We start from the raw sequence: 54,165 nt of genomic DNA, 5'->3' as shown, positions 1-54,165 counted from the left end.
TCCATTTCCACGAATGGATCGACGATGGCTACGCGGTGCTGTTCTCGCATCCGAAGAACTTCACGCCTGTCTGCACCACGGAACTCGGCGCGATGGCCGGCCTCGCTGACGAGTTCGCGAAGCGCAATGCCAAGATCCTCGGCATTTCGGTCGATCCGGTAGAGAGCCACCACAAGTGGAAGGACGATATCCGCACCGCGACCGGCTTCGCGGTCGACTATCCGCTGATCGGCGACCGCGACCTGAAGGTCGCCAAGCTCTACGACATGCTGCCGGCGGAGGCAGGCGACACTTCGGAAGGGCGCACGCCGGCCGACAACGCCACGGTGCGTTCGGTGTTCATCATCGGCCCCGACAAGCGGATCAAGCTGGTGCTGACCTATCCGATGACCACGGGACGCAATTTCGCTGAGATCCTGCGGGCGCTCGATTCCATCCAGCTCACCGCCAAGCATCAGGTGGCGACGCCGGCCGACTGGAAGCCGGGCGAGGATGTGATCATCACCGCCGCCGTATCCGACGACGAGGCGATCAAGCGCTTTGGCGCCTTCGACAGGATCCTGCCCTATCTGCGCAAGACCAAGCAGCCTCAGCTCTGAACTCATGCGGCCTCGCCTCGCCGCGAGGTCGCAGCCGATGCCCTATTGGTGAAAGTCGCGGCTGGCCGTCGCCGTGGCCAGCGCCTTTCCTTGTCCGTCCAGCGCCTTGACCGTGAAGACATAGGAATGCGAACCCGAAGGCGGGCAGGGGCCCTTGTATCTGAACGCGCCGTAGGGCAGCGACGACTGCCCCTTATAGGCAACCCTGCCGCCGCCATGGTGGAAACCGGGCGCGTTGCGGTCGGTCATCTGGAAGTCCAGGCTGGCCGTGCCTTCCGGCACGCCGGAGAGCTTGAATGGCGGCGAGTTGACGTCAAAACATTTTTTCGTCGGGCCCCAGTCGAAATTGACGCGCATCTCCGCATGGGCGGCTGCGGTCAGCCCGGCAAGGATCGAGCATGCCAGCATCAGGCGCATGGTTTCGGCTCCTTTCATCTGCTCCGCCGGCGCAGAGAGCCGCGCAACGGCCTTGAGCGGAGAAATAGCGCATGCGCCCGGCGCGGCAGCCCGGACCGCGCGTGAAAAGAGGCTGGTTAAAGTTTTTGGGCCCGGCGGCAGATAGCGGGGCTTGCCGGAGCGGGGAGGGCGGCGGCTGCCCTCCCTTAGCCTGTCAGGCCCTGGCCTCGCCGGCGGCAGGGGTGACCATGGCGGAGACGATGCGCTGCAGGTCCACGGTGCCGATCTGCGCACCGCTCTGGTCGACGATCGAGAGCTGCTGCTGTCCGGCCGTGGCCAGCAGTGTGGCGGCTTCGTCCAGCGTCGCTTCGGCGGAAGTCTGGATAGGCGCCAGCGGCGTTTCGCCATTGGCAGGCTGCATGATCGCATTGACCCTGATCACCCGCCCGCGGTTCACTTCCTTCACGAAGTTGGCGATGTAGCCGTCGGCCGGGTTCAGCACGATGTCCTGGGCGGTGCCCTGCTGGATCACCTCGCCGTCGCGCAGGATCGCCACCCGGTCGCCCAGGCGCAGCGCCTCGTCGAGATCGTGGGTGATGAAGACGATGGTCTTCTTGATCTCTTTTTGCAGATCGAGAAGCACCGTCTGCATGTCCATGCGGATGAGGGGGTCGAGCGCGGAAAAAGCCTCGTCCATCAGCAGGATCGGCGCATCGTTGGTCAGCGCGCGGGCCAGCCCCACGCGTTGCTGCATGCCGCCCGAAAGCTGGTTCGGATACTTCTTCTCAAAACCCTTCAGCCCCACGCGCTCGATCCAGCGCATGGCCTGCTCCACCTGCCTGGCGCGCGGCACGCCCTGGATCTCCAGCCCGTAGACGGTGTTTTCCAGCACGTTGCGGTGCGGCAGCAGGGCGAATTTCTGGAACACCATCGCCGTCTTGTGGCGGCGGAATTCCTGCAGTTCGCGCGGGTTCATCTTCACCACGTCTGCGCCGCCGACGATCACTTCGCCGGAGGTCGGGTCGATCAGCCGGTTGATGTGGCGGATCAGCGTCGACTTGCCCGAGCCCGAAAGGCCCATGATGACGAAGATGCCGCCGCCGGGCATCTCGATGTTGATGTTCTTCAGGCCGAGCACATGGCCGTGCTTCTGGTTCAGCTCGGCCTTGCTCATGCCCTGCTTGACGAGATCGACATAGGCCGCGGCGTTGTGGCCGAAGATCTTGTACAGGTTGCGGATGCTGATGCCGCTGCCTTGCTGCGCCTCAGCCATGAACCACCTCCAGGTGCCTTTGCAGCCGCTTGCCATAGGCCTGGCTGACGCGGTCGAAGATGATGGCGATGCCCACGATGGCCATGCCGTTGAAAATGCCGAGCGTGAAATACTGGTTGGCGATGGCCTTCAGCACCGGCTGGCCCAGCCCCTGCACGCCGATCATGGATGCGATCACCACCATGGCCAGCGCCATCATGATGGTCTGGTTGATGCCGGCCATGATGGTCGGCAGCGCCAGCGGCAGCTGCACGTTCTTCAGCTTCTGCCAGCTCGAGGAGCCGAAGGCGTCGGCCGCCTCGAGCACGTCGCGATCGACCTGGCGGATGCCGAGATTGGTCAGGCGTATCATGGGCGGAATGGCATAGATGACGACCGCGATCAGCCCCGGCACCTTGCCGATGCCCAGCAGCATGACCACGGGAATGAGATAGACGAAGCTCGGCATGGTCTGCATCACGTCGAGGATCGGGCTTATCCAGCTCTGCAGCCGGTCCGAGCGCGACATGGCGATGCCGATGGGAATGCCCAGCACGATCGACAGCACGGTGCAGACGAAGATCATCGAGATGGTCTTCATCGTGTCGTCCCACATGTCGAAGAAGCCGATGATCAGCAGCGTGACGACCGCGCCGGCAACGATCTTCCAGCTGCGGGTGGCGATCCAGGCAATGGCGGCGATCAGCAGCAGGATGATCGGCCACGGCGTCAGGGTCATGAACCGCTCGGACTGGATCAGGAAATACTGCAGCGGCTGGAAGAAAGCCTCGATCCCGCCGCCATAGGCGCGGGTGAAAGCGCGGAAGCTCTCGTCGATGCTCTTCTTCAGAAGGCGCAGCGTGTCATCGTTCAAATGCGGAAATCTTGTCAGCCAATCCATCGATTCCCCTTTCCCGCCAGGCGGCTCGTGTTTTCTTGTTGGGCGCGGCAAAACGCGTCGGCGGCGCGCAACTGGGCGCGCCGCCGCGGTTGTTCCGGCCGGTTACTGAACCGAAGCCTTCACCTTCTCTGCGACCTCGGGCGAGACCCACTTGGCCCAGATGTCTTCGTTGTTCTTGAGGAAGTACTTCGCGCCTTCCTCGCCGGTGGCCTGGTTGTCACCCATCCAGGCGAGCAGCTTGTTGACGGTGTCGTTCGACCAGCTGCGGGCCTTGAGGTAGTCCATGACCGGGCCGGCGCGCTCGGCGAAGCCGGTGGTCACCAGGGTCTGCACGCGGTCCTTGGGCCATTCGTTGCGCTTCGGATCCGGGCAGTCGGCCACGGTGTTGCAGCGCTTCCACTCTTCGGCATCGAAGGGCACGCCGTATTCCAGCTTGACCATGTCGTACTTGCCGAGCAGCGCGGTCGGCGCCCAGTAGTAGCCCATCCAGCCTTCCTGGCGCTCATAGGCCTTGGCGACCGAGCCGTCGAGGCCGGCAGCCGAGCCGGTGTCGATCAGCAGGAAGCCGGCATTCTCGGCCTCATAGGCCTTGAAGAGCTGGGTGGTCACCAGCGTGCCGCCCCAACCCTGGGGTCCGTTGAAGACGGCGCCCTTGGACGAGTCTTCCGGCGCCGGGAACAGCTCCGGGTGCTTCAGGGCGTCGTCGATGGTCTTGATGTCGGGATGGGCGTCGATGATGTATTTGGGCACCCACCAGCCCTGCACGGCGCCATCGGAAAGGGCGTCGACGGTGGAGATCAGCTTGTTTTCGGCAATGCCGCGCTCGACGACCTCCGGCAGCAGGTCGATCCAGCCTTCCGGAGCGATGTCGGGCTGGCCCTTCTCGGTCATCGAAGTGAAGGTCGGAACCGTGTCGCCAACGACGAGCTCGGCGTCGCAGCCATAGCCGGCATTGAGAATGAGCTTGTCGATACTGGCAAGCACTTCGGCCGACTGCCAGTTCATGTTGGCGATAGTCACCGAGCCGCATTCGGCAGCGTTCGCGGTTCCGCTGAATGCCATCAGGCCGAGGGCCAGCGCGGTGGACGCAAGAAGTCTGTTCATACTCTCTCCCCAAATTGCGGTGTCTGGAAACAGGAGTGACGGACGACACCGCATCCACCGCCGCTCCCGAAACGGGGCCTGCGCCAGGCGCCGGCCACATCCCAAATCCTCAAGCCGACACAGTCGCACAGGCACCTCCCTTGCGACTTGCATCGACTGCTCCTCACTGAACCCGCGACATTGCGACGGCAGCGCTTTCGGCTGCGTCTAGCCCGGCTCGGACGGCTTCCACGAAGCCGCCGTCGATCATTCCCTTCAACCCCGCCGCTGTGGTGCCCTGATAGTCCAGGAACACGCGCACGGTCTCCTCGGGGCAAATATTCTGGCCTGCAAGCAGCTGGCTGGCTCCCGTAATGACGGCCTCCACCGCCCTTTTTGCGACGTCCTCCGGCAGTCCCCGTTCCAGCGCATGGCCCAACATCGCGTGGGCGAGCAAAGCGGGAAAGGCTGGGCCGGAACCCGACAGGCCGGTCAGATAGTCGATTTCGGCCTCGCAAGACAACTCGTCGGCCATGCCGCATGTCTCGAAAAGCTGCTGCACCAGTTCCCTTTCCGCGGCGCTCACCGCCTGGGAGGCAAACCAGGGCGTATAGGAGCGGCGGATTTCTGCCCCCGCATTGGGCATCGCCCTGACGATTCGGTCGGCTCCGGTGCTTGCGGCCAGTTCGGCCATGGAAACGCCGGCCATCACCGAAATCAGCAGCTTGCCTGCCGCATCGATCTCGACAGCCCGAAACTGCTCCGGCCTGACCGACAGGATGACGATGTCGGCGCGCGCCGCGAGTTCCCGGTTGTCGGCAGTGATTTCGACCCTGGGCCAGCCGGCGAGACCCTCGGCCTTCGGCGCGCGGCTCGACAGGATCAGGCGGGAGGGGTGCGTGAAGCCGGTATCCAGCATGGCAAGCGCCATCGAGCGCCCAAGCCATCCGGTGCCGCCAATGACGCCGATGGTAGGCTGGCTCATTGCGCCGCGCCCCCGCTCGCTTCCGGCGCCTGGACGAAGCCGTGCCTGGCGCAGAAGCGCACCATTTCGCTTGGCGTCGGCATCTGCCCGGTGAAAATTTCCACATATTTGGGAATACGTGCCATGCGGGTGGCCAGCGTCTCCTCGGTCTTCATCGAGATATAGCCGATCTGGGTCAGGTAGATCGTGCGCGCCCGCACGTCGGCGGCGAAGGGCTCGAAGCCGAAGCGCACGAACATCGCCTGCAGGGCCTGGAGCCGCGCTGTGTCGGCGGCGTCGATCTCCCTGGCCACGTCGGCAGACTGCTGCGCCCAGCTGCGGACCGCGAATTCGAAGCGGGAATCGAACAGCTGCGGATCAAGCCAGCAGTCGAACACGTTGAGGATCGCTTCGGCGATGCTTTCGGCGTAGCTTTCCGTGCGCTTGATGAGATTGCCGGTGTTCTTATCCCGCCACAGGTCGACGAGGGCTGCCAGCAGCGCCTCGCGGTCGGCGAAGAACCAGTAGAAGCTGGTGCGCGAAAGCTTCAGCCGCTTCGACAGGGGCAGCACGCGCACCGCGTCCACGCCGGCCTCCACCAAGCTTTCATAGGCTGCTTCGAGCCACCCCTCGCGTGACCCGCGCCATCCCGTTTCGCCAAGCTTCTCCTGCTCCATGCGGCGACCATATGCGGCGGCAGGCGGCGATGCAACCGGAATGTACGGCAGTGTCGACAAAATGAACACCTATGTACATTCCTTCTGGACAGTCATGTACATTTCTTCTAGCGTAAGCTTCGGCACTTTTGTCCTCGGAGCATGATGGATGTCGAACGACCCGCTTCTGCAGCCATATCGGCTGAAGCATCTCACCCTGAAAAACCGGATCATGACCACCTCGCACGAGCCTGCCTATCCGGAGGACGGCATGCCCAAGGCGCGCTACCGCGCCTATCATGCCGAGCGGGCCAAGGCCGGCATCGCGCTGACCATGACGGCCGGTTCGGCCTCCGTCGCCCGCGACAGCCCGCCGGTTTTCAACAACGTCCTTGCCTACAAGGACGAGGTGGTGCCGTGGATGAAGGACGTGGTCGACGCCTGCCATGAGCATGGCGCGGCGGTGATGATCCAGCTCACCCATCTCGGCCGGCGCACCCGCTGGGATAAGGCCGACTGGCTGCCCGTGGTCTCGCCCTCGCACCGGCGCGAGGCCGCGCACCGGGCCTTCCCCAAGAAGCTCGAGGATTGGGATATCGAGCGCATCATCAAGGACTATGCCGACGCCGCCGAGCGCATGAAGGCGGCCGGCCTCGACGGCATCGAGCTTCAGGCCTATGGCCATCTGATGGACCAGTTCTGGTCGCCGCTCACCAACGATCTCGACGGCCCCTATGGCGGCTCGCTCGAAAACCGCCTGCGCTTCACCTTCGACGTGCTGGCCGCCGTGCGCGAGCGCGTCGGGCCGGAATTCATCGTCGGCGTCCGCTACACCGCCGACGAGGATCTCGAGGGCGGCCTGACCCGCGAGGACGGGCTGGAGATTTCCCGCCGCTTCAAGTCGTCCGGCATGGTCGACTTCCTCAACATCATCCGCGGCCACATCGACACCGATGCGGGGCTGACCGACGTCATTCCCATCCAGGGCATGCCCAGCGCGCCGCATCTCGATTTCGCCGGCGAGGTGCGCACTGAGACCGGCATGCCCACCTTCCACGCCGCGCGCATCCCCGACGTGGCGACGGCGCGCCACGCCATCGCCTCGGGCAAGCTCGACATGGTCGGCATGACGCGGGCGCACATGACCGACCCCCACATCGTGCGCAAGATCATGGAAGGCCGCGAGGACGACATTCGCCCCTGCGTGGGCGCCAATTACTGCCTCGACCGCATCTATCAGGGCGGCTCGGCCTATTGCATCCACAATCCCGCCACCGGCCGCGAACTGACCATGCCGCACGACATTCCGGCGGCCAAGGTCAAGCGCAAGGTGGTGATCGTCGGCGCCGGCCCGGCCGGGCTGGAGGCCGCGCGTGTCTCGGCCGAACGCGGCCACGAGGTGGTGGTGTTCGAGGCTTCCCCGCATCATGGCGGCCAGGTGCGGCTCACCGCCCGCACCCAGCGCCGGCAGGAGATGATCGGCATCGTCGACTGGCGCATGGCGCAGTGCACGGCCAAGGGCGTCACCTTCCGCTTCAACACATGGGCCGAGGCCGACGACGTTCTGGCCGAAAAGCCGGGCGTGGTCATCATTGCCACCGGCGGCTATCCGCACACCGAGGTTCTTTCGGAGGGTAACGATCTCGTCGTCTCCACCTGGGACATTCTCTCAGGCGACGTGAAGCCGGGTTCGAACGTGCTGCTGTTCGACGATGCGGGCGACAACGCCGCGCTGCAGGCCGCCGAGGTGATCGCCAAATCCGGTGCGAAGCTGGAGGTCATGACGCCCGACCGCGCTTTCGCGCCCGAGGTCATGGCCATGAACCTGGTGCCCTATATGCGCAGCCTGCAGAAGCTCGACGTCACCTTCACCGTCACCTTCCGCCTCGACAAGGTCGTCAGGCAAGGCAACGAGCTGGTCGCCTCCATCGGCAGCGATTATGGCGGCGTGGACAAGGAGCGCCGGGTGGATCAGGTCGTGGTCAACCACGGCACCATCCCCATGGACGACCTCTATTTTGCGCTGAAGCCGCAATCGAGTAACCGCGGCGCGGTCGACTACAAGCGCCTCATCGCCGGCGAACCGCAGCAGGTGGCGGGCGAGGGGTTCCAGCTCTTCCGCATCGGCGACGCGGTTTCGGCCCGAAACACACATGCGGCGATCTATGATGCGCTGAGGCTGGCCAAGGATATTTGACTCCCAAGACGGGCCGGGCAGCCTTTGGCGCCCGGCCCGCCGCAGCCTGCTCAGCCACGTGCCGACGGCGCTTCCGCAACCGGCCGGGCCGCCTTGCCCAGACTTCTCACATCGGCTTTCCGGCCTCCGCCGCCGGCAAGCCGCATCGCATTTGCCACCACCACCAGCGATGAAGCGGACATGGCGATGGCCGCGATCAGCGGCGTGACATAGCCCAGCACCGCCACGGGAATGGCCAAGGCGTTGTAGGCGGCGGCAAAAGCAAAATTCTGGCGCACCAGCGAGCCTGCCTTGCGCGAAACCGTGATCGCCTCCGGCACTGCCGTCAGGCTCTCATGCAGGAACACGAAGTCGGCCGCGTTGCGGCCTATGTCGGCTGCGGTCGCCGGGGCCATGGAAACATCGGCCGCCGTTAGCGCCGGCGCGTCGTTGAGGCCGTCGCCGACCATCAGCACCTTGCGCCCGGCCTGGCGCAGCTGCTCGATGCGCGCAACCTTCTGCGACGGCAGAAGGCCGGCCTCGAACCGCTCGATGCCTAGCGCCTCCGCCATTGCCGCGACCGCGCCGTGCCGGTCGCCCGACAGGATTTCCAGTTCCAGCCCCTGCTCCCGCAGGCCGGAAACCGCTGTCTGCGCCCCGTTGCGCAAGCTGTCGCGGAACAGGAAACGGGCAATCGCCGCGCCGTCGCGGGAAAGCACCGAGGCGCTGTCCGCCTCGTCTCGGCTTTCCGCGCCTGTCGCCCAGTCCTCTCGGCCGAGGCGATAGACGTTTTCCCCCATGGTGCCTTCCAGCCCGAGGCCGGGGTGTTCGCGGATCGTGTCGAAGGCCGGCGCCTCCAGCCGCCTTGCCAGCGCGGCGGCAAGAATGGCGACCGCGAAAGGGTGCCTTGAATTGGCGGCGAGGCCGGCCGCGGCTGCAAGCGCTGCCGGCTCCAGCGCTTCGGCCTCCGTCAGCCGCGGCTTGCCCGCCGTCAGGGTTCCGGTCTTGTCGAAGACCACCGTGTCGGCCCGCTCCAGCCGCTCCAGTGCTGCGCCGTCCTTGACCATGATGCCGCCTTCGTAGAGGCGCCGCGCGGCCATGACCTGCACGATGGGCACGGCGAGCCCCAGCGCGCAGGGGCAAGTGATAATGAGCACCGCAATGGCGATGGTGGCGGCGGAATGCCAGTCGCCGCCCGCCGCCAGCCGCACCGCGAAGGTCGCCAGCGCAATCGTGTGCACCACCGGCGCATAGAGCGCGGCCGCGCGGTCGGCCAGGCGGCGATAGCGGGCGCGGCCGCCCTCGGCCGCCTCCATCAGGCGTATCATCTCGGCCAGGAAGGAGTTTTGCGCGCTTGCCGTGGCCGTCACCGCCAGCGGGCCGGTGAGGTTGAGCAGCCCCGCCTGCACCGCCATGCCGGGCTCGAAACGGCGGGGGGCCGCTTCGCCCGTCACCAGCGAGCAGTCCAGTTCGGATTGTCCCTGCTTCACGATGCCGTCCAGCGGCACCCTGTCGCCCGGCGCCACCAGCACGGTCTGGCCGGGCTCGATGTTTTCCACCGCCAGGTAATGGCGCGCGCCGTCGCCGGCGAGAATGATTGCGCCGCGCGGCGAAAGGCGGGCCAGCCCCGCCACGGCCGAGCGCGCCCTCTCGCGCATGACATGGTCGAGCGTGCGGCCCACAAGCAGGAAGAACAGCAGCGTGGTGGCTGCGTCGAAATAGGCGTAGCGGGCGTTGTGGAGCGTGTCGTAAAGGCTGAGGCCAAAGGCCAGGAGGACGCCGACCGAGATCGGAACGTCCATGTTGGTGCGCCCGCGCCGCAGCGCCGACCATGCCGAGGCATAGAACACCCGCCCCGAATAGATGATCGCCGGCAGCGCCAGCCCGGCGGAAATCCAGTGGAAGAAATGCCGCGTGGCTTCGTCCGCGCCCGCCCACACCGAAACCGAATAGAGCATGATGTTCATCGCCGAGAAGCCGGCGACGGCCAGCGCCCTGACGAGGCGGCCAAGCTCGGGGTCCTTCGCGCCGGCCTCCGCGCCGAAGGGATAGGCCTCGTAGCCCATGGCGCCCAGCGTGCCGATCAGGTCGGGCGGCCGGCCCTCCTTCGGTGTCCAGTCCACCGTCAGGCGCCGCGTGGAAAGGTTGACGCGGGCGCGGGCCACGCCGGGCAGTCCGCGCGCCGCCTTCTCGACCCTCGCGATGCAGGCCGCGCAGTGTATCCCCGGCACCGAAAGTTCGCTCTGCCAGGTGCCGCCGCCAAGGTCGCGGCTGGCGAGCAGCAGTTCCTCCGCGCCTGCGGCCGCGGGGCCTGCTTGCACGGCCGGTGTCGCCTTCACGTCGGGGGCGTGGCAGCTCATCTCGGCTCCCCGCGCGTTCACAGTCAACGAATGGCCTTGTAGGCGTGCCAGGTGGCGTGCCCCAAAAGCGGAAACACCACGATCAGCCCCACCATGGCGGGCAGCAGCGCTACAACCGTCAGCACCAGCACGATCGCGCCCCATACGATCATCACCGGCAGGTTGTTCCACACCAGCGAGATGCTCGTGCCCATGGCGGTGAAGGCGTCCGTGCGTTCGTTGAGCAGCATCGGCACCGAAAAGGCGCTGATGGCGAAGGAAAATGCCGCGAACACGCCGCCGACCACCGTGCCGGTGATCAGCATCGCCCAGCCGATGCCGGTGGTGAACAGCATCGGCGCGATGTGGTCGATGCCGGGGAAGGGGCGCAAGCCGAAGAACAGCGCATAGATGATGACGGCCGCCCGCATCCAGAGCAGCATCAGCCCGCACATGATGACCCCGGTGAACAGCACCTGCGCGCCGGATTTGGGACGCACGAAGAGCATGTTCCGCAGCGAAACGGGCTCGCCCGCTTCCAGCCTGCGGCTTTTCTCGTAGAGGCCGATCGCAATCAGCGGGCCCACCACCATGAAGCCGGCCAGCGCGGGAAACAGTATGTAGTCGAGCTCCAGGGAGAACAGCCCGGCCACGATCAGCGCCGAGATCGCGAACACCGCCAGGCCGTAGGCCAGGCTTGCGCCTGCATCGGGGATGAGATCCCGCCAGCCGGCGTGCAGCCAGCCGAAGGCGGCCGTGGCCGGCAGGCCCTTGTTGCGCGTCGGCGGCGTTGCGGCCACTTGCCCCTGGGCCAGATCAGCAGTTCCCATAGCGATGGTCCTTTCCGTCTGCTCCTTTGCCCTTCATGTCGCCGGCCTCAGCATGCCGGGCTCGCCGCTCGGTAGGCCGAACCGGGCTTCCCGGAACCGGCCTGCTTCGAATGCGGCACGCAGTCCGGCTGCGATTTCACCGCGACATAGACAAGGTGCGCATTCGCAGCCAACAGCGCCGCGGCGCCGGCGCCAACCAGCAGCAGGGTCACGCGCCGTGCCCGCCCTCGCGGCATCGGGGCCGTCGCGGCCGTCACGACCGTTGCTCCGGCAGCGACAGCACATAGAGCGTCAGGATCTTGCGCTGCGCGTCCGACAGCCGGTCCTGCCAGCTTGGCATGTGCCCCTGGCGGCCGCCATAGACGGAGGCGGTGATGGATTGGCGGTCGCCGCCATAGATCCACACCGGGTCCGTCAGGTTGGGTGCGCCCATGTCGTGATTGCCCTTGGCGTCGTCGCCGTGGCAGGCGACGCAATTGGCCTGGAACACCTCCTTGCCGCGCGCCACTTTTTCGGGCGTGATCCCGATATTGTCGGTCGAACCGCCGAGCGAACGCACATAGGCGACGACATCGTCGATCTGACCCGCATTAAGCACCCCGTCGCGGCCGAAGGCCGGCATCTGCGAGGTCCGGCTCTCCGCATTGGCGGAATTGATGCCCGCAGTCAGGGTCTGGTAGATCGTCTGCGGGTCGCCGCCCCACAGCCAGGCCGCGGCCTTGAGGTTGGGAAAGCCCTTCCCGCCGGTGCCGTTAATGCCGTGGCACACCGCGCAGTTGTCGCCGAACAGGGTCTTGCCGGTCTCGTGCACGATCTGCATCAGGGCGGGGTTGGCCTGGATGGCGGCGAAGTCATCGCTTGCGATCTGCTTCATCCAGCCCTCCCGCTGGGCTGCGGCGTGTTCGAGCTGCGTTTGCACGACGTGTTTCTGGTCGATGCCCAGCAGCCCCTTGGTGTAGCTGCTCCCGAGCGGCCAGGAGGGCATGAGGATCCAGTAGACGATGGAAAAGATCGTCGTCACCACCAGGAAGAAGATCACCACCCGCGGAACCGGCGTGTTGAGCTCGGTTATGCCGTTCCAGTCATGACCCGTGGTCATGCGGCCGGTGACAGGATCGCGCTCGCCTACTTCTTCCATGGCTCGTCGTCCTCGTCGAGTATGCTCTTCTTCGCGTCGTCGAAGCGCTTCTTGTTTGAGGGCCAGAAAACATAGACAAGCACGCCGACGGCCAGAATGAGGAAATAGATCAGCCCCCAGCTCGTGGCGAAGGTGACGACGGAATCGTGGTCGAAGCTCATTGCCCCGCCTCCGCTGCTTGGGCACCCTCCTGCTTGTAGGCGGCGTCGGTCAGGCGCCCCAGTATCTGCAGATAGGCCACCACCGCGTCCATTTCGGTGAGGCTGCCCGGATTGCCGTCGAAGGTGCGTATCTGGGTTGCCTCGCCATAGCGCTTGGAAACGCCGGCAGCGAGGCTGCTGTCGGGCGCTGCCTGGCCGCGCGCGTCGTTTGGCGCATTGGCGATCATCTCGTCAGTATAGGGCACGCCCACGTCGCGCATGGCGGCAAGATGCAGGCCGAGGTCGTCCACATAGAGCGTGTTGCGCGCCAGCCAGCCATATTTCGGCATCACCGATTGCGGCACCACGTTGCGCGGGTTGATAAGATGCGCCACGTGCCACTCGTCGGAATATTTGTCGCCCACGCGCGCAAGGTCCGGGCCGGTGCGCTTCGAGCCCCATAGCATCGGGTGGTCGTATTGCGACTCCACGGCCAGCGAATAGGGGCCGTAGCGCTCCACCTCGTCGCGCAGGGTGCGGATCATCTGGCTGTGGCAGGCGTAGCAGCCTTCGCGGATGTAGATGTTGCGCCCGGCCAGCTCCAGCGGCGTGTACACCCGCATGTCGGGTGCCTTCTCCACGGTTCCCTTGATGGTGAACAGCGGTGCGATCTCGATGAGGCCGCCGATGCTGGCGACCACCACGATGGCCAGCACGAAGCCCATCGTGCTGCGTTCGAGCTTGCGGTGGAAGAATTCGGGCATCTCGCTACTCCGCCGGCCTGGCCGCGAAGGTGGGAACCGGCAAGTCCGGTTCCGCCGCCTCGGCTTGCCTGGGCGCCGTGCGTATGGTCATCCAGACATTGTATGCCCCCACCACCGCCCCGATCAGGAACAGCAGGCCGCCGACTGTGCGCGCGATGTAATAGGGGTGCATGGCCTCCACCGACTCGATGAAGGAGTAGGTCAGGGTCCCGCTTTCATTGTAGGTCCGCCACATCAGCCCCTGAATGATGCCGGAGTTCCACATCGCGAACACGTAGATGATGGTGCCGGCCAGCGCGAACCAGAAATGCACCTCCACCAGTCGCGCCGAATACATGTGCTCGCGCTTCCACATCCACGGCACCAGACTGTAGATCGCGCCGAAGGTGATCATCGCCACCCAGCCGAGCGCGCCTGCATGCACATGGGCGACGGTCCAGTCCGTGTAGTGCGACAGCGAGTTCACCGGGCGGATGGCCATGAACGACCCCTCGAAGGTGGAGAGGCCGTAGAACACGGCGGCCACCATCATGAAGCGCAGCGTCGCGTCGGTGCGGACCTTGTCCCAGGCGCCGTTCAGCGTGGCCAGCGCATTGCCGGCCGAAGCCCAGGAAGGCACCAGCAGGATCACCGAGAAGGTCATGCCCAGCGACTGCACCCATTGCGGCAGGGCGGTGTAGTGCAGGTGGTGCGGGCCCGCCCACATGTAGATGAAGGTGATGCCCCAGAAGCTGATGATGGACAGCCGGTAGGAGAAGATCGGCCGGCCGGCGCGCTTGGGCAGGTAGTAATAGAGCATGCCCAGGAAGCCGGCGGTGAGGAAGAAGGCCACCGCGTTGTGGCCGTACCACCACTGCGTCATCGCATCCTGTACGCCGGAGAAGGCCGAATAGCTCTTGGCGTGCGCGAGCGACACCGGGACCGCAATGTTGTTGAACACATGCAGTATCGCCACCACCAGGATGAAGGCCATGTAGTACCAGTTGGCCACATAGATGTGCGGCTCCTTGCGCCGCGCCAGCGTGCGCACATAGATCGCCAGATAGGTCACCCACACGATCACCAGCCAGATGTCGGCATACCATTCCGGCTCGGCATATTCCTTCGACTGGGTAACCCCCATCAGGTAGCCGGTCACCGCCATTACGCAGAACAGATTGTAGCCGAACAGAACGAACCAGGGGCTGACCTGGCCGGGCAGCCGCGCGCGCGAGGTGCGCTGCAGCACGTGCAGCGAGGTGGCGATCAGCGCATTGCCGCCGAAGCCGAAGATCACGCCCGTGGTGTGCGCCGGGCGCAGCCGCCCGAAGCTTGCCCAGGCGGCGTCGATGGTCAGGTCGGGCCAGGCCAGCAGGGCGGCCACCCAGACGCCCAGGAACATGCCCACCACCGCCCAGGCCATGGTCAGCACGATGCCGACCTTGATCGGGTCGTCATAATAGTGCGACAGGCGTTCCGGGGAGGGTTCGGGTTCGTAGTAGCCGGAAAGCACCACGAAGATCATCCCCACGCTGGCCAGCATGGCGATCATCCCATGCACGCCGATCGGGTCGTTTCGGCCGATGGCCGCCAGCGCCAGCCCGACGATGGCGACTGCCGCCAGGAGATAAAGGCATAACCGACGTTCTGCGACTGTGAGCTGGGCGACCATGGACTTGCTACCCTCCTCCTGTGAAGCAAAAGGTCAGTCAGCCGAAGTAATAACGTTATCCTTTCCGGGCCGGATGTCCAGAAGCCGTGCCAGGATATCCATGTTTGCTGTCAGGTCGGCGAGGCTGTATTTGTCGAAGACGGCCAGATAGGCGTCCAGCGCTTCGCGCACCACGTCCTTCAGGCGACAGGCGGGTGTAATGACACAGTGCCCGCCATCGGTCTTCAGGCACTCCACGAGGGCAAAGTCGTCCTCCATCCGCCGTACCAGGCGACCGAGATTTATCCTTTCCGGGGGGCGGGCCAGCGCAATGCCGCCGGCGCGGCCGCGGGTGGTTTCCACCAGGCCCATGTTCTTCAGGTTCAGCGCCACCTTCAGCAGGTGGTTGCGCGACAGCCCGTAGGCGTCGGCCACGTCGCTCACCGTGCAGGTGTCGCCCGAACGGGTCGCCAGATAGATCAGCATGCGCAGGGCATAGTCGGTGTGCTGCGTCATGCGCATGTTGCGCTCACTCTCCCTCGCCGTTCGCGGCGGCGGGCGGCGTTGCGCCCAGCGCCCGCGGCAGGTGGAAGAACATGGCAAGCTGCAGGCTCCGGGCGATCCGCTCGGCGCGATCGATGAACACCGCCGCCACCTCCGGCTCGCAAAGCTCGCGCGCGGTCTCGCGGAAATGGCCGAGCCAGATCGCGAAGTCTTCTTCCTTCACCATCTTCAGCTTGAGATGCGCCGGGACCGGACGGCCCTGATAGGTGCCGGTCTTCAGGATCACCGAGGACCAGAAGTCGGTCATCTTTTCCAGATGCGGTTCCCAGTCGTCTGCAATCACCCGCTCGAAGATCGGGCCGAGGCGGGCGTCGCGCCGCACCTTGGCGTAGAAGGCGCGCACCAGACGCCCGATGAAGTCGCGGTCCACCTGCGGGTGGGAGAGGGGAGTTTCCGCGACCGGACGAACCCTTTCGACAAAGGCCATGTCGTGCCCCTTAAAGTGGTAAATCTGATGCCACTTTATCGGCGTGCGGTCTGCCGCGCAAGCAGCGGAAATGTCGCAGGCGTTACCGCGGGAATTGCGCAGTCGTCGCTTTAGCCCGCCAGCCTGTGCGCACCGCCAAAGCCGGTGAGGAACGAGGTGAGATTGTCGGAAAGCGCGTCACAGAGATAGCCGCCTTCCTGCACGATCACCGTGGGCAGGCCGAGCCCGGCAATCGCTTCGGCAATGCAGGCGAAGCCCTGCGTCGTCACCGAAAGCCCGCCGAACGGGTCGCCCTCGAAGGCGTCGAGGCCCAGCGCCACCACCAGCGCCTCGGGCGCGAAGGCGCGGATGCGCTGCAGGCCCTTGTCCAGCGCCGCGAGAAACTCCGCGTCGGCGGATTTGCGCGCCAGCGGCAGGTTGAGGTTGTAGCCGAGCCCCAAGCCTTCGCCGCGCTCGTCGGCATGGCCCCAGAAGAACGGATAGAAGCGCACCGGGTCGGCATGGATCGACACCGTCAGCACGTCGGGCCGGGCATAGAAGATGCCTTGCGTTCCGTTGCCATGGTGCAGGTCCACGTCGAGGATCGCCACTCGCGCCGCGGTCTTGCGCAGGCGCTGCGCCGCGACAGCGGCATTGTTGACGAAGCAGAAGCCGCCGGCGACATCGGCAAAGGCGTGGTGGCCGGGCGGGCGGCACAACGCATAGGCCGCCGGCTCGCCCGAAAGCACGGACTCTGCCGCTTCCACCGCGCTCCATGCGCTCCACAGCGAGCTTTCCCAGGTCTCGGCCGAGATCGGGCAGGAGGTGTCGGCCATGTGGTAGCCGGCCTGGCCGACGGCGGATGCCGGATAGCTGCCGCCGCGCGCGATGGGGTGGATGTTGGGAATGACCTCTTCCGACGCCTCGGGAATGCGCTGCCAGCGCGCATGGATATGTTCGAGGAAGTCCAGATATTCCGGCGTGTGCACGGCCGCGATCGGCCCCAGCCCGTGCTGGCGCGGCCGCACGATCTCGCAGCCTGCCGCGCGCGCCCCGGCAAGCAGCCGCTCCACGCGCTCCGGCTGTTCCGGGTTGGGTTTTGGCGCCCCGCTGGAAAGAAAGCCCTTGGGGTCGTGGCGCTTCTGCTCGTCGGCGTAGAAGGCTTTCATGGGAACTCCTCGTTCAATTTCCGTCATTGCGCGCCAGCGCCAGAAACGCCTCGCCATAGGCGCCGTGCTCGCGATCGCTGTCGAGCCAGCCAATGCCGAGCCTTTCGTAAAAGCCCTGCGCGGAAATGTTGTCGACGTCGACGGCCAGCCGCAGATAGACGCCCCCGCGCTGGCGCGACCAGCCTGCCGTGGCGCGCAGCAACTTTTCGCCTACCTTCCTGCCGCGGAACCGCTCGTCGACATAAAGGTCCTGCACATAGACGCCGGGGCGCCCGAGCCAGGTCGAGAAGATCGGGAAGAACAGGCAGAGCCCCGCAAACGTGCCGTCCACTTCCGCAATCAGGCTCCGGAACGCCGCGTCCGGCCCGAAGCCGAAGCGCCGGAAATCGTCGGCCGTGCTGGCGATCTTTTGCTCAAGGCCGGTGAAGCGCCCGAGTTGCAGGATCGCGTCGTGCATCGTCTCCGCGTCGGCGGGCTCGCCTGGCCGGATACGCACGCCGTTCATCAGAACGCCACCCGGTCGCCGCCCTTCAGCTCCAGCATCTCGCGCGCTTCGGCAGGCGTCGCCACTTCCAGCGACAGCGCCTCCAGCACCTTTCGAATGCGCCGCACCTGGTCGGCGTTGGAGCGCGCAAGCTGGCCGCGCCCGTCATAGAGGCTGTCTTCCAACCCCACCCGCACATTGCCGCCCATGGCGGCGGCCATGGTTATCATCGGCATCTGGTGGCGGCCGGCGGCCAGCACCGAAAAGCTGTAGTTGTCGCCGAACAGCTTGTCGGCAATGCGCTTCATGTGGGTCAGGTTGTCCGGGTCGGCGCCGATGCCGCCCAGCACGCCGAACACGAACTGGATGAACAGGTGCCCGCTCACCAGGCCGCGGTCGCGCAAATGCGCCAGCGAATAAAGGTGGCCGACATCGTAGCATTCGAACTCGAAGCGCGTGCCGCAGCCGCGCCCCAGCCGTTCGAGAATGAATTCCATGTCGGCGAAGGTGTTCTTGAAGAGCGTGCTGCGCGTGGCCTCCAGCAGCTTCGGCTCCCACTCGTGCTGCCACTCGGTCGGCTTGTCTAGGGCAGGGAACAGAGCGAAATTCATCGAGCCCATGTTCAGCGAGCACATTTCCGGCTCGGCGCGCAGCGAAATGGCGAGGCGATCATCCAGCGTCATCAGCGAGGAGCCGCCGGTGGAGATGTTCACTACCGCGTCGGTCGCCTGCTTGATGCGCGGCAGGAACTGCATGAACACGTCCGGGTCGGCCGTGGGCCGGCCGTCCTTGGGGTCGCGCGCATGCAGGTGCAGGATGGAGGCACCGGCCTCCGCCGCCGCGATCGCCTCGGCGGCGATCTGGTCGGGCGTGATGGGCAGATAGGGCGACATGGTCGGCGTGTGGACCGAGCCGGTGACCGCGCAGGTGATGATGACCTTCCGGCGCGTCGATCTGGTTGAAGCCATTTTCTGTTCTCAGCCGTTGACGGGAAGATCGAGTTCGGCGGCAAGCGCTTCCAGCGAATCCGCCAGAATGTCGACCATCTCGCCCACCTGCGCGGCATCGATGATCAGCGGCGGCGCCAGTATGAAGTTGTCGCCCTCGATGCCGTCGCCACGGATGCGCCGCGAATAGACGATCATGCCGCGCTGGTAGGCGTGGTCGAGAAGCCTCTGGTTGGCGTTCAGCGCCTTCGGCAAGGGCGCGAAGGTTTCGGGGTCGGACACTAGGTCGGCGCCGATAAGCAGGCCCTTGCCGCGCACGCCGGCAACGAATGGGAAGCGCCGCGCCAGCCCTTCCAGCTCCTGCTTCAGAAGCTCGCCCATGGCAGCCGCGTTCTCCACGCAGCCCAGGCGCTCCATCTCGTCGAGCACCGCCAGGCCGGCGGCGCAGGACAGCGGGTTGCCGGCATAGGTGTAGCCGTGCTGGAAACCGCCCATGTCGAGCACCGGCTTCACCAGCCGCCGCGATGCGGCCATGGCGCCGAGCGGCGCATAGCCCGAGCCGATGCCCTTGGACAGGGTTACGATGTCCGGCCGGCATTGCCAGTGGTCGCCGCCGAGATATCTGCCGGTGCGGCCGGCACCGGTCATCACCTCGTCATGGATCAGCAGGATGCCATATCTGTCGCAGATCTCGCGGATGCGCTTGAAATAGCTGTCCGGCGGCACCAGTGCCGCGGTCGCCGCGCCGCCGATGGGCTCCATGATGAAGGCGAGCACCGTTTCGGGCCCCTCGGCCAAAATCCTCTCTTCCAGCATGTCGGCATAGCGCAGGCCGCGCTCTTCCATCGAAAGGTTGTCGCGGTCGCGATAGGCGGTAGGCGCCGGCACGGTCGGCATGTCGCGGATCTGCGGCGCAAAGGTTTCGGTCAGCGCCAGGTCGCCCGTTACCGCCAGCGCGCCCACAGTGCCGCCGTGGTAGGAGGGAAACCGCGCCACGACCTTCCAGCGCTTCGGCTGGCCGGTGGCCACCGCCCATTGCCGCGCAAGCTTGATGGCCGATTCCACCGCTTCCGAGCCGCCCGAAACGAAGAAGATGCGGTCCAGGTCGCCCGGCATCTTCTGCGCCATGCGCAGGGCCAGTTCCTCGGCGGCCTCGTTCTCGAAATGCAGGCGGTAGGCGAAGGTCACCCGCTCCATCTGCCGCTTCATGGCGTCGAGGACGTGGCGGTTGCCGTGGCCGATATTGACCACCATGGCGCCGCTGGCGCCGTCGATCATGCGCCGGCCCTGATTGTCCCACAGGTAGATGCCTTCGGCGCGGTCCACCAATGGCCGGCGCAGCCGCGTCATGTAGAACAGGTTCGAGGCCGGTCGCTCGGCTTCCGCAGCATAGGCAAAGGGCAGGCTGGCAGCCTCAGGCATTGGATGTCCCGTCAAAATGTTGTTCGGAAAAGGCGGGCAGGGCAGTGCGGCAAGGCGGCGGCCTGTCCCCCGCCGCGGGGGCGTTCGCGCCGCGCAGGGTCATGCTCATTCCGCAATTGCGCGTCGCACGCTCCACCGCCGCCTCGCCTCGTTACCCCCAGCATTGCGGATGCGCGGTCGGCACGCATCCGCAGGCAGGATTGCCTTTGTCGGGTCATTGCGCAAATAGATAATGGAAATAGGGAGCATAGATTTCGGGAATGACCTCGCCGCGGTCGCAAAAGCTGGTCTGGGAGCTGGACTGGAACCTGCTGCGCACTTTTGTCGTCATCGCCGAGGTCAAGAGCATCACCCGCGCGGCCGAGCGCCTCAACCTCAAGCAGCCCACCGTCAGCAATGCCCTGCGCCGTCTGGAAGAGCGCATCGGCCAAAGGCTGGTGGAGCGCGCCGCCAACCGCTTCGAGCTTACCGAGGCCGGCCGCCTGGTCTACGAGCAGGGCATAGAGGCGTTCGGCGCCATCTCGCAGCTGCCCGTTCTGGTGCGCGGCGCCGGCGAGGACGTCACCGGCCATGTCGCCATCGCGGTCGCCAGCCACATCGTCTCGCCGCTGTTCGACCGGGCGCTGGCCGAGTTCCGGCGCAACTATCCGCGCGCCAGCATTGCCATCACGGTTGCCCCAAGCGCGGAGGTGGCCAGGCAGGTGCGCGAGCGCCGCGCGTCCTTCGGGCTGTGCCTGGTCAGCGAGCGCGACCCCGCGCTCGACTACACGATGATCTATCGCGAGTTCTTCGGCTTCTTCTGCGGCCCCGGCCACAGGCTCTACGGCCGCACCGGGCTGGCGCTGGCCGACCTCAAGGGCGAGCCTTCCGTGTCCTTCCACACCGACCACATCGCCGACGCGCTGCGGCCGGTGGCGCTGCTGCGCAGCGAGGCCATGCTGGACGCCAGCGTCGTCGGCGTCTCGTCCAGCCTGGAGGAGGTGCGGCGCATGATCGTCGCCGGGCTGGGCATCGGCCCGCTGCCGGTGCATGTGGCGCGCCGCGACGTGGCCGACGGGCTGTTGTGGCGGCTGCCGCCCTACGAGGCACCGCCGGCCATCGACATCTTCCTGCTCGTCAACCCTGAAAAGACGACGAACCGCGCCGAAGCAGCACTGCTCTCCGGCCTGCAGAAGCTGATCGCCGATACACCGCTGGAAGAGCGCACCTACGACCGCTGAGCAATGCCCGGAAGCGGCCTCTCTGAATTCGCCGGTGGCGGCGAGTTGCCCGTTTACAAAATGAAATGTCGAATGAGGGTGTCCGCGACGAGCATTCTTGATCGTACGCGAAACGCATGTATGACCGCTCTCACGTGACAATGGCCAGGCAACCCATGAATATTCGCAGAGCGAAACATTCAGACGCTGCAAGTCTTGCGGCGCTCTCCATCGAAGTTTGGGTGGGCACCTATCTTCGCCACGGGATCAGCGAGTTCTTTGCGGACTACGTGTTGTCTGAATTCACCAAGGCCAATTTCGAACGCCTTCTCGTGGATGCGCACGAGATCTTCTTCGTTTCCGAGAATCTGGACGGCATTGACGGCTTTATCAGGATTTCCCGGGGCCGAAAGGCGCCAGTCGAGGGCTGTTCGGCTACAGAAATAAGCACTCTCTATGTACAGCCACGACACCACGGAAAGGGAACAGGCGGCAAATTGCTGAATTCGGCGATGGCCCACTGCGCTCGCTTGGGTGTGGACTCGGTGTGGCTGACGACAAATTCTGAAAACACGCCCGCTATCGGGTACTACCTGTCGCGAGGTTTCGTGAAATGTGGTGTGACCCACTTCCGGATTGGTGATCAGGCATACCCGAACGACGTGTTGTCATTGGCCATCGAAGCTGATCGTGTCGGGTAACGGATCTCCGCGCAAAGGTGGGCCGGGGGTGAGCCGAAAATCACATAAGTTTTGTTATGGAACTTATGCCGTAGCTCCGGCTTCGAAGCGGCCTGTACCAACAGCCATCCCGGCGCCTCTGGCAAAGACGCCCCGGCTGACGATATATTTTGCGCATCGATCTCGCCGTGAGGGATTGAACGATGGCAGAGATGCGGCCGTCCATGCGGGGTCAGGCAGGCATTGGCTGGCGCTTCGGCTGCGGCATGGCGCTGTTCGTGGTGGCTGTCGGGCTGGTGCTGAGCATCCCGTTCCTTGCGGCTTCCGGACTGCGGCCGTCCACCCTGGCGGCGTACACGGGCGGCGTCTTCATCATAAACAAGATCCTGCTGGTCCTGATCATCGCGCTCGTCGGCAAGGCCGGGTTCAAGCAGTTGAAGGACATTCTCGTCGGCTTTTTCCCGCGCCTGCATGCGGTGCCGCCGGTCGGGCCGGTGCGCCATGCCATCGGGCTGGTCATGTTCTGGGTGCCGCTCACCTGGTCGTTGCTCGAGCCGTATATCGACTATTTCTGGCCCGGGCTCAGGCCCAACCGATGGGAATACCAGCTTGCCGGCGATCTCGTTTTCGTGGCCGGCATTTTCGTGCTGGGCGGCAATTTCTGGGAGAAGGTGCAGGCGCTGTTCATCCGCACGGCCCGCGTGACCGACACGTCAAGCCATGGCCCGGACTGATGCAATGGCCTCTCAGGCGCGGAACATGTGCCCCGAAGCCGGACGCTCCTTGAGGATCGCCGAAAAGCGCGGATCGAAGGCGCGCGAAATCGGCTCGGCCGCGGCCCCCAGCGCCACCGCCCAGGGGTCGGCCAGCCCCGGCTGCAGCCGCGCCTCGGGAAAGCGCCCGGCCCGCTCGGAGACCGACGGCAGCAGCGGCTGAATGCGTTCGATCAGCCGCTCGATCAGCGAGCGCGGCGCGCCGCCGCACAGGATGATGGTCTGCGGATCGAAGATCGATTCCAGCATCTGCACCGTCCGGCGCAACCGCTCGGAGGCCTTGCCGATCCAGTCCTCGGCCCGCGGGTCTTGCCGCGCCACCGCGTCGGCAATCAGCTCGAACAGCTTCGGGTCGGAAGGGTCGAGATCCAGTGCCTTGCACAGGGAGGCGATGGAAGCGAAGGTTTCAAGCGAGCCCGCGCCGCCTTCGTCGGGCGACAGCGCCAGCATCATGCCGATCTCGCCGGCATTTCCATAGGCCCCGCCATAAAGCTCGCCATTGACGATCAGCCCTGCCCCGAGCCCGTAGCCAAGGAAGATGCAGATGGCATGGTCCACGCCGTGGGCCGCGCCAAGCATCTTCTCCGCCGTCGATGCGGCCGCGGCATCGTTCTGCAGCACCACCTCAAGCCCGGTTCCGGCGGCGATGGTCTCCAGCAGCGGAAAGGCCTGCCAGGCTGTCATCGCCCAGGGGTCGCCATAGGGCGCGCTGATGCCGAACGGGCCGGGCATGGCGATGCTGAGGCCCACCAGCCGCTCCTCCGCTTGCGGCACACGATCCGACAGCGCCTTGCGCGCCCAGGCGATAAGGTCGAGCACCACCTTCACGCCCTCGGCCGGGCCCCCGGGGGGAAGGTTGGCTTCCATCCGGGCCAGCACCTCGCCGACCAGATTGACCACGATCGCCCGCGTCACGTGCCGGTCAATCTGCAGGCCGATGGCGAAGGCGCCTTCGGGCACCAGCCCGTAGGGCGTGGCCGGCTGTCCCCTGCCCTTGCGCACCGTGTCGAGCGAGCGCACCAATCCGTCGCGCGAAAGCTCCTCGATGATGTTGGAGACGGTCTGCGGCGTCAGCCTCGTCGCCCGCGCGAGATCAGCGCGCGACAGCGCCCCGTTTACCCGTAGGGCGTCGATCATCACCCGTCGGTTATGCGCGCTGGCGCCGCCGAGATTGGTCCCGCTTTTCGCCCGGATATGCCGTGTATCGTCCATCGACATCCCTCTTGACAGGGTCCCAATATTCAACAAGGAATATTTCAAGACAATTGATTTAATGAAAAGGCACAACGTTTTTGCGCCTGGAGGGCGGTCAGCGCCCGAGCTTCCCCGGCCGGCGAGGCGCCGATGGCGTGCCGCACGGCATTGCGGTTTGCTTGCATCCGGGCGTGGCGTTGGTCAAAACTGGACCCGGCAAGCTACACAGCAAGGTGGTGGAGGAAACAATGTTGAAATCGATCAAGACGGCGCTGCTCGGCGCAACCCTTTTCGGCATCGGAATGGGCGGCATCGCGCATGCCGAAACCAAGCTCAATGCGCTCTTCATGGCGCAGGCCGCCTATAGCGAAGACGACGTGCGCGCCATGACGGAGGCCTTCACCAAGGCCAATCCGGACGTGACCGTCAATCTGGAATTCGTGCCCTATGAAGGCCTGCACGACAAGACCGTGCTGGCGCAGGGCTCGGGCGGCGGCTACGACGTCGTGCTGTTCGACGTCATCTGGCCGGCCGAATTCGCCACCAACAACGTGCTGGTCGACGTTTCCGACCGCATCACGCCGGCAATGAAGGAAGGCGTGCTTCCGGGCGCCTGGACGACGGTGGAATATGAGGGCAAGCGCTTCGGCCTGCCGTGGATCCTCGACACCAAGTACCTCTTCTACAACAAGGAAATTCTCGAGAAGGCCGGCATCCAGAACCCGCCCAAGACCTGGGCCGAGCTTGCCGAGCAGGCCAAGATCATCAAGGACAAGGGCATCCTCGAAACGCCGATCTCCTGGAGCTGGGCACAGGCCGAGGCCGTGATCTGCGACTACACCACGCTGGTCAGCGCCTATAAGGGCGACTTCCTGAAGGACGGCAAGCCGGCCTTCCAGACCGATGGCGGGCTGGACGCGCTGAACTACATGGTCGAGTCCTATTCCGCCGGCCTCACCAACCCCAACTCGAAGGAATTCCTCGAGGAGGACGTGCGCCGCGTGTTCCAGAACGGCGAAGCCGCCTTCGCCCTGAACTGGACCTACATGTACAACATGGCCAACGACCCCAAGGAGAGCAAGGTTGCCGGCAAGGTCGGCGTCGTGCCCGCCCCGGGCGTCGACGGCAAGAGCGAGGTTTCGGCCGTCAACGGCTCGATGGGCCTGGGCATCACCACCACCAGCAAGCATCAGGACGAAGCCTGGAAGTACATCGAGTTCATGACCTCGCAGGCGACCCAGAACGCCTATGCCAAGCTCAGCCTGCCGATCTGGACCTCGTCCTATGACGATCCGGCCGTCAGCGAAGGCCAGGAAGACATGATCGCCGCTGCCAAGGTCGCGCTGGGCGCCATGTATCCGCGCCCGACCACACCGAAGTACCAGGAACTGTCGACCGCGCTGCAGATCGCCATCCAGGAAGCCCTGCTTGGCCAGGCCAAGCCGGAAGACGCCCTGAACTCGGCGGCTGAAAACAGCGGTCTCTGATAGAAGTAGCACGGGCGGCGTCCATCCGGCGCCGCCCGTGGCTTTCCGCGGGCTCGCCCGGCCGGCGGCAGGCAGGTGATTTTTCCAAGGGTTCGGTCAGGTCCGCCTCATGTCCAGCAACTGGATCAGCACGCGCGCATGGCTCCTGATGCTGCCCCTGCTCATCGTCATGGTGGCCGTCATCGGCTGGCCGCTGGTGGACACGGTGCGGCTCTCCTTCACCGACGCCAAGCTGGTCGGCACCTCCGGCAATTTCGTCGGCATCGACAACTATGTGAAGATGCTGTCGAATTCCGGCTTCCAGCGCACGCTGATCACCACCACATGGTTCGCCGTCATTTCGGTTGCGGCGGAGATGGTCGTGGGCGTGGCCGCCGCCCTCCTTCTCAATCAGCAATTCTACGGCCGCACCGTACTGCGGGCGCTGATGATCCTGCCCTGGGCGCTGCCCACCGTCGTCAACGCCACGCTCTGGCGGCTGATCTACAATCCCGAATATGGCGCGCTCAACGCAGCACTAACCCAGATCGGCCTCATCGACGCCTATCGCTCCTGGCTCGGCGAGCCGGGCACCGCACTTGCAGCCCTGATCCTCGCCGACACCTGGAAGAATTTTCCGCTGGTGGCGCTGATCGCGCTCGCCGCCCTGCAGGCCGTGCCGCGCGACATCACCGCCGCCTCCATGGTTGACGGCGCCGGCGCCTGGTCGCGCTTCCGCTTCGTCATCCTGCCCTATCTCGCCGGGCCGCTGATGGTGGCGCTGGTGCTGCGCACCATCGAGGCCTTCAAGGTCTTCGACATTATCTGGGTGATGACCCGCGGCGGCCCCGCCAACTCCACCCGCACCCTGTCGATCCTCGTCTATCAGGAAGCGTTTTCCTTCCAGCGAGCCGGGTCCGGCGCATCGCTGGCGCTGATGGTGACCTTGCTGGTTACGGTGCTTGCCGTCATCTACGCCGCCGTCATCCGCAAAAGCGCGGGAGCCACCTGATGGAACGCCGCAGCCTCGCCGCCACGATCCTCGTCTACGCCTGCGCCATCCTTCTGGCGGCGGTCATCCTTGCGCCCGTCGTGTGGCTGTTCGTGATGAGCATTTCCTCCACCGCCGACCTCACCGCCAAGCCGCTGCACTGGTGGCCCGAGACTGTCGACCTGTCGCGCTATCGCCGGCTGCTGACCGCCGTCGGCAACACCGAGGGCGCCGCCTTCGTCGCCGCCCTGTTCAACAGCCTGCGCGTGGCCAGCATGGCGACGGTTGCCGCCTTGCTGGTCGCCATCCCCGCCGCCTGGGCCGTCTCGCGCACGCCCAAGGTGGGTACGTCGCTCTATGCGGTGATCGGCACCTACATGCTGCCGCCGGTGGCGCTGGCCGTGCCACTTTACATGGGCCTTGCAGCACTCGGCCTGCTCAACACCGTCTACGGCCTGGCGCTGGTCTATCTCACCATTCTCGCGCCATTCACCACCTGGCTCCTGAAATCCGGCTTCGACGCCATCCCGCGCGAGATCGAAAGCGCGGCGATGATGGACGGCGCCCGCCTCGACCAGATCCTGCGGCTGATCACCCTGCCGCTCGCAGCACCGGTGATGGCCACCGCCGCGCTCTTCGCCTTCCTGCTGGCGTGGGACGAATTCTTCTATGCCCTGCTCTTCACCTCCGACCTCAGGGCCAAGACCCTGACGGTGGCGATCGCCGACCTCGCCGGCGGCAGGGTGTCCGACTATGGCCTGATCGCGACCGCCGGCGTGCTTGCCGCCCTGCCGCCGGTGCTGATCGGGCTGTTCATGCAGCGCGCCCTGATCTCGGGGCTCACACAGGGCGGCGTCAAGGGATGACAGTGACGGTACAGAATCTTCGCCCCGCGGGCCTCGTCGCAATCGAACACGAAATGGCCCGGCAGAATGCCGACTCGATCGCCTCCTTCGAGGCGGCAAAGCCGGTCGCGCACAAAATCGCCGAGGCGCTGCGCGCCACCGGCCGCCTGCTTCTGCTCGGCATGGGCGGTTCGCACGCGGTCGGCCGCGCGGTCGAGCCGCTCTACCGCGACCTCGGCATCGACGCGGTCGCCGTGCCGCTGTCCGAACAGCTCGGCCAGCCGCTGCCGCTTTCCGGGCGCACCATCCTCGTCACCTCGCAGTCGGGCGAAAGCGCCGAGGTGCTGCGCTGGTTCGCCGAGGCCGGCGTGCCGGAACACACTTTTGGCCTGACCCTCGACGGCAATTCGACGCTTGCCAAGACCGTCCCGTGTCTCGCCGGCGTCGGCGGAAATGAGAAGGCCTTTGCCGCCACCCGCAGCCTGACCATCAGCTTCGCGCTGCATCTGGCGGTGCTTGCGGAACTCGGCGCCGACCCCACGCAGGCGCTGGAAGTCCTGAAAAATCCGTCCGCCGTCTCGGTCGCCGCGGCCGCCGCGTCGCTCGCCAATGTCTCGGCCATCGTCACTTCCGGTCGCCGCACGCAGGGCGTGGCCGAAGCCATCGCGCTCGGCCTCACCGAGCTGTCGCGCGTGCCCTGCTTCTCGCTCGAAGGCGGCCAGCTGCGCCATGGGCCGATGGAAATGCTGGGACAGAACGTCGGCGTGGTGCTGTTCCGCGCCGCCGACGCCACCTCCGAACTGGTCGCGCGCATGGCTGTGTCGGCATCGGAAGCCGGCTCGCCCGTGGTCGTGTTCGATGCCTCCGGCGAGGCGCCGGTCGCCGGCACCGAAACCGTGAAGATCGACGCCGCCTCCGGCGCCGCCGCCATCTTCGCCTTGCTGCCGGCCGCCCAGCGCTTCATGCTGGCCTTTGCCTCGGCGCGCGTGGCCGATGTCGGAACGCCGGTGCGTTCCTCCAAGATCACCAAGGTCGAGTAGTCTTATGACCCGATACCTCGCAAACGCCGGAGACCGCCGTTGAGCGCGCTGGACATCATCGGCGTGCGCAAGCGCTACGGCACGGTCGAGACGCTGAAGGGCATTGATCTGTCGCTGGAAAGCGGCGAGTTTCTGGTCCTGCTCGGACCTTCGGGCTGCGGCAAGTCCACCCTGCTCAACATCATTGCCGGCCTCGCCGAACCGACCGGCGGCGACGTGCGCATTGACGGGCGCTCCGTCGTCGGCGTGCACCCGAAGGACCGCGACATCGCCATGGTGTTCCAGTCCTATGCGCTCTACCCCAACATGTCGGTGGCGCGGAACATCGGCTTCGGCCTGGAAATGCGCAAGGTCCCGGCGGCCGAGCGCGAGGAGGCGGTGAAGAAGGCCGCAAGGATCCTGCAGATCGAGAACCTGCTCGAACGCCGGCCCTCCGAGCTTTCCGGCGGCCAGCGCCAGCGCGTCGCCATTGGCCGCGCCCTCGTGCGCAACCCGCAGGTGTTCCTGTTCGACGAGCCGCTGTCCAATCTCGACGCCAAGCTGCGCATGGAAATGCGCACCGAGCTGAAGCGCCTGCACCAGATGCTGCGCACGACGGTCGTCTACGTCACCCACGACCAGATCGAGGCGATGACGCTTGCCACCCGCATCGCGATCATGCGCAACGGCCAGATCGAGCAGCTCGCCACGCCGGCCGAAATCTACGAGCGCCCGGCCACGCTCTATGTCGCCGGCTTCGTCGGCTCGCCCTCAATGAACATGCTTGATGCGCGTATTGCCGACGGCGTTGCCCGTATCGACGGCTCGGACGTCGCCATCCCGCTGCCCGCCGAAACCGCCGCCAAGGCCAGGCCCGACCAGAAGCTGGTGCTGGGCGTGCGCCCTGAAAACCTGCGGCTTGCTTCGGACGGCGAAGGGCCGGCGTTCGAGGCGAATGTCGAGGTGGTGGAACTGACCGGTCCGGAACTCGTGGTCAGCGCGACCGTCGGGGCGCAGCGCATCACCGCCAGCCTGTCGCCGAAGTCCGACATCCAGCCCGGCACGGGCCGCCGCTTCGCACTCGATACGGACGCCTTGCACGTCTTCGACAAGGAAACGGAAAGGCGGCTGTAGCGCGCCGGCAATCCAGCGGTTCGCGCAGGACCTGCGCAAAGAAAAAGCCCGGCATCAGCGATGCCGGGCCTTTCAAACATGCGGTGTTAGGTTTCGGCTCAGACGCGCTCGAGCGCGATGGCGATGCCCTGGCCGACGCCGATGCACATGGTGGCGAGCGCCAGCTTGCCGCCGCGCTCCTTCAGCTCAAGTGCGGCCGTGCCCGAAATGCGCGCACCCGACATGCCGAGCGGGTGGCCCAGCGCAATCGCGCCGCCATTCGGGTTCACGTGCTCCGCATCCTCGGCAATGCCGAGGTCGCGGAGCACGGCGATGCCTTGGGAGGCGAATGCTTCGTTGAGCTCGATGACGTCGAAATCGGACGGCTTGATGCCGAGCCGGGCGCACAGCTTCTTGGTCGCCGGCGCCGGGCCCATGCCCATGATGCGCGGGGCGACGCCAGCGGTAGCGCCGCCGACGATGCGCGCGATCGGCGTCAGGCCATACTTCTTGATTGCCGCTTCCGACGCGACGATGAGGGCCGCAGCACCATCATTGACGCCGGACGCGTTGCCCGCCGTCACCGTGCCGCCTTCCTTCTTGAAGGGCGTTCCCAGCTTGGCCAGCGTCTCGACGGTCGTGCCGGCGCGCGGATGCTCGTCCTTGGCCACCACCACGGGGTCGCCCTTGCGCTGCGGGATCGTCACCGGCGTGATTTCCTTCGCCAAGCGGCCGTTTTCCTGCGCTGCCACGGCCTTGGCCTGGCTGCGCGCGGCAAAGGCGTCCTGGTCGGCGCGGCTGATGGAAAAATCCTCGGCCACGTTCTCGCCGGTCTCCGGCATGGAATCGACGCCATACTGCTTCTTCATCAGCGGGTTGATGAAGCGCCAGCCGATGGTGGTGTCGTAGATCTCGGCATTGCGCGAAAACGCCGTGTCGGCCTTGGGCATGACGAAGGGCGCGCGGCTCATCGATTCCACGCCGCCGGCAATCATCAGCTCGGCCTCTCCCGCCTTGATGGCGCGTGCGGCGGTGATGACGGCATCCATGCCCGAGCCGCAGAGGCGGTTCATCGTGGTGCCCGGCACTTCGATCGGCAGGCCGGCCAGCAGCAGCGCCATGCGCGCCACGTTGCGGTTGTCCTCGCCGGCCTGGTTGGCGCAACCATAGATCACGTCGTCCACGGCGGCCCAGTCGACCGACGCGTTGCGCTCCACCAGCGCCTTCAGCGGCACCGCGCCAAGGTCGTCGGCGCGCACCGAGGAGAGCGAGCCGCCGAAGCGCCCGATGGGCGTGCGGATATAGTCACAGATATAGGCGTCAGCCATGTTCAAACCTCCGGAACGACAAGATCTTTGACGCTGCCTTCGACCACCAGCGTGGCTTCGGTCAAGGCCTGCAGTTCGTCCAGGCTGATGCTGGGCAGCTTTTCCCGAAGAACGAAGCGCGCGTTGACGATGTCGACCACGGCAAGGCTGGTATAGACCGTGGTGACGCAGCCGACGCCGGTCAGCGGCAGCCGGCACTGCTTGAGCAGTTTTGGCCGCCCGTCCTTGGTGGTGTGGTCAGTGATGACGCAAACCCGCTTGGCGCCGTGGACCAGATCCATCGCGCCGCCCACGGCCGGCACCGAGCCGGGGCCCGTGCTCCAGTTGGCCAGATCGCCGTTTTCGGCAACCTCGTAGGCGCCCAGGATGGCGACATCCAGATGGCCGCCGCGCACCATGGCGAAGCTGTCGGCATGGTGGAAGAAGGAGGCGCCCGGGTTGAGGGTCACGGCCTTCTTGCCGGCGTTGATCAGGTCCCAGTCTTCCTCACCGGCCGGCGGTGCCTCGCCGAAATCGAGGATGCCGTTCTCGGTATGATAGATCACCTCGCGCCCTTCGGGCTTGAACTTGGCGACCATCTCGGGAAAGCCGATGCCGAGGTTCACATAGGCGCCGTCGGGAATATCCTGCGCCGCACGCCATGCGATCTGTGCGTTGGTCAGTTTTACAGCCATCACTTGGTCACCTCGCGCAACAGAGCTTCTTCCTGTTTCGGGTTCGGAACTTCCACGATCCGCTTCACGAATATGCCCGGCGTCACGACATGCTCGGGGTCGATCCCGCCCGGCTCAAGTACGCGGCTTGCCTGCACGATCGTGGTCGCGGCCGCCGTCGCCATCAGCGGCGAGAAATTCCGCGCCGCCATGTGGTAGGTCAGGTTGCCCTTGCGGTCGGCCAGCTCGGCCTTGATCAGGGCGACGTCTGCCTTCAGCCAGCGCTCCTGGACATATTTCCGGCCCTCGAATTCCGCCACCGGCTTGCCTTCGGCAACCAGCGTGCCAAAGCTCGTCGGCGTGTAGAAGGCGGGAATGCCGGCGCCGCCGGCGCGGATGCGCTCGGCCAGGGTGCCCTGCGGCACCAGCTCCAGCTCGATTTCACCGGCAAGGTATTTTTCGGTGAAGGCGCGCGGGTCCGACGAGCGCGGGAACGAGCAGACCATCTTGGCCACCATGCCGGCATAGATCATGGCCGCGATGCCGACATCGCCGTTCCCGGCATTGTTGTTCACCACGGTAAGCCGGCCGGGCGATCCGGTCTTCCTGTATCGCTCGACCAGCGCATGGATGAGCTCGATCGGCGCGCCTGCCCCGCCGAAGCCGCCAATCATCACCACCATGCCGTCCTGGATGTCGGCGACCGCATCCTCCAAGCTTGGACTGATCTTGTTCATCGTGCTCTCACCCATCCTGACTGGCGGCCGTCACGGCCGCAGCGAGAAACCATTGGCGACCGCCTTGTTTGCAGCCTGCCGCCCTGGCCATGAAAGTTCGCATTGCGAACATTTGTTTTGTATGCGATACTTTGCCATGATCATCATTGAAGAGTCAACATTCGGCGCGGCCCGCGGTTGCGCCCATGGAGGCATTGCCCATGTCCGATGAAGCTGCCTCGAGAGACCATGTGAACTCGCTGGAGCGCGGGCTCGGCGTCATGGAAATCCTTGCTGCGCACCCGGCCGGACTGACGCTCACCGAAACGGCCGAAAAGGCGGGGCTGACGCGTGCCGGCGCGCGGCGCTTCCTGCTCACCCTGGTCGCCACCGGCTATGCCACGCAGACCGGCCGGCAGTTTTCGCTTTCGCCTCGGCTCTTGTCGGTCGCGCGCACCTGGCTGCAGGGCACCTCGCTCTGGGCCTTCGCCGAGCCCTTCATGCGCCAGACGGCGGCCGCGCTGCAGGAATCCTGCTCGGCGACGATTCTATCCGGCGACGATGTCGTCTATGTGGCACGCGTCGCCGGCCCGCGTATCGTCAGCCTGGAACTGCATGTCGGCGCTCATCTGCCGGCCTGGTGCACGGCGATGGGGCGCGTTCTGCTGTCGGGCCTGAAGGCCGAGGAACTCGACGTTTTTCTTGCCCGCATCTCCCCGGCCCCCAAGACCGCAAAAACGCTTACGGATCCGAAACGGATTGCCGAGGCGGTCGCCAGGGCCGGCCGCGACGGATACGCCGTGGTCGACGAGGAGCTGGAAATCGGCCTGCGCTCGATCGCCGTTCCGCTGCGCGACCGCGCTGGCACGATCGTCGCCGCGATCAATGTCTCCACCCAATCCGCGCGTCATTCCGTTGCCGAAATGGAGCGCGATTTCCTGCCGCTGCTGAAACAGACGGCGGCGAGGATTGAAGATTTTTTTGTGCAGTGAGTGCCGGAGCTTTGCCGCGGGCGGTGCAATCGCACAATCGCAGATGCTGCGACGTACCCCCACTCCGCCTCGCTACGCTCGGCACCTCTCCCCCTCAAAAGGGGAGAGGAAGGGTGCCAAGGTTGCGGACGGCGTTTCCTCTCCCCCGTCGATCGGGGGAGAGGTGGTTTGCGAAGCAAACCGGAGCGGGGGTCGAATTCTATGCGAGAGCCCTCAAGGGAGGCCAAGTCGCGCGCTGCCGCGAGGCCCCCTCCCCGATCCGCTGCGCGGATCGACCCTCCCCTCAAGGGGGAGGGAGGCGCCGCGCCGTCAGTGCAGCCCGCCAACCCCCAGCAATCTCTCCACCACTTCCGGCTGCGCGGAAAGTTCTCCCGGGGTTCCCGACCAGGCGACGCGGCCGCGCTCGAGGATGATGGCGTGGTCGGCGAAGTCGAGCGCGCTCTGGATGCGCTGCTCCACCAGGAGGATCGTCATGTCACCGCTGGAGGCGAGCTTGGAGAACGCCGCCATCAGTTCCTCGCAGATCACCGGCGCCAAGCCTTCCAGCGGCTCGTCCAGCAACAGCACGGTCGGCTTGCCCAGAATGGTGCGCGCGGTGGAGAGCATCTGCTGCTCGCCGCCGGAAAGCTGCGAGCCGAGATTTTTCCGGCGCTCCTTCAGCCGCGGGAACATGTCGTAGGCTTCCTCGATCGCCGAGCGGTCGCGGTCCTTCAGGCCCACGAACAGGTTTTCCTCCACGGTGAGCGATGGGAAGATGCAGCGCGCCTGCGGCACGTAGCCGAGGCCGGAACGGGCGCGAGAGGCGCTTTCGAGGCCAGTCAGTTCGGTGCCGCCCAGGCGGATCGTGCCGCCATAGCGCTTGGTCTGGCCGGCAATGGTGGCAAACAGCGTGGTCTTGCCCATGCCGTTGCGGCCCAGCACGGCAAGGCGCGAGCCGGCGGCAACCGAGAAGCTGATGCCCTCCAGCACCCGCGTCGGGCCGTAGCCGGCGCTGAGATCGGTGACTTCAAGCAGCGCTGCGGTCATTGGCATAGTTTCCGAGATAGGCTTCGCGCACGCGGGTATCCTTGGTCACATCCTCGGGCGAACCGTCGAAGATGATGGCGCCGGCGGCAAGCACGACGACGCGCTTGGCGAAGCGGAAAACGAGGTCCATGTCGTGCTCGATCATCAGCACGGCGAGGTCGGCGGGAAGGCCGGCAAGGGCCGCCTCGATGCGCGGGGTGTCGCTCTGCGGCACGCCGGCGGCGGGCTCGTCGAGCAGCAGCACCTTGGGCTTCAGCGCCAGCGCCAGCGCGATCTCCAGCAGGCGCTGCTGGCCATAGGCGATCTCGCTTACCTTGCGCGTTGCAATATGGTCGATGCCCAGCGTGGAGAGCAGTTCGCCCACCTCGGCCATCACGTCCGGCATGGCGTGGAAATTGCCGAGCAGCCGGCCCGTGCGGCCCGTGCGCTGCAGCACCGCCAGCGCGACATGCTCTTCCGGCGTCATGTCGGCAAACAGCCGCGTCACCTGGAACGAGCGCACCAGCCCCTGCTGGACGCGCTTGGTGGGCACCAGCGAAGTCACGTCTGCGCTGCCCAGCGTGACCTTGCCGGAATCGGGCTGGAGGTGCCCCGTCACCAGGTTGACGAAGGTGGTCTTGCCGGCCCCGTTGGGTCCGATCAGCGCCACCCGGTCGCCCGGGGCCATGGAGATCGAGACGTCCTGGGTGACCGCAAGGCCGCCGAAGGATTTTTTCAGGTTCTGGACCTGGAAGACCGCGCTCATGCCTGCCTCCGGTAGCGGTTCAGAAGCTGCGCCGCGGTGCCATAGAGGCCCTTGGGCGCAAACAGCACCACCGCGATCAGCAGCGCGCCGACGATGGTGAGCCAGTGGAACGGATTGGCGGCCGAGACGAAATCCTCGAACCACATGAAGGTGACGGTGCCGATCAGCGCGCCGTAGAGCGAGCCCGTGCCGCCCAGCACCAGCATCACCAGGGAATCCGCCGAGGTGGTGAAGCTCAGGCTGTCGAGGCCCACGACCTGGGTGGAGATGGCGTTCAGCGCACCGCCGATGCCGGCCACAGCGCCGGAGATCACATACATGCGCATCAGCATGCCGTTCACCGAAGCGCCCATGGCGCTGACGCGGATCGGGTCTTCCTTGATGCCGCGGCACAGCATGCCGAAGGGCGAACGCACCAGAAGGCGCAGCAGCATGAAGACGATGACCAGAAGTGCTACGCCAAAGCCATAGGCGGTGTGGCCCCAGAGGTCGAACTCGAAGACGCCGAACACCGGATCGGGCGAGATGCCGGCAAGGCCGTCGCTGCCGCCGGTCCAGTCCGACGCCTTGTTGGCGATCTCGTGGAAGAGGTGCACCACCGCAATGGAAAGCACCAGCTGCGCCAGCCCATGTCCGCGCAGGATTACCGCACCGGAGACCAGACCGGCCAGTGCGCCGCCCACCGCGCCGATTCCGACCATGGCGATCGGGTCGCTGATTTCAAAATGCGCCGCGGCAATGCCGGCCGCATAGGCCCCTGCCCCGAACAGCGCCGCGTGGCCGAGCGTGCCGACGCCGCAATAGCCGGTGACGAGATCGAGCGACAGCACCAGCAGCGCAATGGCCACGATGCGCGTCAGGAGCGCCAGATTGTCGGGGAACAGCAGAAAGCCGATCGCCGCAACGACCAGGATGATGGCAAGGCCCGTGAGATCGCGCAGCAGCCAGTTGGGGGCGGTTGCCGCCTTGCCCATCGCAGAAGTGGTTTCAATCGCGGCCATTATTTCTTCCTGCCCAGAAGTCCGCGCGGGAAGATGCAGACGATTGCAATCACCGCGAGATAGAAGAAGAACTCGCCATATTCCGGCAACAGGTAGCGGCCGGTCGTGTCGATGGTGCCGAGCAGGATACAGGCCAGCAGCGCGCCGGGAATGGAGCCCGCGCCGCCGACCGAGACGACGACGAGGAACGTCACCATGTAGCGCAGCGCGTAATAGGGTTCGATCGGCAAGAGTTCGGCGCCGACGATGCCGCCAAAGGCGGCAAGCCCGACCGCAACCGCGAAGCTGACGGCATAGACGATCTTGGTGCGCACACCCAGCGATGCGGCCATTGCCGCATTGTCCACCGAGGCGCGCAGCTTCACGCCGAAGGCGGTCTTTTCGATGAGGAACCAGAGGCCGCCGGCAACCACCACGCCGCAGGCGATGGCAAACAGCTTGTGCGCGGCAATGGAGCGGAAGCCGAGATCGACCGGCCCGCGCAGCGTCTCGGGCAGCGGGATGGTCTTCAGCGTCGGGCCGAATACATAATTGGCAAGGCCGATGACGCAGAAGGTGATGCCGATGGTCATCAGCACCTGCGTCAGCTCGGGCGCGCCATAGATGCGGCGGTAGAGCAGCCGCTCGACCGGGATGGCGATGAGGATGGTGCCCACCACGGCGATCAGGATCGCCACGGCATAGCCCAGGCCCAGCGTATGAGCGGCGTAGGAGGCGATGTAGCCGCCGATCATGGCAAAGGCGCCGTGGGCAAGATTGACCACGCGCATCAGGCCCATGGTCACGGACAGTCCGATCGAGATGACGAACAGCACCATGCCATAGGCAAGGGCGTCGGTCCCAACGCTGAAAACGGTTTGCATGGCTCTATCCGGAAAGCGCCCGGAAGCCGTATGCGGCCACCGGGCGTCGGTTCGCAAAAAGGTTCGCTTACTTCGCGGCGGCCAGGCCGGGATCGCCCTGGTTTTCGAAGGTCGCGGTTTCCTTGTTGTAGTAGGTGCCGTCTTCGGCCTTGGCCACTTCGCGCAGATAGATGTTCTGCGTCATGTGGCGGCTTTCAGGGTCGATCGACACGGGGCCGCGCGGGCTTTCCCACGCCATGCCCTTCACGGCGTCCACCGCCTTCTGCGCGTCCTGCTTGCCTCCGGTCGCCTCGATCATCTTGTAGATGACGTGCATGCCGTCATAGGCACCCACCGAGGGGAAGGACAGTTCGGCTGGGTTGCCGATGGCCTTCTGGGCAGCCTCGACGAACTTCTTGTTCTCGGCCGAGTCGTGCGACACGGCATAGTGGAAGGTCGTCAGCAGGCCTTCGGCCGAGGCGCCCAGCGCCGGCAGGTCGGATTCCTGCGTGAGATCGCCCGGCGCCAGGAACTTGATGCCGGAGTTCTTCAGGCCGTTGTCGTTAAAGGCCTTCACGAAGCCCAGCGTAGTCGGGCCCGAGGGCAGGAAGGCAAACAGCGCATCGGCCCCGGAATCCTTCACGCGCTGCATGATCGGGCTGAAGTCGTTGGTCGACAGCGGCATGCGGATCGAGTCCACGACCTCGCCGCCCTCGGCGGTGAAGGTGGTCTTGAACGCGGTTTCGGCGTCGACGCCCGGGCCGTAGTCGCTGACCACGGTGATGACCTTGTTGACGCCGCGTTCCTTGGCGATCTTGGCCATCGGCGCGGAAGTCTGCCAGGTGGTGAAGGAGGTGCGCACCACCAGCGGGCTCTTGGTGACGATCGCCGAGGTCGCGGCGTTCATGACCACCAGCGGCACATTGGCCTGCTTGAGCAGCGGGGTGACGGCCATGGCATCCGGCGTGAAATAGAATCCGGCCAGATACTGCACGCGTTCCTTGACCACCAGTTCCTGCGCCAGCGCCTTGGACTGGGCCGGGTCTGCCTGCGGCACATCGCGGTAGACGATCTCGATGTCGTCGTCGCCGACCTTGCTGCCATTGAGCGCCATATAGGCGTCGATGCCGGCCTTGAAGTTCTTGCCCTGGATGGCAAACGGGCCCGAGAAGGGGCCGATCACGCCGACCTTGATCGTGTCGGCATAGGCCGAGCCGCAGAGCGCCACGGCCGCAACCGCGGCCAGGAGAATCTTCTTCATGTTTCCTCCACGATAACCACCCGGCTACACGTGCCGGGTTGAACCAATTCACCATCTGCCAGTGTCATGCTCAAAACGGTGATGTAAAATGAAAAGAAATGAGCATTACATAATCAGGCGGCTATATGAGCCGCAGCCGACCCGCCCTTAATAGGGCAAGCCGACATAGTTTTCAGCAAGCGAGGCCGAAGCGGCCTGCGAGTGGACCAGATAGTCGAGCTCGGCTTCCTGGATGCGCTGGCCAAAGGCGTCCGTGTCGGGGAAGCGATGCAGCATGGTGGTCATCCACCACGAGAAACGCACCGCCTTCCACACGCGCGACAGCGCCTTGGCCGAATAGGCCTCCATGCCGGCGGACGACTTGTCGAGGTAGTATTCGCGCAGGCCCGAAGACAGGTAGCGCACGTCGCTGGCGGCCAGGTTGAGGCCTTTGGCACCCGTCGGCGGCACGATGTGGGCGGCGTCGCCCACCAGCGAGAGCCGACCGAACTGCATCGGCTCGGCCACAAAGGAGCGCAGCGGCGCGATCGACTTTTCGAAGGACGGGCCGGTGACGACCTTTTCGGCCGCTTCCCTGGGCAGGCGGCTGCGAAGCTCGTCCCAGAAGCGCTCGTCGCTCCAGTCCTCGATCTTGTCGTCGAGCGGGCACTGCACATAGTAGCGGCTGCGGTGTTCGGAGCGCATGGAGCAGAGCGCAAAGCCGCGCGGATGGTTGGCGTAGATCAGCTCGTGGTCCGCCGGCGGCACCTCGGCAAGTATGCCCAGCCAGCCGAACGGATAGGCGCGCTCATAGGTGCGGATGACATCCTGCGGCACCGACTTGCGGCTGACGCCGTGGAAGCCGTCGCAGCCGGCGATGAAGTCGCAATCGATGCGATGGGTGACGCCGTCCTTTTCATAGGTGACGTAAGGCGCGGTGGTGTCGAAATCGTGCGGCTGCACGTTCTTGGCTTCGTAGACCGTCGTCAGGCCGGCCGCCTCGCGCTTGTCCATCAGGTCGTGCGTCACCTCGGTCTGGCCATAGACCATGACACGCTTGCCGGTGAGGCCGTGAAGATCGATGCGGTGGAGGCGGTTGTCAAAGGCAAGCGAGATGCCTTCATGCGGCAGGCCCTCGGCATGCATGCGGGCCCCTGCACCGGCCTCGTCGAGCAGATCGACCATGCCTTGCTCCAGAACGCCGGCGCGCACGCGGCCCAGCACGTAGTCGCGGTCGACGCGCTCCAGAATGATGTTGTCGATGCCGTTGTTGGCCAGAAGCTGCCCGAGCAACAGGCCAGAGGGACCCGATCCGATGATGACAACCTGCGTGCGCATAGTTTTCCTTTTTTGTTCGCTGCGTCCGGCTGGTCGAGGGGCAATACCCCCACCCCCAACCCCTCCCCACAAGGGGGAGGGGCAACGGCTGACCCGCCGCCCGTTACCAATCTTCAATCTTCACCGCTTTCTGGCGGCAACGGCGACAACTTCGTTCCCCTCCCCCTTGTGGGGAGGGGTTGGGGGTGGGGGTACAGGGAGCGAACCTATCGCCCCATCACAGCCTAGGTCCCCACCGCCTCGATCTGCCCGGCTAAAGTCCGCGCCTGCCGCAGCGAGGCCGCCGTGGCTGCCACCATCTGCGGCAGCACGAGCCACTCCAGCGTCCAGGCGGCGCCTGAGCGCTCCTGTTCGTGGATCAGCGCGTGGTGCATCGCCGAAAGCTGCGTGGCGTTGAACCGCGCAAGTGCGACCAGCACTTCCGCCGCCACCGGATTCTGCTTGTGCGGCATGGCCGAGGAGCCACCGCCACCCTTCAATTCGATCTCGCCGCCGCCCTGCGCCATCAGCGCCACGTCCTGCCCGAATTTGCCCAGGCTTCCCGTGACGAGCGACAGCCAACCGGCAAACTCGGCCAGCCTGTCGCGTTGGCTGTGCCACTGCGGCGCGTCGCCGAGCCCCAGCTTCGCTGCCAGTGCCGCACGCACTGCAGGCGCCTTCTCGCCCAGCTTTTCCAGCGTGCCCGCCGCCCCGCCGAACTGAACGACGAGCAGTTCGCCGCGCTGCTCATCCAGCCGCTTACGATGCCGGCCTAGCGGTTCGCGCCAGGCGCGCACGCGGTCGGCAACCGTGATCGGGATCGCAGCCTGCATGCGCGTCTTGCCCATCAGGAAGCGGCTGCCGAAGCTTGCCTCGATGGCGGCAAGCCTTTCGATCACTTCGCCCAGCGTCGTGTCGAGATGCGCGATCGCCGGCTTCAGCCGCAACACAAGGCCGGTGTCGATCACGTCCTGGCTGGTCGCGCCGAAATGCACGGCCTTGTCATGCGGTGCGCTCACCGCGGCGCGGATCTGGCGCACCAGTTCCGGCACCACCACGCCGTCCTGCCCTACCCCTGCCCGCAGCCCGGCCATGTCCGGCTTGAACGTTTCCAGCGCGGCAACGATTGCCGCGGCTGTATCGTCCTCTATCACCCCCTCCCCCGCTTCCGCCTCGGCCAATGCCCGCTCGAAAGCGAGCATGGCTTCGATCTCGGCTGCCGCCGAAAAATGGCGTGCAGTCTCATCGTCGCCGAGAAGGCCGGACAGGATGGGATGATCGAAGGGCGAGAAGGACATGGCGGCTCAGATGTCGAAGAAGACCGTTTCCTTCTCCCCCTGGAGATGGATGTCGAAGACGTAAGCGCCGTCGGCCGCGCGCTCGGCGATCAGCGTCGGCACGCGCAGCCGGTGCTCGATGCGCGCGAGCAGCGGGTCCTCGGCATTCGCCTGTTCCTCTTCCGGAAAATACATGCGCGTGTGCAGGCCGATATTGATGCCGCGCGCCACGATCCAGAAGGTGATGTGCGGGGCCTGCCTGCGGCCGTCCTTGAACGGCACGCGGCCGGGCTTGATGGTCTCGAAGACGCACTCGCCCGTGTCCATGTCGGTGGCCTTGCGGCCCCAGCCGGAAAAATTCGGGTCGGCCGCACCGCGCATCTCGGACGGCGAGTTGTAGAGGCCGTCAGCATCTGCCTGCCAGATCTCGATCAGCGCGTCCTTGAGCGGTGTGCCGGTGCCGTCGAACACGCGGGCGCGGATGGAGATACGCTCGCCCTTGGTCTTGTCGTTGACCATGGTCGAGCCGAGGTCTTCCTTGAAGACGCCGGTGATGCCGCAATAATTCGGCGTCAGGCCGATGTGGACATAGGGTCCCGCGGTCTGCGAAGCGCTTTCCTTGAGACGGTCGAGAGACTGCGCCATCAGTTGCCCTCCAGGCGATTTTCGAACAGCGACGAGCGGCGCCCGCGCAAAACGATGTCGAACTTGTAGGCGCGCGCGTCCATGGGGATCGTCGCCTCGCGGTCAAGGGCGGCCGTCAGCCCGTTGATGGCGGCCGGGTCGTTGATCGTCTTGACGATCGGGCACTGCCAGATCATCGGGTCGCCCTCGAAATACATCTGGGTGATCAGCCGCTGCGCAAAGCCGTGCCCGAAGATCGAGAAATGGATGTGCGCCGGGCGCCAGTCGTTGACGCCGTTCGGCCATGGATAGGGCCCGGGCTGGATGGTGCGGAAGGCGTAAGCGCCGTCCTCGTCGGTGATGGTGCGTCCGCAGCCGCCGAAATTCGGGTCGAGGGCGGCGATGTAGCCCTCCTTCTTGTGGCGGTAGCGGCCGCCGGCATTGGCCTGCCAGAATTCCAGCAGCGCGCCGGGCACGCCCTTGCCGCGCTCGTCGAGCACGCGGCCATAGACGATGATGCGCGGGCCGATGGCGCTTTCGCCGGGCTTGGCGAAGTTGTGGATCAGGTCGTTGTCCAGTTCGCCCAGCATGTTGTGGCCGAAAACCGGGCCGGTGATCTCCGACAGCGTGTTGTCGAGCGACAGCAGTGCCTTCTGCGGCGAGCGCAGCACCGAGGTCTTGTAGGTCGGCGTGTATGCCGGCGGATGCCACAGACGGTCGCGCTGGAAGAAGGCGCCCGTCTCGGGCTTGCGGTTCGACAGGGGATCAGCGCTCATCGTGTCTCTCGCTTCCTGCATCCATTTCGGCAAAGACCTGCTTGGCAATCTTGATCGCCTGGTTGGCCGCCGGCACGCCGGCATAGATGGCCACATGCAGGAACGCTTCGCAAATGTCCTCGCGCGTGGCACCCGTGTTGGCGGTAGCGCGCACATGCATGGCCACCTCCTCATCGTGGCCGAGAGCGGCCAGCAGGGCCAGCGTCACGATCGAGCGCTCGCGCTTGGTCCAGCCGGGACGCGACCACACCGTGCCCCAGGCGGCCTCGGTAATCAGCTCCTGGAACGGCCGGTCGAATTCGCTCGATGCTTTCTCCGCCCGGTCGACATGGGCGTCACCCAGAACCGAGCGCCTGACGGCAAGCCCTTCTCGGTACCTGCTCGATGGTTGAGCCAATTCACCCATTGTGTTTCTCTCCGGAAGAAATGTCAGCAAGGAAAGTGCGGATCAGCGCCAGCAGCGCTTCGGGCTGTTCGATGCATGGAATGTGCCCGCAGTCGGCGATGATTTCGAAGCGGGAATCTGCGATCAGATCGGCGGTGCCGCGAACGACGTCGGGCGGCGTCGAGCCGTCCTGGTCGCCCACCACACACAGCGTTGGCACGGAAATGCGCCTAGCCGCTTCGGTGTAGTCGGCATCGCGAAGTGCCGCGCAGGTGCCGGCATAGCCGGCGGCGGGCTGGCGCACCAGCATGTTGCGATAGCCTGCAAGCTCGACCTTGCGATTGGCGCGGAACGCGGGGGTGAACCAGCGCTCGAGCACCGGGTCGGCCAGCGGCTCGATGCCCTGCGCCTCGATGGTGGCGATGCGTGCGTTCCACATCTCGGCATTGCCGATCTTGTGGGCGGTGTCGCACAGGATCAGCGCACGAACGAGATCGGGGCGCCGCGCCTGGAGGCCCTGCGCGATCAGCCCGCCAACCGACAGCCCGCAAATGATGGCGCTCTTCACATTGAGATGGTCGAGCAGCCCTTCGAGGTCGCCGACATGGTCCTCCATCGCATAAGGCGCCGTGCCGACATCCGAAAGGCCGTGGCCGCGCTTGTCGTAGATCACGATGGGAAAATCGCCGGCGAGATGGACGATCACGTCGCGCCAGATGCGAAAGTCTGTACCGAGGGAATTTATGAAGACTAGAACCGGCTTGTCCGCTGGGCCGCCGATGAGCTGGTAGTGAAGCGTGACGCCGCCGATGTCTATGAATTGCACTGCATTTTCTCCTCAATGCGAGAGTGGATTAGATATTTGGTTCGGTAAAATGATATTTTGTGGCGTTCTCTTAACCTATGGGTTATGAAAAGCCATGATAGAAAGTCGTGTCCGTTTCCGCCATCTCCAGACCTTTCTTGAAGTTGCCCGCCAGAAAAGCGTGGTCAAGGCCGCCGGCATCCTGAATGTCAGCCAGCCGGCGGTGACGAAGACCATACGCGAGCTGGAAGAAGCGCTGGGCGTCGCCGTCCTGGAGCGCGACGGGCGCGGCATCCGCATCACGCGCTCGGGCGAGATATTCGTGCAGCACGCCGGCATGGCCATCACGGCGCTGCGGCAGGGCATCGATTCGGTCGCCAATGCCCGCGCCGAAGGCGGGCCGCCGATCCGCATCGGCACTCTGCCCACCGTTTCCGCCCATATCATGCCGCGCGCGATGAGCCTGTTCCTGAAGGAAGACACTGGCGCCACCATCAAGATCGTCACCGGCGAGAATGCGGTTCTTCTCGAGCAACTGCGGCTCGGCGAACTAGACCTCGTTGTCGGCCGCCTCGCCGCGCCCGAAAAGATGACCGGCTTCTTCTTCGAGCACCTTTATTCCGAACAGGTGTTGTTCGTGGTGCGGGCCGGGCATCCGCTGCTCAAGGGCGGCCAGGACGTGTTCGAGCGGCTGGGCGACTATCCAGTGCTGATGCCCACGCGCGGCTCCATCATCCGTCCGTTCGTGGAACGCCTCTTCATCACCAACGGGGTGGCGGCGATCCCGACCGAGATCGAGACGGTGTCGGACTCCTTCGGCCGCGCCTTCCTGCGCCAGAGCGATGCGGTGTGGATCATTTCGGCCGGCGTGGTGGCGGACGATCTCAAGGCCGGCACGCTTGCCGCGCTGCCGGTCGACACCGGCGAGACGCGCGGCCCGGTGGGGCTGACCATGCGCACCGACACGCCCCCCTCCCCCGCCTTCTCGATCCTGCTCAAGACCATCCGCGAGGCAGCCGCCAGCCACGCCTGAGCGAATGCCGTGGCCGCCGGTTGACAGCTGTCAACACGGTGCCAACCTCCTCGCCGGGAAATCGCCAACTGCGGAAGAAAGCCTGCCGACCGCGGCTGCGAATTCGGGTAACAATCGGGACGCGCGCACACCGGTTCGCGAGGGCGTGCTCGGAGGCTTTGGGACATGCAAGACATTCTCCAGGGATTGCTATGGGTCGTGCTCGGCAGCGCGCTCGGCGGCCCGGCGCGGTTCCTCGTCTCCGGCCTTGTGGGGCGGCGCGTGGGCGAAACCTTTCCCTGGGGCACGATGACGGTCAATGTCAGCGGCGCCGTCGCGATAGGCGTGGTCGCTGCCGCTTCCGACACCGGCGCCCTCCCCCTGCCCGACGTATGGCAGTTCGCGGTCGTCGGCTTCCTCGGCAGCTACACCACCGTCTCCTCCTTCAGCCTGCAGACGCTTGCGCTGGTCCGCGACGGCCAGGTACTGCGGGCCGGTGGCAACGTGCTGCTTTCGGTTGCCCTGTGCCTGTGCGGTGTGGCGCTCGGTTATGCCGCGGGCGCGGCAATGCTCGGGGCGAGCGCGTGATGAACCGGCCGGACAAGGTTCCCGCCGACGACCTCGCGCTCCCGCCTGCGCGCACGACCGGGAAAATAATGCGCACCCGCTTCGCGGGCGAAACGATCTCTCTCTATCTCGCCGTTTGCGCCGGGGCCGTCATCGGCAGCGTCCTGCGGGCGCTCGCCTCTCTGGCGGCGCTGGCCTGGCTGGGTGCCGGATTCCCGTGGGGCACGCTCTTCGTCAACCTCGCCGGCTCCTTCGTCATCGGCTTCTACGCCACGCTGACCGGCCCCGGCGGGCGGCTGTTTTCCGGCACGCACCAGCGCCAGTTCGTGATGGCAGGCATCTGCGGCGGGTTCACCACATTCTCCGCCTTCAGCCTGGAAACGCTTCGCCTGGCGCAGAACGGCGCCTGGCCGGCTGCCGGGCTGAACGTGGTGGTTTCGGTTGCGGCATGGCTCGTGGCGGTATGGCTCGGCCACGTGCTCGCCGCACGTCTCAATCGTCTGGGAGTATCCTGAACATGCAGACACCGGGACAGGCGCAGCTTCTGCGCATATTCATCGGGGAAGACGACCGCGACGGCGACGGTCGCCCCCTCTACGAGGCAATCGTGCTCAAGGCGCGCCAGATGCATCTTGCCGGCGCCACGGTGCTGCGCGGCGGGCTTGGCTACGGGCATTCCAGCCGGCTGCACACCACGAAGATCCTGCGCCTGTCGGAGGATCTGCCGCTGGTGGTCGAGATTGTCGACAGCGAGGACAAGATCAGCGCCTTCCTGCCCGTGCTGGACACGATGATGACCAGCGGGCTGGTGACGCTGGAAAAGGTGCAGGTGCTGCACTACGGAGCGCCGCCCGGCGCCTGAAGACTGCGAGCGCTGTTCAGCCGATCGGGAGCACGGTGTTGACAGTTGTCTCCCGCCTGCCTTCCGCCACGACCTTTCGCAGCGCGTCGAGGGCTGCGCCAACATCGGTTCGGGCTTCGCCATCCTCCGGATAGACGGCATAGGCCGGATAGGTGAATTCGGGCGCGCCCGCGACATATTCCAGTTCGCCGGCCTGAACCAGAGGAGCAACCACGCCTTTGCGGAAATAGCCCATGCCGCCCGCGCGCAATATGTAGCTCAAGCCGAGCGGCCCCAGGCCCACCAGCAGGCCGGGCTCGCCGAAGGTGGCGGAATTGGCGTCGTGCTGGGCGGCAAACAGCGGCCCCCAGTCGACATAGACATATTCGTCTTCCCCCTGCCCCGCCGCGCCCGGCTTCCTGCCGCGCACCAGCACGAGCTGTTCCTCAAGCAGAAGAGTGACCTTGAAGCCTTGCATCAGCTTGGGCGCGTAGAGAACCGCAATGTCCAGAACGCCGGTTCTGAGCTGGTCCAGCAACTGGTCCGGAACGCCGACATGGGCATGGATGGCGATTTTGGGCTCGGCCGATTTCATCCAGACCAGCCAGTCGAGCAGCAGCGGGTTCCACAGGCTCAACTCGCCGCCCAGCGCGACCACGCTGGTCCTGCCCTGCGGAACGGCGAGCTGCTGGCGCGCCCGCTCCCAGATCTGCACGAAGGATTGCGCATAGCGCTCGAACTCGCGGCCGGCCGGGGTCAGGCGGGCGCCGTTGCGGTTGCGCACGAACAATTGCCGCCCCAGTTCGTCTTCGAGCGTACGTATGCGCGCGCTCACGGTCGTCTGCGTGACGTTGAGCCGTTCGGCCGCCTTCAGGAAGCTGCCGGAATGCACTATTTCGAGAAATGTGCGGGCACGGTCGATGTCCATCAAGACCTCGCATAGTGACCCCGGTAAGAGTGCAAAAATATTGCACCGACACAACAGTTAATTCCGCTTGCCTTCTTTTCCTTGCAGGCGCACCTTTTCGGGGGCGCGGGAGTGCGGAGATCCGATGTCGTGCGTGAGAAGCGCCGCTACGCCAGTGCACCTTGCTTCGTCCGGGCAGCGCAAGCCCCTGCCCCGGCATCCCTGGCCGCCGCTCCCTGCAAACAGCCCCGACAAATCGACAATGAAATCGGCGGCGCCGCAATTACGGAAGCGCCATCGGCCGCACAATCGCGGCGAACCAAACGATCTTCGCAACCAAGGAGGAGCTTGGCCAGGCGCTATTCCCGCGCAGCGGCGGCCTGCTAGCCGCCAGCCGTTGCCGACATAAGGGCCTGCCCAGCCACAAGGAGGGTAGCGCAATGTCTGATGCAGCCCGTATGCCTCGGTCGGCCGCAGGTCCGGACGAGCACATCCCTCGTCCGCTTATCCGTTGGCTGTTTTCAACCAACCACAAGGACATCGGAACGCTCTATCTGATCTTCGCGCTGATCGCGGGCATTTTCGGCACTGCCCTTTCGCTTGCCATCCGGATGGAGTTGCAGGACCCGGGGCTGCAGTTCTTTTCAGATCCCACGACCTTCAACGTGGTCGTGAGTTCCCACGGCATCGTCATGATCTTCTTCGTCCTCATGCCGGCGTTGATCGGTGGCTTCGGCAACTGGATGTTGCCGCTGATGATCGGCGCGCCCGACATGGCGTTTCCGCGCATGAACAATTTGTCGTTCTGGCTGCTGGCTGCCTCGTTTCTGCTGTTCATCATCTCGCTGTTCCTGCCCGGGCCGCCGGGGTCGCACGGGCATGGCGGCGGGTGGACGATGTATCCGCCCTATTCGGTGATCGGGCAGCCCGGGCCGGCCGTCGACGCCGTCATCCTGTCGCTGCACATTGCCGGTGCGTCTTCCATCCTCGGGGCGATCAATTTCATCACCACCGTGCTCAACATGCGGGCGCCGGGCATGACCATGCACAAGATGCCGCTGTTTGCCTGGTCCATGCTGGTGACGGCGTTTCTGCTGCTGCTGGCCCTGCCGGTGCTGGCCGGGGCGATCACCATGGTGCTCACCGACCGCAATTTCAGCACCACGTTCTTCGCGCCGGAAGGCGGGGGAGATCCGATCCTGTTCCAGCACCTGTTCTGGTTCTTCGGCCACCCGGAAGTCTACATCATGATCCTGCCGGCTTTCGGCATCGTCAGCCATGTGATCTCCACTTTCTCCAGGAAGCCGATCTTCGGCTATCTGGGCATGGCCTACGCCATGGTGGCCATCGGCGTGATCGGCTTCGTGGTCTGGGCGCATCACATGTTCATCGTCGGCCTGTCGGTGGAAACCCAGCGCTACTTCGCCTTCGCCTCGATGGTGATTGCCGTGCCGACCGGCATCAAGGTGTTTTCGTGGATCGCCACCATGTGGGGCGGCACCATCCAGTTCAGGACGCCAATGCTGTGGGCGATGGGTTTCGTCCTGCTCTTCACCATAGGTGGCGTCACCGGCGTGGTGGTGGCCAATCCGGGGCTCGACCGCATGCTGCACGACACCTACTACGTGGTTGCCCACTTCCACTATGTGCTGTCGCTGGGTGCTGCCTTCGGCATCTTCGCCGGCTTCTACTACTGGTTCCCGAAGATGACCGGCTACATGTACAATGAGAGGCTGGGCGATCTGCATTTCTGGATCACCTTCATTGGCGTCAACCTGGTCTTCTTTCCGCACCATTTCCTCGGGCTGGCGGGCATGCCGCGCCGGGTGGCCGACTATCCGGACGCCTTCCACGGCTGGAACCTGGTCTCCTCGCTGGGCTCCTACATTTCAGCCGTGGGGCTGCTGGTGTTCCTGGTCGTGGTTGCGGATGCCTTCGCCAAGAAGCGTGTCGCCGGTGCCAACCCGTGGGGCCCTGGAGCCACGACTCTGGAATGGACGCTGTCGTCGCCGCCGCCGTTCCACCAGTTCAACAAGCTGCCGGTCATTCGCTGACGGCACGCGGGGAACGCGGGAAGCGAGCTGGCGCGACGGTGCGAGCACGCCCTTCGTTGACAGCTGTCAACGGAGGTTGCGCGCGCCGGCGCACGGCGCTGTGACCGACAAGAAGCCGCGCCCGTCGGCGCTGCCAAAATGGTTAATTTCCGTTAACTATAAAGTGCTTGACGCGACTCGCCCCTCCCTGCACCCTTGTTACGGAATTGGGACGTAATTCGACGATTCAGGCGTAACACGACTTTCGGGTCGTTACTGCGGGAAATTCACGTAAAAAATCCGCTCGGCGTAGGCGAGATTCGACCTGCCGGCCCGAATCGGCGCATGATCTGCACTGTTCTCGCCTTTCGGCGCGGAGCGGGGGGATTAAGCGCTGCGTTCCTGACGATGACGGCCGGATAAGCAGGGTTTGAAATGGTTGCCGACGCAATAATGAGAGAACAGGACTGGGGACATGTCGACGGCGCCGCGGTGCCGACCGACCGCGCCATCGCGGCCGACGCGGACATGCTGTCGGCCCAGCTTCAGGCGATGCGCAGCCGGCTGTTCCAGCCCGACACGCGCAAGGTGCTGCGAAAATTCACCAGCGGCGAGGCGGCCAAGCTGATCGGCGTTTCCGACGGCTATCTGCGCCAGCTCTCGATTGCGGGGGAGGGGCCCCAGCCGGAGGTCGGCGTTGGCGGGCGCCGTCTCTACACGCTGGCCGACATCAATGCGCTGCGCCGGCACCTGGCCGACCAGGGCGGCGCCAAGGCGCGCAGCTATCTGCCGCACCGCAGCGAGTTGCTCGGCGAGCACCTGCAGGTGATCGCGGTGACCAACTTCAAGGGCGGCTCGGGAAAGACCACCACCAGCGCGCATCTTGCCCAGCACCTGGCGCTGTCGGGCTTCCGCGTTCTGGCCGTCGACCTCGACCCGCAGGCCTCGATGTCGGCGCTGTTCGGCTACCAGCCGGAACTCGACCTCAACGGCAACGACACGCTCTATGGCGCGATCCGCTATGACGACAGCCGGCGGCCGCTGCGCGAGATCATTCGCAAGACCTATTTCGACGGGCTCGACCTGGTGCCCGGCAATCTTGAGCTGCAGGAGTTCGAGCACACCACGCCGCACATGCTGTCGGCGCGCCAGAACGGCGCCGACGACGGCCAGCCGCTGTTTTTCGCCCGCGTGCAGGCGGCCTTCGCCACGGTGGCGGAAGACTATGACGTCGTCATCATCGACTGCCCGCCGCAGCTCGGCTTCCTGACCCTGTCGGCGCTGTGCGCTTCCACCTCGGTGCTGGTGACGGTGCATCCGCAGATGCTCGACGTCGCCTCCATGAGCCAGTTCCTGTTCATGACCGCCGATCTTCTGGCGGTGGTGCGCGAGGCGGGCGGCGAGCTCAATTTCGACTTCATGCGCTATCTGATCACCCGCTACGAGCCCAATGACGGGCCGCAGGCGCAGATCGCCGGCTTCCTGCGGTCGCTGTTTGGCGCGCGGGTGCTGACCGCGCCGCTGGTGAAGTCGACCGCATTTTCCGACGCGGGGCTGACCAAGCAGACGCTCTACGAAGTGTCGCGCGAAAGCTTCACGCGCACGACCTATGACCGCGCGATGGAATCGTTGACAGCTGTCAACTCCGAGATCGAGGGCCTTATCCTCAAAGCCTGGAACAGAGGTTGAGGAGGCGGGCATGTCGGGACTGAACCGTAAGGACCAGCTGAAAGCGCTCTTCGGAATGGAGCAGCCGACCGCGCCGGCTCCGCGCCCGGAGCAGAAGCCTGCCGCCGTTGCGCCCTCGCAGCCGGCAACGCCCGAAAAGCCGCGCACCGCTTCCGGCGCCGTGAAGGCGATGGGGCTCTCGCTCGGCGGCCTGTCGCGCGAGCTTGAGGATGCGCGCCGGCTGAAGGAGAGCCTCGAGGCCGGCGAGCGGATCGTCGAGATCGATCCCGCCCTGGTTGAGGCGTCGTTCGTCGGCGACCGGCTGAGCTTCGAGGACACCCACGACCCGGAGTTCGAAGCCCTGGTCGAAAGCATCAAGACAAGCGGCCAGCAGGTGCCGGTGCTGGTGCGCCCGCACCCGGAAAAGCCGGGGCGCTTCCAGGCCGCCTACGGCCATCGCCGCTTGCGTGCGGTGCTCCGGCTCGGCAAGCCGGTGCGCAGTATCGTGCGCAATCTCAGCGACGCCGAGTTGGTGCTGGCGCAGGGCAAGGAAAACTCCGAGCGGCGCAACCTCTCCTTCATCGAGCGGGCGCTGTTTGCGCATGCGCTGATCAAGCACGGTTTTGAGCGCGGCGTGGTGCAGGAGGCGCTGTCGCTGCACAAGGCCGACATGACCCGCTTCCTGCAGGTGGCAGAGGCTCTGCCCTTCCAGATCGCGCAGGCGATCGGCCCCGCGCCGAAGGCCGGCCGGGCGCGCTGGATGGAACTGGCCGAGCTTCTGAAAAGCGATGCGGCGCAGGTGAAGGCGGCCGATGAGGTGACGCGCGATCGTTTTCGCGCCGCCGACAGCGACACCCGTTTCACGCTGCTGTTCAATCGCCTTGCGCGCAAGCCCAAGGCCGAGCCGGCGACAGAGATCCGCGACGGGCAGGGGCGTGTGTTCGCCCGGCTCGCCAATTTGACGAAAACGCCGCGGCTGGAACTGACGGCCGCGCCGGATGGCTTCGCCGAATTTCTCGGCGAGGAACTGCCGGCGCTGCTGCAGCGGTTCGAGGAGCAGCGGCGCGAATGAGTTTATCCCCGTCCGGCGAATCACCGCGATAATGGGTCGGTGGTTCGCCTGACGGACAGTGTCAGTGCGTAGCCAGAGTAACGGAAAGAGCTGGAAAGAAAGGAAACCGGCAAGAAAAAGGCCCCCGAAACGTCACCATTCCGGAAGCCCTCATCAATGTAGCGATTGTGAGAGAATCACTTCCGACCTGTCTTGTCAAGGGTTGGGCACGTTCCGGCACGGCTTTGCTTGCCTCGAATCGAGGTTGAAGTGATGACTGAGCGTTTTGCAACGACGCCGTTTGGCGGTCGGTCGCTTTCGCACGCCATGTTCGCAGCGCAGGAGAAAGTGGCGCGTGCGCGCCAGAAACTGCTGGCCGAAGCGGACGAGGGCGAGGCGACGGCGACGGCCGACAAATGGCAGCTACTGCGGTCTCTGACCGAAGCGAGGGTGGTCTATGGACTGTCCGACCGCACAATTGCCGTGCTGGAGGCGCTGCTGAGCTTCCACCAGGCGGCGGAGATGGATGGGCGCGCGCCGCTGATCGTGTTTCCTTCCAATGCCGAGCTGTCGATGCGCACGCGCGGCATGGCGCCGGCGACCTTGCGGCGGCATCTGGCGGCGCTGGTCGACGCACAGATGATCATCCGCCGCGACAGCCCCAACGGCAAGCGCTATGCACGCCGCGGCGAGGGCGGCGAGATCGAAAGCGCCTTCGGGTTCGACCTGGCACCGTTCGCCTTGCGCGCGGCCGAGATCGAGGCGCACGCTGCTGCGGCACGGGCCCATGCGCGGGCGCTGCAGGCGCTGCGCAGCGAGATCACCATCCATCTGCGCGACGTTTCCAAGACGATCGACGCCGGCCTCAGCGAGGAGAGGGCGGGGGACTGGGACCGCTTCGCCGATCGTCTCGCGGAACTGTCCGGGCGCGTGGCCCGCAATGCCGCGCCGGAGGACCTTTCGAAGCGTCGGGACGCGCTCTCGCGGCTGCGGGCAGAGGTAGAACTGGCTTACCTCAACAGTCTTACAAACGAAGAAATGAGCGCCAATGACTCCATTTCCGAGCGCCATATTCAGAATTCAAATACAGACCTCCAATTTGAATCTAGCTCAGAAAAAGAGCTGAAGGAAAATCGGCGCGGCAAGACCGTGATGGTTGGCGAAGGCGGGCCAGCCCATCAGGCCGACAGGGTTGCCGGGATAAGGCGGCGGCTGAAGGCGGCGCGCGACACCCGGGACGACGATACGCCCCTGCCGCCCGAACTTGAGACGAAGTCGGCACCGGCGCCGCTGGAAGCTGTTCTGACGGCCTGCCCGCAGATTGCGCTCTATGCCCGCAAGGGCATTGGAGACTGGCGCGACCTGGTGCAGACGGCGGGGCTGGTGCGCTCCATGCTGGGCGTATCGCCGGATGCGTGGACGCGGGCCCGCCGCGCCATGGGCGATCTCAACGCCGCGGTGACGATCGCGGCCATCCTCGAACGCTCATCCGAAATCCGGTCGCCGGGCGGCTATCTGCGCGCGCTGACCGAGCGTGCCGAAAGCGGCCGCTATTCGGTCGGGCCGGTGCTGAATGCGCTGTCTGCCGCGGCCCGCGGGCAAGCGGCGAGGGCAGGGGAGGGGGCCGGTTGATGAAGTGCTGCGAGGTAGGGCGGCCTGGACATCGAGTAACCCCGCGAGGGTTGGCGCGGTCATCAGGACTGGCGGAAGCGCTCCAGCGGCAGGCCATTGGTTTCGACGAAGGCGTTGGAGCTTTGCAGAGCCTCCCTGTTTTCGGCGCGCCAGCGCTCAGCCTTGGCGTTCGCCACTGCCTTGGCAATGCCCTCTTCGGCCGCGCGCGAAATGTTGATGTCGAGCGTTCTGGCTTCGTGCAGCAGAGAAGCGTCGATGGACAGGTTGGCGGCGCGCCTCGTCTGCATAGCGGTCTCCTTTGGCTGGGTATGTTATGTTCATGTCCCTGAGCATCCAATCGAGTGCTTTTGGTAGGTCGCGCAGCATCAGACGGGCGCGGTGGGATGTTCCCGGACTTGATTGCTGCAAGCCGGCGTCATAGCTTATGCACATGGAACGCGGCATCTGATATGACAGGGTGATGAAAATGGGCCACGCGATGAAGGTATCCACCCGGGCTGAACCCCTGGTCTGGTCCTACATGGACCGCAACGGCAAGATCGCGGTCGGCCAGGTTGCCGACGGTTTTGGCATGTCCAAGGGCCAGCTTGCCGAAACGGCCGGTCTGGCACGCGAAACGGTCTATCGCGCCGAACGCAGCCGCTCCGCCAGGACGCAGGGCCGCCTGCGCGAACTGCTCGAGATCATCAGCCGCGTAACCGAGTGGGCCGGCGGCAAGGAACAGGCGATGGCCTGGTACCGCGCGCAACCTCTGCCGGCGTTTGGTGGGCGCACGGCGGAATCGCTGGTGAAGGAAGGCAAGGCGGCCGCCGTTCGCGACTATCTCGACCACATGGCCCTCGGCGGCTTTGCGTGAGGTTCGTCGGCACCTGCTACAGGGCACATGATCCGCGCTGGGCATTCAGGCCGACCTCCGGCGATGGGGCTGCCATCCGCGGCGCCCGCTTCAACCCCAAGGGGGTGCCAGCGCTCTATCTGGGGCTTTCGGTGATGACGGCGGTGAAGGAAGCCAATCAGGGCTTTGCGCACCGCATCGATCCTTGCGTGCTGTGCTCTTACGAGATCGACTGCGAAGACATCGCGGATCTGACGACCGAGCAGGGCAGGGGAGAGTTTTCGGTCGCGCTGGAGGACTTGGCCTGCGCCTGGGCGATGGCGCTCAGCGAGGGAGGCCGCCCGGCATCCTGGTCGATCCACGACCGTCTGCGGGCCGAAGGGATTGCCGGCATCCTGGTTCCGAGTTTCGCACCGGGGGCCGAGCCGGACGATCGAAATCTCGTGCTGTGGGACTGGGGGCCGGGCCTGCCGCACAAGGTGGCCGTGTTCGACCCTAGCGGCCGGTTGCCGAAAGACCAGCTTTCCTGGCAGTCGTGATTTCGTCCGGCAAGCGGACCGGCGGCTCGCCGCCTACAGCCCGCTTGCCTTGGTGAGATTGACGCGGAAGCGGTCGCGGCGGCGCTGGTATTGGCGGGTCATTTCGGCGCTGGCGTGGCCGAGCTGCTTTTGCACATAGCGCTCGTCGACCTCGGCCGAGGAAGCCAGGCCGGCGCGCAGCGAATGGCCGGCAAATTTCTGCGCCCGCTCGCC

The 54,165-nt window shown here is 65.5% G+C and carries 58 protein-coding genes (1 of these 58 only partly in view); 21 read left to right on the top strand and 37 right to left on the bottom strand.

Annotation, left to right across the window (positions count from 1 at the left end):
* Nucleotides 1-599 carry the 3' portion of a peroxiredoxin gene (locus AC3A4H_RS13045; RefSeq protein WP_348779954.1) on the top strand. It extends 61 nt beyond the left edge of the window, so 599 of the gene's 660 nt are visible here — the last part of the coding sequence; its start codon lies beyond the left edge, outside the window; its stop codon occupies nt 597-599.
* A 42-nt stretch (nt 600-641) separates the two neighbouring features.
* On the opposite strand, the gene AC3A4H_RS13040 is transcribed toward AC3A4H_RS13045, so the two are convergent.
* From AC3A4H_RS13040 to AC3A4H_RS13015, 6 genes are all read right to left on the bottom strand, one after another.
* Nucleotides 642-1,034 carry a phospholipid-binding protein gene (locus tag AC3A4H_RS13040; RefSeq protein ID WP_487767035.1) on the bottom strand — a complete coding sequence of 131 codons (393 nt, stop codon included), beginning with the start codon at nt 1,032-1,034 and terminating at the stop codon, nt 642-644.
* Between the two features lie 175 nt (nt 1,035-1,209).
* Complete coding sequence (locus AC3A4H_RS13035; RefSeq protein WP_487767034.1) at nt 1,210-2,268, bottom strand: quaternary amine ABC transporter ATP-binding protein; 1,059 nt, start codon at nt 2,266-2,268, stop codon at nt 1,210-1,212.
* Entirely contained in the window at nt 2,261-3,148 is an 888-nt protein-coding gene (locus tag AC3A4H_RS13030) for an ABC transporter permease (protein ID WP_348779951.1), read from the bottom strand. Before AC3A4H_RS13030 ends, AC3A4H_RS13035 begins: the two co-directional genes overlap by 8 nt.
* Before the next feature lie 102 nt (nt 3,149-3,250).
* Nucleotides 3,251-4,252 (bottom strand): ABC transporter substrate-binding protein, encoded by a 1,002-nt coding sequence (locus tag AC3A4H_RS13025; protein WP_487767033.1) that lies wholly within the window; start codon nt 4,250-4,252, stop codon nt 3,251-3,253.
* Between the two features lie 163 nt (nt 4,253-4,415).
* On the bottom strand, nt 4,416-5,216 hold the full coding sequence (locus tag AC3A4H_RS13020; RefSeq protein ID WP_487767032.1) for a pyrroline-5-carboxylate reductase family protein: 801 nt from the start codon (nt 5,214-5,216) through the stop codon (nt 4,416-4,418).
* Entirely contained in the window at nt 5,213-5,872 is a 660-nt protein-coding gene (locus AC3A4H_RS13015) for a TetR/AcrR family transcriptional regulator (protein ID WP_487767305.1), read from the bottom strand. The genes AC3A4H_RS13020 and AC3A4H_RS13015 overlap by 4 nt, the downstream gene beginning before the upstream one ends.
* Nucleotides 5,873-6,020: 148 nt before the next feature.
* Here AC3A4H_RS13015 and AC3A4H_RS13010 point away from each other — a divergent pair, with 148 nt between their 5' ends.
* Nucleotides 6,021-8,048, top strand: coding sequence for an oxidoreductase (locus tag AC3A4H_RS13010; RefSeq protein WP_487767031.1), 2,028 nt, complete (start codon nt 6,021-6,023; stop codon nt 8,046-8,048).
* A 50-nt stretch (nt 8,049-8,098) separates the two neighbouring features.
* On the opposite strand, the gene AC3A4H_RS13005 is transcribed toward AC3A4H_RS13010, so the two are convergent.
* The 13 genes from AC3A4H_RS13005 to AC3A4H_RS12945 all read right to left on the bottom strand — a co-directional run bounded on the left by AC3A4H_RS13005 (nt 8,099) and on the right by AC3A4H_RS12945 (nt 19,860).
* On the bottom strand, nt 8,099-10,387 hold the full coding sequence (locus tag AC3A4H_RS13005; protein WP_487767030.1) for a heavy metal translocating P-type ATPase: 2,289 nt from the start codon (nt 10,385-10,387) through the stop codon (nt 8,099-8,101).
* Nucleotides 10,388-10,410: 23 nt separating this feature from the next.
* A complete protein-coding gene (locus AC3A4H_RS13000) occupies nt 10,411-11,196 on the bottom strand; it encodes a DUF2189 domain-containing protein (RefSeq protein WP_487767029.1) in 786 nt (261 codons plus the stop codon).
* Between the two features lie 47 nt (nt 11,197-11,243).
* Entirely contained in the window at nt 11,244-11,408 is a 165-nt protein-coding gene (locus AC3A4H_RS12995) for a hypothetical protein (RefSeq protein ID WP_487767028.1), read from the bottom strand.
* Nucleotides 11,409-11,449: 41 nt separating this feature from the next.
* A complete protein-coding gene (gene ccoP / locus AC3A4H_RS12990) occupies nt 11,450-12,334 on the bottom strand; it encodes a cytochrome-c oxidase, cbb3-type subunit III (protein WP_487767027.1) in 885 nt (294 codons plus the stop codon).
* Nucleotides 12,322-12,495 carry a cbb3-type cytochrome c oxidase subunit 3 gene (locus AC3A4H_RS12985; RefSeq protein ID WP_487767026.1) on the bottom strand — a complete coding sequence of 58 codons (174 nt, stop codon included), beginning with the start codon at nt 12,493-12,495 and terminating at the stop codon, nt 12,322-12,324. The genes ccoP and AC3A4H_RS12985 overlap by 13 nt, the downstream gene beginning before the upstream one ends.
* On the bottom strand, nt 12,492-13,238 hold the full coding sequence (gene ccoO, locus AC3A4H_RS12980) for a cytochrome-c oxidase, cbb3-type subunit II (protein ID WP_487767025.1): 747 nt from the start codon (nt 13,236-13,238) through the stop codon (nt 12,492-12,494). Before ccoO ends, AC3A4H_RS12985 begins: the two co-directional genes overlap by 4 nt.
* Nucleotides 13,239-13,242: 4 nt before the next feature.
* A complete protein-coding gene (ccoN, locus tag AC3A4H_RS12975) occupies nt 13,243-14,889 on the bottom strand; it encodes a cytochrome-c oxidase, cbb3-type subunit I (protein WP_487767024.1) in 1,647 nt (548 codons plus the stop codon).
* 33 nt (nt 14,890-14,922) lie between these two features.
* Nucleotides 14,923-15,390, bottom strand: a complete 468-nt coding sequence (locus tag AC3A4H_RS12970; protein ID WP_487767023.1) for an RrF2 family transcriptional regulator — start codon at nt 15,388-15,390, stop codon at nt 14,923-14,925.
* 7 nt (nt 15,391-15,397) lie between these two features.
* A complete protein-coding gene (locus tag AC3A4H_RS12965) occupies nt 15,398-15,859 on the bottom strand; it encodes a group III truncated hemoglobin (protein ID WP_487767022.1) in 462 nt (153 codons plus the stop codon).
* A gap of 110 nt (nt 15,860-15,969) precedes the next feature.
* Nucleotides 15,970-17,007 (bottom strand): histone deacetylase family protein, encoded by a 1,038-nt coding sequence (locus AC3A4H_RS12960; RefSeq protein WP_487767021.1) that lies wholly within the window; start codon nt 17,005-17,007, stop codon nt 15,970-15,972.
* A 13-nt stretch (nt 17,008-17,020) separates the two neighbouring features.
* The gene (locus AC3A4H_RS12955; protein ID WP_487767020.1) at nt 17,021-17,512 is read right to left on the bottom strand and encodes an N-acetyltransferase family protein; all 492 of its coding nucleotides are present in this window, start codon (nt 17,510-17,512) and stop codon (nt 17,021-17,023) included.
* The gene (gene kce / locus AC3A4H_RS12950) at nt 17,512-18,459 is read right to left on the bottom strand and encodes a 3,5-dioxohexanoate:acetyl-CoA acetone transferase (protein ID WP_487767019.1); all 948 of its coding nucleotides are present in this window, start codon (nt 18,457-18,459) and stop codon (nt 17,512-17,514) included. The genes AC3A4H_RS12955 and kce overlap by 1 nt, the downstream gene beginning before the upstream one ends.
* Before the next feature lie 9 nt (nt 18,460-18,468).
* Nucleotides 18,469-19,860, bottom strand: a complete 1,392-nt coding sequence (locus AC3A4H_RS12945) for an aminotransferase family protein (RefSeq protein WP_487767018.1) — start codon at nt 19,858-19,860, stop codon at nt 18,469-18,471.
* A 260-nt stretch (nt 19,861-20,120) separates the two neighbouring features.
* Between AC3A4H_RS12945 and AC3A4H_RS12940 the strand changes: the two genes are divergently transcribed.
* The 3 genes from AC3A4H_RS12940 (at nt 20,121) to AC3A4H_RS12930 (ending at nt 22,473) form a co-directional block, all read left to right on the top strand.
* Nucleotides 20,121-21,080 (top strand): LysR family transcriptional regulator, encoded by a 960-nt coding sequence (locus AC3A4H_RS12940; RefSeq protein WP_487767017.1) that lies wholly within the window; start codon nt 20,121-20,123, stop codon nt 21,078-21,080.
* Nucleotides 21,081-21,235: 155 nt separating this feature from the next.
* Nucleotides 21,236-21,760 (top strand): N-acetyltransferase family protein, encoded by a 525-nt coding sequence (locus AC3A4H_RS12935; RefSeq protein ID WP_487767016.1) that lies wholly within the window; start codon nt 21,236-21,238, stop codon nt 21,758-21,760.
* A gap of 182 nt (nt 21,761-21,942) precedes the next feature.
* The gene (locus tag AC3A4H_RS12930) at nt 21,943-22,473 is read left to right on the top strand and encodes a transporter suffix domain-containing protein (protein WP_487767015.1); all 531 of its coding nucleotides are present in this window, start codon (nt 21,943-21,945) and stop codon (nt 22,471-22,473) included.
* Nucleotides 22,474-22,485: 12 nt separating this feature from the next.
* On the opposite strand, the gene AC3A4H_RS12925 is transcribed toward AC3A4H_RS12930, so the two are convergent.
* Nucleotides 22,486-23,724, bottom strand: a complete 1,239-nt coding sequence (locus AC3A4H_RS12925) for an ROK family protein (protein WP_487767014.1) — start codon at nt 23,722-23,724, stop codon at nt 22,486-22,488.
* A 230-nt stretch (nt 23,725-23,954) separates the two neighbouring features.
* Here AC3A4H_RS12925 and AC3A4H_RS12920 point away from each other — a divergent pair, with 230 nt between their 5' ends.
* The 5 genes from AC3A4H_RS12920 to AC3A4H_RS12900 all read left to right on the top strand — a co-directional run bounded on the left by AC3A4H_RS12920 (nt 23,955) and on the right by AC3A4H_RS12900 (nt 29,161).
* Nucleotides 23,955-25,193 carry an extracellular solute-binding protein gene (locus AC3A4H_RS12920; protein ID WP_487767013.1) on the top strand — a complete coding sequence of 413 codons (1,239 nt, stop codon included), beginning with the start codon at nt 23,955-23,957 and terminating at the stop codon, nt 25,191-25,193.
* A 109-nt stretch (nt 25,194-25,302) separates the two neighbouring features.
* A complete protein-coding gene (locus tag AC3A4H_RS12915; RefSeq protein WP_487767012.1) occupies nt 25,303-26,184 on the top strand; it encodes a carbohydrate ABC transporter permease in 882 nt (293 codons plus the stop codon).
* Entirely contained in the window at nt 26,184-27,029 is an 846-nt protein-coding gene (locus tag AC3A4H_RS12910) for a carbohydrate ABC transporter permease (RefSeq protein ID WP_487767011.1), read from the top strand. The genes AC3A4H_RS12915 and AC3A4H_RS12910 overlap by 1 nt, the downstream gene beginning before the upstream one ends.
* Nucleotides 27,026-28,048 carry an SIS domain-containing protein gene (locus AC3A4H_RS12905; protein ID WP_487767010.1) on the top strand — a complete coding sequence of 341 codons (1,023 nt, stop codon included), beginning with the start codon at nt 27,026-27,028 and terminating at the stop codon, nt 28,046-28,048. Before AC3A4H_RS12910 ends, AC3A4H_RS12905 begins: the two co-directional genes overlap by 4 nt.
* Before the next feature lie 39 nt (nt 28,049-28,087).
* Nucleotides 28,088-29,161, top strand: a complete 1,074-nt coding sequence (locus tag AC3A4H_RS12900; RefSeq protein ID WP_487767009.1) for an ABC transporter ATP-binding protein — start codon at nt 28,088-28,090, stop codon at nt 29,159-29,161.
* Between the two features lie 98 nt (nt 29,162-29,259).
* Here AC3A4H_RS12900 and pcaF read toward each other — a convergent pair whose 3' ends face one another.
* From pcaF to AC3A4H_RS12885, 3 genes are read right to left on the bottom strand one after another with little or no spacing between them, the layout of a single operon-like run.
* Nucleotides 29,260-30,468 (bottom strand): 3-oxoadipyl-CoA thiolase, encoded by a 1,209-nt coding sequence (gene pcaF / locus AC3A4H_RS12895; RefSeq protein ID WP_487767008.1) that lies wholly within the window; start codon nt 30,466-30,468, stop codon nt 29,260-29,262.
* A gap of 2 nt (nt 30,469-30,470) precedes the next feature.
* Nucleotides 30,471-31,142 (bottom strand): 3-oxoacid CoA-transferase subunit B, encoded by a 672-nt coding sequence (locus AC3A4H_RS12890; protein WP_487767007.1) that lies wholly within the window; start codon nt 31,140-31,142, stop codon nt 30,471-30,473.
* Complete coding sequence (locus AC3A4H_RS12885; RefSeq protein WP_487767006.1) at nt 31,142-31,858, bottom strand: 3-oxoacid CoA-transferase subunit A; 717 nt, start codon at nt 31,856-31,858, stop codon at nt 31,142-31,144. Before AC3A4H_RS12885 ends, AC3A4H_RS12890 begins: the two co-directional genes overlap by 1 nt.
* A gap of 200 nt (nt 31,859-32,058) precedes the next feature.
* Here AC3A4H_RS12885 and AC3A4H_RS12880 point away from each other — a divergent pair, with 200 nt between their 5' ends.
* On the top strand, nt 32,059-32,829 hold the full coding sequence (locus AC3A4H_RS12880) for an IclR family transcriptional regulator domain-containing protein (protein WP_487767005.1): 771 nt from the start codon (nt 32,059-32,061) through the stop codon (nt 32,827-32,829).
* 309 nt (nt 32,830-33,138) lie between these two features.
* On the opposite strand, the gene AC3A4H_RS12875 is transcribed toward AC3A4H_RS12880, so the two are convergent.
* From AC3A4H_RS12875 to pcaD, 11 genes are all read right to left on the bottom strand, one after another.
* Entirely contained in the window at nt 33,139-33,855 is a 717-nt protein-coding gene (locus AC3A4H_RS12875; protein ID WP_487767004.1) for an ABC transporter ATP-binding protein, read from the bottom strand.
* Complete coding sequence (locus AC3A4H_RS12870) at nt 33,836-34,600, bottom strand: ABC transporter ATP-binding protein (protein ID WP_487767003.1); 765 nt, start codon at nt 34,598-34,600, stop codon at nt 33,836-33,838. Before AC3A4H_RS12870 ends, AC3A4H_RS12875 begins: the two co-directional genes overlap by 20 nt.
* Nucleotides 34,597-35,601 (bottom strand): branched-chain amino acid ABC transporter permease, encoded by a 1,005-nt coding sequence (locus AC3A4H_RS12865; RefSeq protein ID WP_487767002.1) that lies wholly within the window; start codon nt 35,599-35,601, stop codon nt 34,597-34,599. The genes AC3A4H_RS12870 and AC3A4H_RS12865 overlap by 4 nt, the downstream gene beginning before the upstream one ends.
* Nucleotides 35,601-36,464 carry a branched-chain amino acid ABC transporter permease gene (locus AC3A4H_RS12860; protein WP_487767001.1) on the bottom strand — a complete coding sequence of 288 codons (864 nt, stop codon included), beginning with the start codon at nt 36,462-36,464 and terminating at the stop codon, nt 35,601-35,603. The genes AC3A4H_RS12865 and AC3A4H_RS12860 overlap by 1 nt, the downstream gene beginning before the upstream one ends.
* A gap of 67 nt (nt 36,465-36,531) precedes the next feature.
* Nucleotides 36,532-37,704: an ABC transporter substrate-binding protein gene (locus AC3A4H_RS12855; RefSeq protein WP_487767000.1), complete on the bottom strand. Its 1,173-nt coding sequence runs from the start codon at nt 37,702-37,704 to the stop codon at nt 36,532-36,534.
* Between the two features lie 147 nt (nt 37,705-37,851).
* Entirely contained in the window at nt 37,852-39,021 is a 1,170-nt protein-coding gene (pobA, locus tag AC3A4H_RS12850; RefSeq protein WP_487766999.1) for a 4-hydroxybenzoate 3-monooxygenase, read from the bottom strand.
* A gap of 224 nt (nt 39,022-39,245) precedes the next feature.
* Nucleotides 39,246-40,298: a 3-carboxy-cis,cis-muconate cycloisomerase gene (locus AC3A4H_RS12845; RefSeq protein WP_487766998.1), complete on the bottom strand. Its 1,053-nt coding sequence runs from the start codon at nt 40,296-40,298 to the stop codon at nt 39,246-39,248.
* Between the two features lie 6 nt (nt 40,299-40,304).
* Complete coding sequence (gene pcaG / locus AC3A4H_RS12840) at nt 40,305-40,922, bottom strand: protocatechuate 3,4-dioxygenase subunit alpha (protein WP_487766997.1); 618 nt, start codon at nt 40,920-40,922, stop codon at nt 40,305-40,307.
* The gene (gene pcaH, locus AC3A4H_RS12835; RefSeq protein WP_348781159.1) at nt 40,922-41,677 is read right to left on the bottom strand and encodes a protocatechuate 3,4-dioxygenase subunit beta; all 756 of its coding nucleotides are present in this window, start codon (nt 41,675-41,677) and stop codon (nt 40,922-40,924) included. Before pcaH ends, pcaG begins: the two co-directional genes overlap by 1 nt.
* Nucleotides 41,667-42,083, bottom strand: a complete 417-nt coding sequence (gene pcaC, locus AC3A4H_RS12830; RefSeq protein WP_487766996.1) for a 4-carboxymuconolactone decarboxylase — start codon at nt 42,081-42,083, stop codon at nt 41,667-41,669. Before pcaC ends, pcaH begins: the two co-directional genes overlap by 11 nt.
* Nucleotides 42,076-42,888: a 3-oxoadipate enol-lactonase gene (pcaD, locus tag AC3A4H_RS12825; RefSeq protein ID WP_487766995.1), complete on the bottom strand. Its 813-nt coding sequence runs from the start codon at nt 42,886-42,888 to the stop codon at nt 42,076-42,078. The genes pcaC and pcaD overlap by 8 nt, the downstream gene beginning before the upstream one ends.
* 94 nt (nt 42,889-42,982) lie before the next feature.
* Here pcaD and pcaQ point away from each other — a divergent pair, with 94 nt between their 5' ends.
* The 4 genes from pcaQ (at nt 42,983) to AC3A4H_RS12805 (ending at nt 45,308) form a co-directional block, all read left to right on the top strand.
* Nucleotides 42,983-43,900 (top strand): pca operon transcription factor PcaQ, encoded by a 918-nt coding sequence (gene pcaQ, locus AC3A4H_RS12820; RefSeq protein ID WP_348781156.1) that lies wholly within the window; start codon nt 42,983-42,985, stop codon nt 43,898-43,900.
* Between the two features lie 165 nt (nt 43,901-44,065).
* On the top strand, nt 44,066-44,467 hold the full coding sequence (crcB, locus tag AC3A4H_RS12815) for a fluoride efflux transporter CrcB (protein ID WP_487766994.1): 402 nt from the start codon (nt 44,066-44,068) through the stop codon (nt 44,465-44,467).
* A gap of 68 nt (nt 44,468-44,535) precedes the next feature.
* Complete coding sequence (gene crcB, locus AC3A4H_RS12810) at nt 44,536-44,961, top strand: fluoride efflux transporter CrcB (protein WP_487766993.1); 426 nt, start codon at nt 44,536-44,538, stop codon at nt 44,959-44,961.
* A gap of 2 nt (nt 44,962-44,963) precedes the next feature.
* Nucleotides 44,964-45,308, top strand: a complete 345-nt coding sequence (locus tag AC3A4H_RS12805) for a DUF190 domain-containing protein (protein ID WP_487766992.1) — start codon at nt 44,964-44,966, stop codon at nt 45,306-45,308.
* A 16-nt stretch (nt 45,309-45,324) separates the two neighbouring features.
* Here AC3A4H_RS12805 and AC3A4H_RS12800 read toward each other — a convergent pair whose 3' ends face one another.
* A complete protein-coding gene (locus tag AC3A4H_RS12800) occupies nt 45,325-46,215 on the bottom strand; it encodes a LysR family transcriptional regulator (RefSeq protein WP_487766991.1) in 891 nt (296 codons plus the stop codon).
* A gap of 437 nt (nt 46,216-46,652) precedes the next feature.
* On the opposite strand from AC3A4H_RS12800, the gene ctaD reads away from it, so the two are divergent.
* From ctaD to repC, 4 genes are all read left to right on the top strand, one after another.
* Complete coding sequence (ctaD, locus tag AC3A4H_RS12795) at nt 46,653-48,248, top strand: cytochrome c oxidase subunit I (RefSeq protein ID WP_487767304.1); 1,596 nt, start codon at nt 46,653-46,655, stop codon at nt 48,246-48,248.
* Between the two features lie 432 nt (nt 48,249-48,680).
* Complete coding sequence (repA, locus tag AC3A4H_RS12790; RefSeq protein ID WP_487766990.1) at nt 48,681-49,916, top strand: plasmid partitioning protein RepA; 1,236 nt, start codon at nt 48,681-48,683, stop codon at nt 49,914-49,916.
* 10 nt (nt 49,917-49,926) lie between these two features.
* Nucleotides 49,927-50,967 (top strand): plasmid partitioning protein RepB, encoded by a 1,041-nt coding sequence (gene repB / locus AC3A4H_RS12785; RefSeq protein WP_487766989.1) that lies wholly within the window; start codon nt 49,927-49,929, stop codon nt 50,965-50,967.
* Between the two features lie 252 nt (nt 50,968-51,219).
* A complete protein-coding gene (gene repC / locus AC3A4H_RS12780; RefSeq protein ID WP_487766988.1) occupies nt 51,220-52,578 on the top strand; it encodes a plasmid replication protein RepC in 1,359 nt (452 codons plus the stop codon).
* Nucleotides 52,579-52,640: 62 nt separating this feature from the next.
* Here repC and AC3A4H_RS12775 read toward each other — a convergent pair whose 3' ends face one another.
* Nucleotides 52,641-52,865, bottom strand: coding sequence for a type II toxin-antitoxin system CcdA family antitoxin (locus AC3A4H_RS12775; RefSeq protein WP_487766987.1), 225 nt, complete (start codon nt 52,863-52,865; stop codon nt 52,641-52,643).
* A 191-nt stretch (nt 52,866-53,056) separates the two neighbouring features.
* Here AC3A4H_RS12775 and AC3A4H_RS12770 point away from each other — a divergent pair, with 191 nt between their 5' ends.
* Both AC3A4H_RS12770 and AC3A4H_RS12765 read left to right on the top strand, forming a co-directional pair.
* Nucleotides 53,057-53,434 carry an MbcA/ParS/Xre antitoxin family protein gene (locus AC3A4H_RS12770; protein ID WP_487766986.1) on the top strand — a complete coding sequence of 126 codons (378 nt, stop codon included), beginning with the start codon at nt 53,057-53,059 and terminating at the stop codon, nt 53,432-53,434.
* Nucleotides 53,431-53,952: an RES family NAD+ phosphorylase gene (locus AC3A4H_RS12765; RefSeq protein ID WP_487766985.1), complete on the top strand. Its 522-nt coding sequence runs from the start codon at nt 53,431-53,433 to the stop codon at nt 53,950-53,952. Before AC3A4H_RS12770 ends, AC3A4H_RS12765 begins: the two co-directional genes overlap by 4 nt.
* A 33-nt stretch (nt 53,953-53,985) precedes the next feature.
* On the opposite strand, the gene AC3A4H_RS12760 is transcribed toward AC3A4H_RS12765, so the two are convergent.
* Nucleotides 53,986-54,165, bottom strand: a 180-nt coding sequence (locus AC3A4H_RS12760; RefSeq protein ID WP_487766984.1) for a tyrosine-type recombinase/integrase, incomplete at its 5' end; no start/stop codon positions are given.

This window comes from Pseudaminobacter sp. Soil_N_29 (assembly GCF_057656055.1).
Note: the sequence above shows the minus strand (reverse complement) of the source record. Positions and strands in the feature narration are given on the sequence as shown.

Bases quoted from the DNA above. Each gene is read 5' to 3' on its own strand.
- AC3A4H_RS13040 (WP_487767035.1), bottom strand. From the start codon at position 1,034: ATGAAAGGAGCCGAAACCATGCGCCTGATGCTGGCATGCTCGATCCTT.
- AC3A4H_RS13035 (WP_487767034.1), bottom strand. From the start codon at position 2,268: ATGGCTGAGGCGCAGCAAGGCAGCGGCATCAGCATCCGCAACCTGTAC.
- AC3A4H_RS13030 (WP_348779951.1), bottom strand. From the start codon at position 3,148: ATGGATTGGCTGACAAGATTTCCGCATTTGAACGATGACACGCTGCGC.
- AC3A4H_RS13025 (WP_487767033.1), bottom strand. From the start codon at position 4,252: ATGAACAGACTTCTTGCGTCCACCGCGCTGGCCCTCGGCCTGATGGCA.
- AC3A4H_RS13020 (WP_487767032.1), bottom strand. From the start codon at position 5,216: ATGAGCCAGCCTACCATCGGCGTCATTGGCGGCACCGGATGGCTTGGG.
- AC3A4H_RS13015 (WP_487767305.1), bottom strand. From the start codon at position 5,872: ATGGAGCAGGAGAAGCTTGGCGAAACGGGATGGCGCGGGTCACGCGAG.
- AC3A4H_RS13010 (WP_487767031.1), top strand. From the start codon at position 6,021: ATGTCGAACGACCCGCTTCTGCAGCCATATCGGCTGAAGCATCTCACC.
- AC3A4H_RS13005 (WP_487767030.1), bottom strand. From the start codon at position 10,387: ATGAGCTGCCACGCCCCCGACGTGAAGGCGACACCGGCCGTGCAAGCA.
- AC3A4H_RS13000 (WP_487767029.1), bottom strand. From the start codon at position 11,196: ATGGGAACTGCTGATCTGGCCCAGGGGCAAGTGGCCGCAACGCCGCCG.
- ccoP (WP_487767027.1), bottom strand. From the start codon at position 12,334: ATGGAAGAAGTAGGCGAGCGCGATCCTGTCACCGGCCGCATGACCACG.
- AC3A4H_RS12985 (WP_487767026.1), bottom strand. From the start codon at position 12,495: ATGAGCTTCGACCACGATTCCGTCGTCACCTTCGCCACGAGCTGGGGG.
- ccoO (WP_487767025.1), bottom strand. From the start codon at position 13,238: ATGCCCGAATTCTTCCACCGCAAGCTCGAACGCAGCACGATGGGCTTC.
- ccoN (WP_487767024.1), bottom strand. From the start codon at position 14,889: ATGGTCGCCCAGCTCACAGTCGCAGAACGTCGGTTATGCCTTTATCTC.
- AC3A4H_RS12970 (WP_487767023.1), bottom strand. From the start codon at position 15,390: ATGCGCATGACGCAGCACACCGACTATGCCCTGCGCATGCTGATCTAT.
- AC3A4H_RS12965 (WP_487767022.1), bottom strand. From the start codon at position 15,859: ATGGCCTTTGTCGAAAGGGTTCGTCCGGTCGCGGAAACTCCCCTCTCC.
- AC3A4H_RS12960 (WP_487767021.1), bottom strand. From the start codon at position 17,007: ATGAAAGCCTTCTACGCCGACGAGCAGAAGCGCCACGACCCCAAGGGC.
- AC3A4H_RS12955 (WP_487767020.1), bottom strand. From the start codon at position 17,512: ATGAACGGCGTGCGTATCCGGCCAGGCGAGCCCGCCGACGCGGAGACG.
- kce (WP_487767019.1), bottom strand. From the start codon at position 18,459: ATGGCTTCAACCAGATCGACGCGCCGGAAGGTCATCATCACCTGCGCG.
- AC3A4H_RS12945 (WP_487767018.1), bottom strand. From the start codon at position 19,860: ATGCCTGAGGCTGCCAGCCTGCCCTTTGCCTATGCTGCGGAAGCCGAG.
- AC3A4H_RS12940 (WP_487767017.1), top strand. From the start codon at position 20,121: ATGACCTCGCCGCGGTCGCAAAAGCTGGTCTGGGAGCTGGACTGGAAC.
- AC3A4H_RS12935 (WP_487767016.1), top strand. From the start codon at position 21,236: ATGAATATTCGCAGAGCGAAACATTCAGACGCTGCAAGTCTTGCGGCG.
- AC3A4H_RS12930 (WP_487767015.1), top strand. From the start codon at position 21,943: ATGGCAGAGATGCGGCCGTCCATGCGGGGTCAGGCAGGCATTGGCTGG.
- AC3A4H_RS12925 (WP_487767014.1), bottom strand. From the start codon at position 23,724: ATGGACGATACACGGCATATCCGGGCGAAAAGCGGGACCAATCTCGGC.
- AC3A4H_RS12920 (WP_487767013.1), top strand. From the start codon at position 23,955: ATGTTGAAATCGATCAAGACGGCGCTGCTCGGCGCAACCCTTTTCGGC.
- AC3A4H_RS12915 (WP_487767012.1), top strand. From the start codon at position 25,303: ATGTCCAGCAACTGGATCAGCACGCGCGCATGGCTCCTGATGCTGCCC.
- AC3A4H_RS12910 (WP_487767011.1), top strand. From the start codon at position 26,184: ATGGAACGCCGCAGCCTCGCCGCCACGATCCTCGTCTACGCCTGCGCC.
- AC3A4H_RS12905 (WP_487767010.1), top strand. From the start codon at position 27,026: ATGACAGTGACGGTACAGAATCTTCGCCCCGCGGGCCTCGTCGCAATC.
- pcaF (WP_487767008.1), bottom strand. From the start codon at position 30,468: ATGGCTGACGCCTATATCTGTGACTATATCCGCACGCCCATCGGGCGC.
- AC3A4H_RS12890 (WP_487767007.1), bottom strand. From the start codon at position 31,142: ATGGCTGTAAAACTGACCAACGCACAGATCGCATGGCGTGCGGCGCAG.
- AC3A4H_RS12885 (WP_487767006.1), bottom strand. From the start codon at position 31,858: ATGAACAAGATCAGTCCAAGCTTGGAGGATGCGGTCGCCGACATCCAG.
- AC3A4H_RS12880 (WP_487767005.1), top strand. From the start codon at position 32,059: ATGTCCGATGAAGCTGCCTCGAGAGACCATGTGAACTCGCTGGAGCGC.
- AC3A4H_RS12875 (WP_487767004.1), bottom strand. From the start codon at position 33,855: ATGACCGCAGCGCTGCTTGAAGTCACCGATCTCAGCGCCGGCTACGGC.
- AC3A4H_RS12870 (WP_487767003.1), bottom strand. From the start codon at position 34,600: ATGAGCGCGGTCTTCCAGGTCCAGAACCTGAAAAAATCCTTCGGCGGC.
- AC3A4H_RS12865 (WP_487767002.1), bottom strand. From the start codon at position 35,601: ATGGCCGCGATTGAAACCACTTCTGCGATGGGCAAGGCGGCAACCGCC.
- AC3A4H_RS12860 (WP_487767001.1), bottom strand. From the start codon at position 36,464: ATGCAAACCGTTTTCAGCGTTGGGACCGACGCCCTTGCCTATGGCATG.
- AC3A4H_RS12855 (WP_487767000.1), bottom strand. From the start codon at position 37,704: ATGAAGAAGATTCTCCTGGCCGCGGTTGCGGCCGTGGCGCTCTGCGGC.
- pobA (WP_487766999.1), bottom strand. From the start codon at position 39,021: ATGCGCACGCAGGTTGTCATCATCGGATCGGGTCCCTCTGGCCTGTTG.
- AC3A4H_RS12845 (WP_487766998.1), bottom strand. From the start codon at position 40,298: ATGTCCTTCTCGCCCTTCGATCATCCCATCCTGTCCGGCCTTCTCGGC.
- pcaG (WP_487766997.1), bottom strand. From the start codon at position 40,922: ATGGCGCAGTCTCTCGACCGTCTCAAGGAAAGCGCTTCGCAGACCGCG.
- pcaH (WP_348781159.1), bottom strand. From the start codon at position 41,677: ATGAGCGCTGATCCCCTGTCGAACCGCAAGCCCGAGACGGGCGCCTTC.
- pcaC (WP_487766996.1), bottom strand. From the start codon at position 42,083: ATGGGTGAATTGGCTCAACCATCGAGCAGGTACCGAGAAGGGCTTGCC.
- pcaQ (WP_348781156.1), top strand. From the start codon at position 42,983: ATGATAGAAAGTCGTGTCCGTTTCCGCCATCTCCAGACCTTTCTTGAA.
- crcB (WP_487766994.1), top strand. From the start codon at position 44,066: ATGCAAGACATTCTCCAGGGATTGCTATGGGTCGTGCTCGGCAGCGCG.
- crcB (WP_487766993.1), top strand. From the start codon at position 44,536: ATGCGCACCCGCTTCGCGGGCGAAACGATCTCTCTCTATCTCGCCGTT.
- AC3A4H_RS12805 (WP_487766992.1), top strand. From the start codon at position 44,964: ATGCAGACACCGGGACAGGCGCAGCTTCTGCGCATATTCATCGGGGAA.
- AC3A4H_RS12800 (WP_487766991.1), bottom strand. From the start codon at position 46,215: ATGGACATCGACCGTGCCCGCACATTTCTCGAAATAGTGCATTCCGGC.
- ctaD (WP_487767304.1), top strand. From the start codon at position 46,653: ATGCCTCGGTCGGCCGCAGGTCCGGACGAGCACATCCCTCGTCCGCTT.
- repA (WP_487766990.1), top strand. From the start codon at position 48,681: ATGAGAGAACAGGACTGGGGACATGTCGACGGCGCCGCGGTGCCGACC.
- repB (WP_487766989.1), top strand. From the start codon at position 49,927: ATGTCGGGACTGAACCGTAAGGACCAGCTGAAAGCGCTCTTCGGAATG.
- repC (WP_487766988.1), top strand. From the start codon at position 51,220: ATGACTGAGCGTTTTGCAACGACGCCGTTTGGCGGTCGGTCGCTTTCG.
- AC3A4H_RS12775 (WP_487766987.1), bottom strand. From the start codon at position 52,865: ATGCAGACGAGGCGCGCCGCCAACCTGTCCATCGACGCTTCTCTGCTG.
- AC3A4H_RS12770 (WP_487766986.1), top strand. From the start codon at position 53,057: ATGAAGGTATCCACCCGGGCTGAACCCCTGGTCTGGTCCTACATGGAC.